Annotated in this window: 49 protein-coding genes (1 of these 49 running past the window's edge); 29 read left to right on the forward strand and 20 right to left on the reverse strand. The window is 36.9% G+C overall.

The features are described from left to right. The first annotated feature begins 473 nt into the window (after window positions 1-473). From EHQ16_RS12510 to EHQ16_RS12540, 7 genes are all read left to right on the forward strand, one after another. On the forward strand, window positions 474-1,184 hold the full coding sequence (locus EHQ16_RS12510) for an SH3 domain-containing protein (protein WP_135638887.1): 711 nt from the start codon (window positions 474-476) through the stop codon (window positions 1,182-1,184). A 208-nt stretch (window positions 1,185-1,392) separates the two neighbouring features. Next, window positions 1,393-2,580: a hypothetical protein gene (locus EHQ16_RS12515; protein WP_135634085.1), complete on the forward strand. Its 1,188-nt coding sequence runs from the start codon at window positions 1,393-1,395 to the stop codon at window positions 2,578-2,580. An 80-nt stretch (window positions 2,581-2,660) separates the two neighbouring features. Beyond that, entirely contained in the window at window positions 2,661-3,338 is a 678-nt protein-coding gene (locus tag EHQ16_RS12520) for a hypothetical protein (RefSeq protein WP_135638879.1), read from the forward strand. A gap of 53 nt (window positions 3,339-3,391) precedes the next feature. Beyond that, entirely contained in the window at window positions 3,392-3,970 is a 579-nt protein-coding gene (locus tag EHQ16_RS12525) for a DUF5063 domain-containing protein (protein WP_135634081.1), read from the forward strand. A gap of 775 nt (window positions 3,971-4,745) precedes the next feature. Then, on the forward strand, window positions 4,746-5,423 hold the full coding sequence (locus tag EHQ16_RS12530; RefSeq protein ID WP_135634079.1) for a hypothetical protein: 678 nt from the start codon (window positions 4,746-4,748) through the stop codon (window positions 5,421-5,423). Between the two features lie 207 nt (window positions 5,424-5,630). Further along, window positions 5,631-6,212, forward strand: coding sequence for a hypothetical protein (locus EHQ16_RS12535; RefSeq protein WP_135634077.1), 582 nt, complete (start codon window positions 5,631-5,633; stop codon window positions 6,210-6,212). Next, window positions 6,209-6,772, forward strand: a complete 564-nt coding sequence (locus EHQ16_RS12540) for a dihydrofolate reductase family protein (protein ID WP_208742295.1) — start codon at window positions 6,209-6,211, stop codon at window positions 6,770-6,772. The genes EHQ16_RS12535 and EHQ16_RS12540 overlap by 4 nt, the downstream gene beginning before the upstream one ends. Before the next feature lie 121 nt (window positions 6,773-6,893). Here the strand turns inward: EHQ16_RS12540 and EHQ16_RS12545 are convergent, their stop codons facing one another. From EHQ16_RS12545 to gcvT, 4 genes are read right to left on the reverse strand one after another with little or no spacing between them, the layout of a single operon-like run. Next, window positions 6,894-7,229: a (2Fe-2S) ferredoxin domain-containing protein gene (locus EHQ16_RS12545; RefSeq protein ID WP_135634075.1), complete on the reverse strand. Its 336-nt coding sequence runs from the start codon at window positions 7,227-7,229 to the stop codon at window positions 6,894-6,896. Window positions 7,230-7,253: 24 nt separating this feature from the next. Further along, window positions 7,254-10,166, reverse strand: a complete 2,913-nt coding sequence (gene gcvP, locus EHQ16_RS12550; protein WP_135634073.1) for an aminomethyl-transferring glycine dehydrogenase — start codon at window positions 10,164-10,166, stop codon at window positions 7,254-7,256. A 16-nt stretch (window positions 10,167-10,182) separates the two neighbouring features. Beyond that, entirely contained in the window at window positions 10,183-10,575 is a 393-nt protein-coding gene (gene gcvH, locus EHQ16_RS12555) for a glycine cleavage system protein GcvH (RefSeq protein ID WP_135634071.1), read from the reverse strand. A 30-nt stretch (window positions 10,576-10,605) separates the two neighbouring features. Then, entirely contained in the window at window positions 10,606-11,748 is a 1,143-nt protein-coding gene (gene gcvT / locus EHQ16_RS12560) for a glycine cleavage system aminomethyltransferase GcvT (protein WP_135634069.1), read from the reverse strand. A gap of 47 nt (window positions 11,749-11,795) precedes the next feature. On the opposite strand from gcvT, the gene EHQ16_RS12565 reads away from it, so the two are divergent. Beyond that, window positions 11,796-12,815 (forward strand): synaptic vesicle VAT-1 family membrane protein, encoded by a 1,020-nt coding sequence (locus EHQ16_RS12565; RefSeq protein ID WP_135634068.1) that lies wholly within the window; start codon window positions 11,796-11,798, stop codon window positions 12,813-12,815. 136 nt (window positions 12,816-12,951) lie between these two features. Here the strand turns inward: EHQ16_RS12565 and EHQ16_RS19505 are convergent, their stop codons facing one another. From EHQ16_RS19505 to EHQ16_RS12580, 4 genes are all read right to left on the reverse strand, one after another. Next, window positions 12,952-13,122 (reverse strand): hypothetical protein, encoded by a 171-nt coding sequence (locus EHQ16_RS19505; protein ID WP_167482660.1) that lies wholly within the window; start codon window positions 13,120-13,122, stop codon window positions 12,952-12,954. A 26-nt stretch (window positions 13,123-13,148) separates the two neighbouring features. Beyond that, window positions 13,149-13,730, reverse strand: a complete 582-nt coding sequence (locus tag EHQ16_RS12570; protein WP_100734930.1) for a hypothetical protein — start codon at window positions 13,728-13,730, stop codon at window positions 13,149-13,151. A gap of 67 nt (window positions 13,731-13,797) precedes the next feature. Then, entirely contained in the window at window positions 13,798-14,940 is a 1,143-nt protein-coding gene (locus EHQ16_RS12575; protein WP_135634066.1) for a suppressor of fused domain protein, read from the reverse strand. After that, entirely contained in the window at window positions 14,940-15,176 is a 237-nt protein-coding gene (locus EHQ16_RS12580) for a hypothetical protein (RefSeq protein ID WP_135634064.1), read from the reverse strand. Before EHQ16_RS12580 ends, EHQ16_RS12575 begins: the two co-directional genes overlap by 1 nt. A 148-nt stretch (window positions 15,177-15,324) precedes the next feature. Between EHQ16_RS12580 and EHQ16_RS12585 the strand changes: the two genes are divergently transcribed. Further along, complete coding sequence (locus EHQ16_RS12585; protein ID WP_135634061.1) at window positions 15,325-15,930, forward strand: alpha-ketoglutarate-dependent dioxygenase AlkB family protein; 606 nt, start codon at window positions 15,325-15,327, stop codon at window positions 15,928-15,930. Here the strand turns inward: EHQ16_RS12585 and EHQ16_RS12590 are convergent. Continuing rightward, window positions 15,912-16,511, reverse strand: coding sequence for a DUF4269 domain-containing protein (locus EHQ16_RS12590; RefSeq protein ID WP_135634059.1), 600 nt, complete (start codon window positions 16,509-16,511; stop codon window positions 15,912-15,914). The two genes, EHQ16_RS12585 and EHQ16_RS12590, sit on opposite strands and share 19 nt — an antisense overlap. 192 nt (window positions 16,512-16,703) lie before the next feature. Then, the gene (locus EHQ16_RS12595; RefSeq protein WP_135634057.1) at window positions 16,704-17,756 is read right to left on the reverse strand and encodes an SDR family oxidoreductase; all 1,053 of its coding nucleotides are present in this window, start codon (window positions 17,754-17,756) and stop codon (window positions 16,704-16,706) included. A gap of 320 nt (window positions 17,757-18,076) precedes the next feature. Between EHQ16_RS12595 and EHQ16_RS12600 the strand changes: the two genes are divergently transcribed. Both EHQ16_RS12600 and EHQ16_RS12605 read left to right on the forward strand, forming a co-directional pair. Beyond that, window positions 18,077-19,108 carry an MBL fold metallo-hydrolase gene (locus tag EHQ16_RS12600; protein WP_135634055.1) on the forward strand — a complete coding sequence of 344 codons (1,032 nt, stop codon included), beginning with the start codon at window positions 18,077-18,079 and terminating at the stop codon, window positions 19,106-19,108. A 109-nt stretch (window positions 19,109-19,217) separates the two neighbouring features. Continuing rightward, on the forward strand, window positions 19,218-20,132 hold the full coding sequence (locus EHQ16_RS12605) for a type 1 glutamine amidotransferase domain-containing protein (protein WP_135634053.1): 915 nt from the start codon (window positions 19,218-19,220) through the stop codon (window positions 20,130-20,132). Here the strand turns inward: EHQ16_RS12605 and EHQ16_RS12610 are convergent. Continuing rightward, window positions 20,101-20,667: a Crp/Fnr family transcriptional regulator gene (locus EHQ16_RS12610; RefSeq protein WP_135634051.1), complete on the reverse strand. Its 567-nt coding sequence runs from the start codon at window positions 20,665-20,667 to the stop codon at window positions 20,101-20,103. The two genes, EHQ16_RS12605 and EHQ16_RS12610, sit on opposite strands and share 32 nt — an antisense overlap. A 196-nt stretch (window positions 20,668-20,863) precedes the next feature. Between EHQ16_RS12610 and trxA the strand changes: the two genes are divergently transcribed. The 12 genes from trxA (at window position 20,864) to EHQ16_RS12670 (ending at window position 37,713) form a co-directional block, all read left to right on the forward strand. Next, window positions 20,864-21,178, forward strand: a complete 315-nt coding sequence (gene trxA / locus EHQ16_RS12615; RefSeq protein WP_135634048.1) for a thioredoxin — start codon at window positions 20,864-20,866, stop codon at window positions 21,176-21,178. Window positions 21,179-21,248: 70 nt separating this feature from the next. Then, on the forward strand, window positions 21,249-22,541 hold the full coding sequence (locus EHQ16_RS12620; RefSeq protein ID WP_135634046.1) for a discoidin domain-containing protein: 1,293 nt from the start codon (window positions 21,249-21,251) through the stop codon (window positions 22,539-22,541). A gap of 6 nt (window positions 22,542-22,547) precedes the next feature. Continuing rightward, a complete protein-coding gene (locus EHQ16_RS12625) occupies window positions 22,548-23,885 on the forward strand; it encodes a hypothetical protein (protein WP_135634044.1) in 1,338 nt (445 codons plus the stop codon). Continuing rightward, window positions 23,875-24,732 (forward strand): VanW family protein, encoded by an 858-nt coding sequence (locus EHQ16_RS12630; protein WP_135634042.1) that lies wholly within the window; start codon window positions 23,875-23,877, stop codon window positions 24,730-24,732. Before EHQ16_RS12625 ends, EHQ16_RS12630 begins: the two co-directional genes overlap by 11 nt. After that, on the forward strand, window positions 24,729-25,406 hold the full coding sequence (locus EHQ16_RS12635) for a M15 family metallopeptidase (RefSeq protein ID WP_135634040.1): 678 nt from the start codon (window positions 24,729-24,731) through the stop codon (window positions 25,404-25,406). Before EHQ16_RS12630 ends, EHQ16_RS12635 begins: the two co-directional genes overlap by 4 nt. Window positions 25,407-25,784: 378 nt before the next feature. Further along, window positions 25,785-32,699 (forward strand): RHS repeat-associated core domain-containing protein, encoded by a 6,915-nt coding sequence (locus EHQ16_RS12640; protein WP_135634038.1) that lies wholly within the window; start codon window positions 25,785-25,787, stop codon window positions 32,697-32,699. After that, a complete protein-coding gene (locus EHQ16_RS19510; RefSeq protein ID WP_135634036.1) occupies window positions 32,689-33,123 on the forward strand; it encodes a hypothetical protein in 435 nt (144 codons plus the stop codon). The genes EHQ16_RS12640 and EHQ16_RS19510 overlap by 11 nt, the downstream gene beginning before the upstream one ends. Continuing rightward, on the forward strand, window positions 33,110-33,691 hold the full coding sequence (locus tag EHQ16_RS12650) for a hypothetical protein (protein ID WP_135634034.1): 582 nt from the start codon (window positions 33,110-33,112) through the stop codon (window positions 33,689-33,691). The genes EHQ16_RS19510 and EHQ16_RS12650 overlap by 14 nt, the downstream gene beginning before the upstream one ends. Window positions 33,692-33,707: 16 nt before the next feature. Beyond that, the gene (locus EHQ16_RS12655) at window positions 33,708-34,841 is read left to right on the forward strand and encodes an NHL repeat-containing protein (RefSeq protein ID WP_135634032.1); all 1,134 of its coding nucleotides are present in this window, start codon (window positions 33,708-33,710) and stop codon (window positions 34,839-34,841) included. Between the two features lie 36 nt (window positions 34,842-34,877). Then, a complete protein-coding gene (locus EHQ16_RS12660) occupies window positions 34,878-35,762 on the forward strand; it encodes an LA_3334 family protein (RefSeq protein WP_135634030.1) in 885 nt (294 codons plus the stop codon). Further along, the gene (locus EHQ16_RS12665) at window positions 35,759-37,126 is read left to right on the forward strand and encodes a Kelch repeat-containing protein (protein WP_135634028.1); all 1,368 of its coding nucleotides are present in this window, start codon (window positions 35,759-35,761) and stop codon (window positions 37,124-37,126) included. Before EHQ16_RS12660 ends, EHQ16_RS12665 begins: the two co-directional genes overlap by 4 nt. Window positions 37,127-37,128: 2 nt before the next feature. After that, window positions 37,129-37,713: a hypothetical protein gene (locus EHQ16_RS12670; protein ID WP_135634026.1), complete on the forward strand. Its 585-nt coding sequence runs from the start codon at window positions 37,129-37,131 to the stop codon at window positions 37,711-37,713. 502 nt (window positions 37,714-38,215) lie between these two features. Here EHQ16_RS12670 and EHQ16_RS12680 read toward each other — a convergent pair. From EHQ16_RS12680 to EHQ16_RS12690, 3 genes are read right to left on the reverse strand one after another with little or no spacing between them, the layout of a single operon-like run. Then, window positions 38,216-38,635 carry a MaoC/PaaZ C-terminal domain-containing protein gene (locus tag EHQ16_RS12680; RefSeq protein ID WP_135579596.1) on the reverse strand — a complete coding sequence of 140 codons (420 nt, stop codon included), beginning with the start codon at window positions 38,633-38,635 and terminating at the stop codon, window positions 38,216-38,218. A gap of 15 nt (window positions 38,636-38,650) precedes the next feature. After that, window positions 38,651-39,088, reverse strand: a complete 438-nt coding sequence (locus EHQ16_RS12685; protein ID WP_015681966.1) for an FAS1-like dehydratase domain-containing protein — start codon at window positions 39,086-39,088, stop codon at window positions 38,651-38,653. A 14-nt stretch (window positions 39,089-39,102) separates the two neighbouring features. Next, window positions 39,103-39,969: an alpha/beta hydrolase gene (locus tag EHQ16_RS12690; protein ID WP_135634024.1), complete on the reverse strand. Its 867-nt coding sequence runs from the start codon at window positions 39,967-39,969 to the stop codon at window positions 39,103-39,105. An 11-nt stretch (window positions 39,970-39,980) separates the two neighbouring features. On the opposite strand from EHQ16_RS12690, the gene EHQ16_RS12695 reads away from it, so the two are divergent. Beyond that, on the forward strand, window positions 39,981-42,395 hold the full coding sequence (locus tag EHQ16_RS12695; RefSeq protein ID WP_135635488.1) for a sulfatase: 2,415 nt from the start codon (window positions 39,981-39,983) through the stop codon (window positions 42,393-42,395). A gap of 48 nt (window positions 42,396-42,443) precedes the next feature. Continuing rightward, window positions 42,444-43,712 (forward strand): lysophospholipid acyltransferase family protein, encoded by a 1,269-nt coding sequence (locus EHQ16_RS12700; RefSeq protein ID WP_135634022.1) that lies wholly within the window; start codon window positions 42,444-42,446, stop codon window positions 43,710-43,712. 3 nt (window positions 43,713-43,715) lie between these two features. Here the strand turns inward: EHQ16_RS12700 and EHQ16_RS12705 are convergent, their stop codons facing one another. Beyond that, window positions 43,716-45,185: an OmpA family protein gene (locus EHQ16_RS12705; protein WP_208742296.1), complete on the reverse strand. Its 1,470-nt coding sequence runs from the start codon at window positions 45,183-45,185 to the stop codon at window positions 43,716-43,718. Here EHQ16_RS12705 and EHQ16_RS12710 point away from each other — a divergent pair. The 3 genes from EHQ16_RS12710 to EHQ16_RS12720 all read left to right on the forward strand — a co-directional run bounded on the left by EHQ16_RS12710 (window position 45,184) and on the right by EHQ16_RS12720 (window position 50,689). Beyond that, complete coding sequence (locus tag EHQ16_RS12710; RefSeq protein ID WP_135634019.1) at window positions 45,184-46,095, forward strand: phosphate ABC transporter substrate-binding protein; 912 nt, start codon at window positions 45,184-45,186, stop codon at window positions 46,093-46,095. The genes EHQ16_RS12705 and EHQ16_RS12710 overlap by 2 nt on opposite strands. A 191-nt stretch (window positions 46,096-46,286) precedes the next feature. Further along, window positions 46,287-46,988, forward strand: a complete 702-nt coding sequence (locus EHQ16_RS12715) for a PilZ domain-containing protein (RefSeq protein ID WP_135634017.1) — start codon at window positions 46,287-46,289, stop codon at window positions 46,986-46,988. Window positions 46,989-47,002: 14 nt separating this feature from the next. After that, complete coding sequence (locus EHQ16_RS12720) at window positions 47,003-50,689, forward strand: fibronectin type III domain-containing protein (protein WP_135634015.1); 3,687 nt, start codon at window positions 47,003-47,005, stop codon at window positions 50,687-50,689. 152 nt (window positions 50,690-50,841) lie between these two features. Here the strand turns inward: EHQ16_RS12720 and EHQ16_RS12725 are convergent, their stop codons facing one another. The 5 genes from EHQ16_RS12725 to EHQ16_RS12745 all read right to left on the reverse strand — a co-directional run bounded on the left by EHQ16_RS12725 (window position 50,842) and on the right by EHQ16_RS12745 (window position 55,703). After that, a complete protein-coding gene (locus tag EHQ16_RS12725; RefSeq protein WP_135634013.1) occupies window positions 50,842-52,353 on the reverse strand; it encodes an NHL repeat-containing protein in 1,512 nt (503 codons plus the stop codon). 170 nt (window positions 52,354-52,523) lie between these two features. After that, complete coding sequence (locus EHQ16_RS12730; RefSeq protein ID WP_244242071.1) at window positions 52,524-54,026, reverse strand: NHL repeat-containing protein; 1,503 nt, start codon at window positions 54,024-54,026, stop codon at window positions 52,524-52,526. Between the two features lie 4 nt (window positions 54,027-54,030). After that, on the reverse strand, window positions 54,031-54,552 hold the full coding sequence (gene hpt, locus EHQ16_RS12735; RefSeq protein WP_135634010.1) for a hypoxanthine phosphoribosyltransferase: 522 nt from the start codon (window positions 54,550-54,552) through the stop codon (window positions 54,031-54,033). Then, window positions 54,549-55,061 (reverse strand): SixA phosphatase family protein, encoded by a 513-nt coding sequence (locus EHQ16_RS12740; RefSeq protein WP_135634008.1) that lies wholly within the window; start codon window positions 55,059-55,061, stop codon window positions 54,549-54,551. Before EHQ16_RS12740 ends, hpt begins: the two co-directional genes overlap by 4 nt. Before the next feature lie 45 nt (window positions 55,062-55,106). Beyond that, window positions 55,107-55,703 carry a response regulator transcription factor gene (locus EHQ16_RS12745; protein ID WP_135601448.1) on the reverse strand — a complete coding sequence of 199 codons (597 nt, stop codon included), beginning with the start codon at window positions 55,701-55,703 and terminating at the stop codon, window positions 55,107-55,109. Window positions 55,704-55,709: 6 nt separating this feature from the next. Here EHQ16_RS12745 and EHQ16_RS12750 point away from each other — a divergent pair, with 6 nt between their 5' ends. Beyond that, a protein-coding gene (locus EHQ16_RS12750) for a hybrid sensor histidine kinase/response regulator (protein ID WP_167482661.1) crosses the window boundary here: on the forward strand, window positions 55,710-57,671 show its 5' portion. 477 nt of this gene lie beyond the right edge of the window; 1,962 of the gene's 2,439 nt are visible here — the first part of the coding sequence; its start codon is at window positions 55,710-55,712; its stop codon lies off the right edge, out of view.

Consider the following 57,671-nt stretch of genomic DNA (forward strand, 5'->3'; position numbering starts at 1 on the left):
CCCCACCCTCGATCGGGCGGGGGGAAGTGGGTTCAGGATTGGATATAAGTATCCCCGCCCGATCGAGGGTGGGGAACTAGACCCGCCTCCCAATGCTTTCCTTCTATCACAACTTGCTCAGTTTCGCGAGTAGATCTTTCCCAAACAAAAAAAATCTCCAGGAAAGTTCGTAGTTTCGAAAAGGAATGCAACTTCAAGATTGAAGCAAAACTAAGCGTTTAGTGTTAGATTCTTGAAAGATATATCCCAATCAGCGCTAATGAAAAATGCTTGTAAGCCCACGGAAAATACATAAACCATTGTTAGGTATTGGGTATGGTAATTCTTTTAATCGGAGATATCAATGACAGGAATTATGAATGATTCAAGAGAAACATACAAATGGAATGTTGTTTTGCCGGCCAGAAAACATTCATGACTAAAATAGACATCTAAAAAGTGTTATGCGCAAGTCCCTGAAATTTGAAAAAGATATGAAAAACAGAATATCCATCTTAGTCATTCTACTCTTCCCATTAGTTTTAAAATCTGAAAAATTAATATTCGGGGAGAACTCCATAAGTTCAAATGAAATGATCTTACAATTGGAAAATTCAAAAGCTTTATATTTTCTAAATGGTGAAGGAGATGGCTGCGATGGTTTTACAGCAAGTTTTACATATTCAGAAGATATTTATAATTTCTTTAATGTTAACTCAAATTGTAAAAACAAAAAATTAAAAGATTTCAAATGTATTACTAAAATTGATGAAGAATCTATCAAATATCAAGAATATTTACATTGTGACAACAAACTAGTTTTGTATAATAAAAGTAAAAAGGTAAATGAAGGATTAATTAGAAATTTCAAAGGAATTCAAGTTATTACTCAAGGTTTAAAAGATGCTACAGTTACTTCTAATCTAAAAATGAGAGAAAAACCTTCGAAAGGTTCAAAATCATTTGAATGCTTTTTTAGTCACTTGGATGATGAAAGTATAAGTAATAAGGAAATTTCGTTTATACCAAAAAATTACACAATTACGGTTATTGCTAAAACAAAAAATGAGGATTATATTGGTGATAAGAAAAATTTCTGGTATTTGATTTTTCCTATCTCTGATTCATATAATGGATGTTTATTAAAAAATTCTGACCAAAAAGAAGGTTGGGTTTTTGGAGAATACATCAAATTGGATAACTAGGGACCAGCGCATAACAGCGTCTACTCACTTCGCTTCGGCACTACGGCTGCGCTCGGGCTACGTGCCAGTCCCTAACGTCCCGCTTCGGGACTCAGGGTCGGAAAACGTCGAGTAGACTAGTTCGTTATGCGCCGTTCTGATAAATCCGCTTAATTGAAATAAAATAAATTGTTTTTCAAAAATTTTCACCCTTAGGAGATTATCGAAAATGAGAACATATCAGATTGTTTTTGGAATCATGCTAATTTGTTACCTTCCAAGACAAAATCCCATTTGGGCTCAATCTAGTGAAGTTTGCTTAGACGCAGTTGAAGTAACATCTTCACCAAAAAGACCTTCATACGAAAATGAACTTCAACTAAAACTAGAATTAGATTTTAATGGAAAAAAAGTCAAAAATTTAATAGATTTGAATAGCTCTATAGAGACAATAACGCGTGTAGAATTAATTTATTCAGTCTGTAAACACCAACTCGGTTTCAATCAGGATCGGTTGAATACCGAACGTATCAAAAATTTAAAGAAAAATAATAAACTTTTTTCTAATCCTATGATTCAGTGGTCAACTTATGAAAACAAAAACTGCATAAATCGTGAAGAAGGAAAAAAACTATTTCATGGTTTTATAGTTCACTATCGCCCAACTCCTACAACTGAAAGTTCAAAGAAAGAATTAGATATAATTAGAACAAAAATTTTTCCAGAACCAACGAAATCAATTTCAACTAAAGAAGATCTATCATCGTGCGGCCATCAGCCTATCTTAAAGGATGAAGTAGTCGAAAAAGTTTTGGAACGAAATAAACAATGGAGCGAATTACTAATCGTTGCAGATTTAACTGGCAGTATGTATCCTTATACAATACAATTGATTACATGGTTTAAGCTAAAATCTTTAGATAAGAAAGTGAAAAGTCTTATGTTTTTTAATGATGGAGATTTAAAACCCGATAAAGATAAAATTCCTTTGTCTACTGGCGGTCTATATTTTGGTCAAACATCGAGTTATGAAGATATAGCTAAAATTGCTGAAAAAACAATGAGTTCAGGATATGGCGGCGATATTGAAGAAAATGATGTTGAGGCAGTAATATCGGGTATTGAAAAATGTTCAACATGCAAAGATGTTATCCTCATAGCGGACAATTATGCTTCGATGAGAGATTTTAAATTTATCGAAAAAATAACAAAACCAGTTCATATCATAATCTGTGGATACAATGGGTTAATTCATCCCGAATATCTATACTTAGCCTGGAAAACTGGAGGATCAATCCATACAATAGAAGAAGATATTTCAAACATTTCTAAAATTCACGAGGGAGAAACTATTAAAATTGGTAAGCAAAATTATTTAATAAAAAATCAAAAATTTATTCGAATAAAAGAAATTTGAACTAAGGATTTTCTAGAAACCAGAACGTCGTCTCCGCAAGTTCGTTATGCGATAGTCAGTAAAAAATAAGGAAAGTATATATGACAAAAAAGATTCCAATAATATTCATTCTTACATTGATTGTATTTGCAATATTCAATAATTGTAAGAAAACCATTGCAAACACTAGTCCGACTTTCCATGTAGAATGGTTAAAAGAGTATATAAAGGAAGAAGATTTATTAACAGAAGAAGGAAAATCGTTAGAAGATATTGCCTCTTTCCACTATCAAAAATTCGTAATTGATAGAATTAGAGGCGAAAAGACTTTATATGTAGAAAGTGATATACCAAAAATCATTTCATTTATTAAAAATACCAAAACCAATCTAAAATTTAATAGAATAAAAGATAATCTTGTTTTGATTCATCATTTAGGATTTGATTCTTCAAGTGATATCGCTAATGGTTCTCAACTTTGGATAAAGACAAAAAATTCATGGAAAATATTTGATAATGAAGATAATCTTAAAAGCATAAATTACCAGAATGTTTATTTAGGTTCTATTGGAAATTTACAAGGAGAAAAATTAATTGTTAATGGAGGATGTTGCGACACTGACACATTAGTAATTTTTGACGTTCTTGAAAATGGTGATTTCAAAAATATATATTCAAACACCCTTTATGGAAACAGTTATTCAATTGAAAAGGAAGGTGATTTATACGTAATATATGAAGTGACTGTCGAAGGTGAGAAAACTAAAATCGAATTTTAGAATTGCTGACATTCGCATAACAGCATTAGTAAAAATTAAAAGTTTAGTTAAAAATGAATAAGATATCGGATGAAATACTTGGTTTTTTAAAAAAAGAAACAACAAAAACAATGTTGTTAAGTGCAAAGAGTTTTATTGAATTATTGGAAAATCAAAATATCTCTCTTACTGACTTTTATCCCAAATTACATGAAAACTTAATTAATTTATATTTATCTGGTCACTTATTTGATTCAATTCCTTTAAATCACTTTAATAATGAAAATAACCTAGATGACGATAAATATTTCAAAAATTTAAATTGTTCACTGATTTCAAATTTAAAAGAGGGTTCTTTGTATTGGGAAATTTTTGACCCTACATACTCTGAAACTAATGGCATACCTAGTTTAGGATGGAGAGAAGAAGACAAAATTCCAATTCAAGGTTGGCTAGATGATGACATGTCAGATATCTATCGTGATTTAAAAACTCAAATTACCAAAATTGAATCACTAGAAAGTAATGAAATTGTTGAAGATGGTCTTTGGACTTTAAAATGGAGTTTTCTCCATCATTGGGGAAAACATTGTATTGATGCGCTAAGATACCTCCACTATTTTATTTATGATGGGAAAAAATATCCTATTTGAATTTATCTGAAAAAAATATTCACTTACGTCTCCGCTAGTTCGTTATACGACATTACTTAAATGAAACGAAAGATATACAAACTTACAATAATCCTAGTATCCTTGCTCATAATAATCTATACTAGTCTATTTATATATACTGTTGGTAACGCTTACTACATAAGAGAAAAAACATCGGTAATCAATGAATTGAAAATCTCAAAGTCAATACTTTCCGATAAATCATTGGAACCTATTTATATTTTTAAATGTGAATCAAATTCCGTCACTTTACCTTTGGAAGTTTGCGAAAATTTTAAACAAAAATATCCAAAACTATGCTCGCAATCCTACTTTTCGTTTGTTTTAAATCAGTACGACTTCTGTGATTCAATAGACTATAAAGACAAAATCCAATTTGGGAACGTATCTTGTCCTGAACACTTATATGATTTGTTTCACAAGAATTATGATAATACTTTTTTCCTACCATTTAATGAATTTGTTCAAGAAACAACTAACATACTTTTTTTAGAATCTTTTTTCGCATTTCATAAAGACTATTCCATTGATTTAGTGAGACTTGAAAACGGACAACTAGAAGTAATTTCGAAGACAACTATCTCTATAGTTACTAAAACTGGAAGTCTGCTACACCTAGAGCTGCCAAGTGAAGTAAATAAAAGTCTAGAATCTATATTGCAATATTCAAAATTTATAGGATGTGATGTAGTTAAAAACTATACAAATTAAAGTCACATAATATTCATTATATGAGATTCAAAAAATATTATCTATGGCAAATAAAATGATAAACCAAATAAAATACATTGCTTTGTTGATCACCACACTTTCGTGTATGACAATTCCAATTGAAAACTATGAATTAAATCATCGCGAATATGATAAAATTAGCATAAATAAAACGGCAAAAATTCTTATCTTTGAAGACCTTAGAAAAGGTGAAAATAAGGATGATTCAATACTTGCCATGATCCCTTTGGTTTTTTCAGCTGGAGCCAAATTGAATTTTCCTGAGGCAGATACATTAAGTGTTAATTCACCTATCAAATACTATATAGCTGATATTATCAAAAAAGAATTGGCTAATCAATATCAGTTAAAAAAAATCTTTATTTCTGAAAATATTTCCGATAATGAAGATTTCAATATTTTTGGAAAAATTAATACATATACATGTAATAGATATAGTACTACGTATGGATTGGGACTTTTTGGAGTATTTACGTGGTATTTTGGCGCGCCGATTTTTAAGACTGAGTGTATTTTAAATCTAGAAATTATAATTAAAAATAAATCAGGAGGAGTTATTTTCAATAATAGTTACCTTGAAAATGAGACCAATTATATTGGTTTGTATTACAACCTAACTACCTCCTCAAAAATACATCCTATGCTAATGAAAAAAGTTATGTATAAAATAAATTTGGATTTAAAATCTATTCTTCGTTAGGTTTTAGGAATGCGTTTTACTCGTACACATTACTCAGAGACGCAATTTTCTGAATACCCTGCCTCGGATTTGGGGTGAACCTACTTCGGTTCGTTGGATCGAAGTTGGAAATTAGAAGAGTATATTTCCTAGAAAAGTAGAAAGAAAATGAACTTTACTGGTTTGTACAAATTGTAACTAATATTAATGTCGGGTATTCGAAATCAAATGAGCATAAAAGTAATTCTTTCCAATAATAAACCTTTACTTTTCTCGATCGCATTGGGGTTGTTTTACTTTTCGTTTGCCACTTGGATGAATATAAATAAAACCATCAAATACTTGTTTATTTATACGATGTTTTTTCTGCCGGGATTTACTTTTCCAGTTTCAACTTCCTATTTTAATATTGGAAATATCAATTTTCTTCGGAAAATTTTTCATTTGATTTTATCAATGACGATTTACTACTTAGTGAGTCATATCTTTTTATATGAAAACAGAATTGATTACATTACAATATTAGCAGGATTTCTCGGTTCTTTATTTTATCTCCTAAATAATAAGTTTGTTCTAAAGCAACAAATGAAAATAAAACAAATTCTTATCATTGCAATTCTCAGTGCATTTGCGTTTTTTCCATTTGAAATACAAATGATTCTTTCTCATGCAGTCCAGGGTCCGTTTACATTTCTTCCCTTTGAAATCATTCGGAATCTTCCCTATACAAAATTTATTGGTTTTGGATTACTTTATTGGACTGTATTGAACGGTGGTTTTTTGAATTTCTTAAATAAGAGAACTTTATGAAATTGGAAAAAGGTAATATGAGAAAAATTATATTAGATCTAGCTGTAACATTAGATGGTTTTATTGAAGGTTCTAATGGAGAAATTGATTGGTGTATCATGGATGATGATATGAACTTTGATGGTTTCTTGTCCACAATTGATACAATTTTTTATGGTCGGATCAGTTATGACAACTGGGGTAACTACCAACCGTCAAACGATGCTACTCAAGCAGAAATTAAACTTTGGGAAGGAGTTCATTCAAAGAAAAAATATGTATTTTCAAATCATCCAAAAATTGATAACAACGCCGAATACATCAGTTCAGATATCCTAAAAAAAGTGGAAGAGATAAAAAAGCAGAATGGAAAAGACATATGGCTTTACGGAGGCGCCAGTCTTATTAAAACATTTATCAATCATAATCTTATCGATATTTATCGTATTTCAATTCATCCTATTGCATTGGGAAGTGGGAAGCCATTGTTTGAAGATTTAAAGGAAAGACTCAATCTTACCTTGATTGAAACAAACAGATTTAAGTCAGGAGTAGTTCAGGTTATTTACGACAAGAGTTAACGAGTCAGAATATGATTATCAAAAAAACAATCAGTGATGAACTTGAATTTTAAAAATAATAGTGTAGTAGGCAGTTTCAGAGATTGGTAACTAAGTTGATTTGAAGTAGTATCTACTTTTTCTATTTCTCTTCCGCCACTGCATCGTCTGCCACGACTAGGTGTTTGTATTTTTCTGGTTGGTTGGTTTTAAGATAAAATTCTAAAATTGTTTCTACGTCGGCCTCTGTTTTCATTGCAAACCATTTCCCTTCTGGGTAAGAAACTTGGATGGGTCCAAGTTCACAACGATCCAAACAACCAGATTTTTGAACTCGAAATTTGTATTCAATTCCCGCTTTGGCTGCTTTTTGTTTGAGGAGTTTTAGAAGTTCGATGGAGCCTTGATTCCCGCAAGACACCCGTTCGCCGGGTGCCCTTTGGTTTTCACAGACAAAAACATGTTTTTCGTAAAACATCGGTTTTTCTTTTCCTTAATTTTCTTAAACGGCGTAATCTTCCATAGGAATACACGAACAAACCAGGTTACGATCTCCGTACACATTGTCCACACGACCTACACTTGGCCAGAACTTACGTATGCGTAACCAAGGAAGAGGATAAGCCGCTCGTTCTCTTGGATAAGAATGGTTCCAAGAATCGCTGATGACCATGTCTGCCGTGTGAGGAGAATTTTTAAGTGGGTTGTCTTCTTTGGAAAGAACTCCCGACTCAATGTCTTTGATTTCTCCGGCAATGGCTAACATAGAGTCAATGAATCTATCGAGTTCCTCTTTGGATTCCGATTCTGTTGGTTCTACCATAAGCGTACCGGGAACTGGGAAGGACATCGTAGGTGAGTGGAATCCGAAGTCGATCAGCCTTTTGGCAATATCTTCTACTTCGACACCACTACCTTTTTTGAATCCACGCATATCCAAAATACACTCGTGAGCCACTAGACCCTTGTTTCCGCGATATAAAACCGGGAATGAAGATTCTAATTTTTTAGCGATATAGTTTGCATTGAGAATCGCAATCTTTGTTGCAAATTGTAATCCTTCAAATCCGAGCATGGCAATGTAAGCCCAAGAGATCACAATGATAGATGCAGATCCCCAAGGGGCAGCAGACACCGCCCACTGGCTGTTATTCGATCCATTTTCTACAAGGCTATGCCCAGGAAGAAAAGGTGCTAAGTGTTCGGCAACACCGATTGGTCCAACACCTGGCCCACCGCCACCGTGAGGGATACAAAAAGTTTTATGAAGGTTTAAATGACAAACATCGGCACCAATATCACCAGGTCTTGTGAGTCCCACTTGGGCATTCATATTGGCTCCATCCATATAAACTTGCCCACCATGATCATGGATGGTTTGGCAAATTTCTTTGATGGAGGCTTCAAAAACACCATGAGTGGAAGGATAGGTAACCATTAGGGCACCTAAACTACTTTTGTATTCGACTGCTTTTTTCTTAAGATCATCTACATCAATGTTTCCATTGGAATCACAATTGACTGGAACCACTTTGAATCCAGCCATCACTGCGGATGCGGGATTGGTTCCATGTGCCGAGATGGGGATGAGACAAATGTCTCTATGCATATCGTTACGACTTTGGTGATAATTACGAATGGCAAGTAAACCTGCATATTCTCCTTGCGAACCAGCGTTAGGTTGGAGAGAAACCTCAGCAAAACCTGTGATTTCACAAAGCCATTTTTCTAATTGGCTAAAAAGTGTTCTATATCCTTCGGTTTGATTTTCAGGAACAAACGGATGGATATTGGATAGTTCTGGCCAAGTGACAGGATACATTTCAGTTGATGCATTGAGTTTCATTGTACAAGATCCAAGAGCAATCATGGATGTTGTAAGAGATAAATCTTTGGATTCCAATCTGCGAATGTATCGGAGCATCTCTGTTTCTGTATGGAAACTATTGAAAACTGGATGAGTCAGATAGGATGATTTACGTTCCATGATTTCTGGAATTTTCCATTCTTCTTTGGCCGTTAGATCATCTAATTCAAAATGGAGTGATTTGTTTTCGTTAAATATTTCCAAAAGGTCTTTGATGTCTTTTAGATTCGTAGTTTCATCTAAAGAGATGCTGATCACATGACCAGAAACCTGTCTGATATTGATTTCTCTTTCTTCTGCATAGTGGATGATTTCTGCGGAAGAAATTTTAGACAATTCGATTCGAAGGGTATCAAAGTAAGGATTGGAAATAATTTTGTATCCGAGTTTTTCAAGACCAGTCGCAAGGATCGTTGTCATACGATGCACTCGTGATGCAATTTGTTTTAAACCTTTTGGTCCATGATAAACGGCATACATAGAAGATAATACCGCAAGTAAAACTTGCGCTGTACAAATGTTAGATGTTGCTTTATCTCTACGAATGTGTTGTTCTCGTGTTTGTAGGCTTAGGCGGTAACCAGGTTTTCCTTGAGAATCTTTGGAAACACCAATGAGGCGACCTGGCATGTTTCGTTTGTATTCTTCTTTGGTGGCAAAGTATCCTGCATGTGGTCCACCAAATCCGAGTGGCAATCCAAATCGTTGTGTGGTTCCCACAACAACATCAGCATTCATTTCACCTGGTGCTTTTAAAATGGTAAGTGCTAAAAGATCAGCTGCCACCACAGTTTTGGCACCAACTTTGTGGAGACTTTCAATAAATTCACTAAAATCGTAAATGGTTCCGTCAGTCGAAGGGTATTGTACAATCGCTCCAAAAAAATCATTGGATGGAACCATCTTTTTAAAAGATCCCACAACAATATTGATTCCCAGCGGAATCGCACGAGTGCGGATCACATCTAAAGTTTGCGGATGAACAGACTGTGATACAAAGAATGATTTTCCTTGTGTATCCTCTTTTAAAGAGAAAAGCATATTCATCGCTTCTGCTGCCGCTGTTCCTTCATCAAGAAGAGAAGCATTGGCAATTTCCATTCCAGTTAAATCGGTGATCATCGTTTGGAAATTGATGAGAGCTTCCATTCGACCTTGTGCAATTTCTGCTTGGTAAGGAGTGTAAGCAGTATACCAACCTGGGTTTTCTAAAATATTTCTTTGGATCACGGCAGGAGTGATACAAGAGTAATATCCAAGACCCAAATAAGATCTATAGATTTTGTTTTTAGAAACAATTTTCTTTAGTTCTCTTTGAAGAGCATATTCACCAATCGGATTTGGTAAGTTGAGTTCCTTTCGTAAACGAATGTTTTCCGGAACCGCATCATTAATGAGATCATCCAAAGCCTTATAACCAATTGTGCTGAGCATCGAAGAAACGGTTTCTTCGGTCACACCGACATGGCGACGGAGGAAGGTATCACTTGGTTCTAATGTTTCTTCATAAGGGGATTGGAGAGGTGATGTAGGTTTTACGGAACTCACTTTAGAAAAACTCCTATTAATCTAGTTTAGATACGTATTCTTTATACTGCGCTGCAGTAAGTAGGTTTCCGAGTTCGGAAGTTTGGATGTTTTTTAGTTTTACCATCCAAGTATCAAAAGGTTCAGCATTCACTGCCGCTGGATTGGAACCGAGGTTTGCATTTGTTTCTACTACTTCGCCAGAAATTGGTGAATATAAATCTTCTGCAGCTTTTACTGATTCGATGGTTCCAAGGCTATCCTTAGCTTTGATTTGTTTTCCTGGTTTAGGAAGGTCAATAAACACAATGTCACCAAGTGCATTTTGTGCAAAGTCAGTGATTCCGATTTGTGCCAAATCACCTTCTACTTTGACCCATTCATGTTTTTCCGTATAATAATATCCGTCTCTTGCTTGTGTATCTGCCATGATTTTTCCTCTTCGATGTGACTCTTTCGTTTAACGATTATTTCGGACACTGCCTTGGATGAAGGCGCCAGTCTCTACTTTTGCCAATTTCTTCTGCCCACGAATCTCCACAAATACTTCCACTTGGTTTTTGGCGAATTCGGTGTCCAGAATGGCTAATCCTAGGGATTCTTTCCGGCTGGGAGAGTGGGTTCCCGAGGTGGATTTGCCAATTTCTTTCCCATCACCTGAGAAAATTGGGAAATTTTCCCGTAAAACCCCTGGTTCCATTAGGCGAATTCCCACAACTTTTGATTTGGGGCCATTTTTTTTATCTGCAATGATCCGCGTGTATCCCAAGTAAGGTGAGGGTTTTTCTTTGACAATAAAGTTGATTCCCGATTCTACCGGTGTCCATTCTGCATTGAGTTCATGGCCATACAGCGGGTATTTTGCTTCAAGTCTTAGTGTGTCACGTGCTCCCAGACCAACAGGAACCAAACCATAGTCTTTTCCTATTTCTAATAATTCTTTCCAGAGAGTGACACCGAGTGTGTTTGATGTATAAATTTCAAATCCATCCTCTCCCGTATAACCTGTACGAGATACGATGATGGTTTCTCCTTTCCAGTTCATTTCTTCAAAATGATAATAGAGGATGGAACTTAAGTCCTTACCAAGATACTTAGAAAAAATTTCATCTGCTTTTGGACCTTGTAATGCAATTTGATGCCAGTTTTTACTATCATCAAGAACAGAAACGTTCCCTTTTTTGTATGTTTCTAAATGTTTTGTTACTGCAGGGTAGTTGGATGCATTGGAACAAATCATATATTTCGAATCACTGAATTTATAAACAGTGATATCATCCACAAGCCCACCATTTTCATTTACCACTGCATTGTACTGCACTTGGCCCACTTTCATCCCAGTGATGGTGTTACAGGTGACTGATTCTAAGAAAGTAAGAACATCTGCTTCATCTCCGGTGACAAAAATTTCACCCATATGGGATACATCAAAGAGTCCCGCAGCCGATCTTGTGGCCAAATGTTCTTGGATGATCCCAGTATATTGCACAGGCATGTCCCAACCGCCAAAAGGAACCATCTTAGCTCCCATTTCTTTATGGATTGTATGTAAAGGTGTTTGTTTTAGTTCCACGGCACTCTCTCGTTCAGACTCTGGAACCATGGAAAAATGGTTTCATCGTTATGGAATAGAATTTTTTTTAAGATATAATGTTAAGAGAAGTCTATCGCATCGAAAAAACCGGATCTATCGATCATCTGCAAAGAAAATCAGAACCGCTCAGTGAACCGAAAGGTGATGAAGTGACCATTGAAGTGAAAGCCATTGGTCTCAACTTTGCCGATGTATTTTCGATTTATGGTTTGTACTCAGCAACTCCTAAAGGAAGTTTCATTCCTGGATTGGAATTTGCGGGAAAAATCGCAAAAATTGGCGAAAAAGTGAAGAATTTTCAAGTCGGCGACTCTGTGTTTGGTGTGACTCGCTTTGGTGCATACACAACTCATTTGAACATTTCAGAAAAAACTGTATTTGCACTTCCGAAGGGTTGGTCTATGCAAGATGGTGCAGCCTTTGTTGTACAAGCACTCACTGCATACTATGCACTGGTTCCACTAGGACAAGTGAAAGAAGGTGATCATATTCTCATTCATAGCGCCGCTGGTGGTGTTGGAATCATGGCAGGTCACATTGCGAAGAAAAAAAAAGCAATCACCATCGGTCTTGTAGGTGATTCTCGTAAATTTTCGATCTTAAAAGAGGTTGGTTATGATTATTTTCTCATTAGATCTCCTAAGTTTAAACAAGAGATGAGGAAAATTTTATCAGAACATCCGTTAAAAATAGTTTTAGAATGTTTAGGTGGTCGTTATTTTCACGACAGTTATGATCTATTGGCACCGATGGGAAGACTTATTACCTATGGCAGTGCGAACTTCACACCATCACATTCATTCAGAAATTGGTTATCCATCGCCTATTCTTACCTCAGAAGACCAAAAATTGATCCATTATCTATGATTTCAGACAATAAATCGGTGATGGGATTCAATTTAATATGGTTGTGGAATGAAATTGATGAACTTCGAAAACATTTTTCCGATTTAATGATCTTATCACTACCAAAACAAACGATTGGGCATGAGTTTACGTTTGATTCGATACTTGATGCACTTCGTACATTTCAATCAGGACAAACAATTGGTAAGATCGTTATCACAGTTCCGTAGAATGTGTATTAGTCTGTTTTTTATTTTGAATAAAAATTCTTGCAAAAAATAAAATTTCTTTACATTAAAATTGATATGATTTAATTATGTCGTATCAATTCACTCTCTGTTTGCCAAGGACAGCCGTGATTTGAAATCAAAAGATAAGGACGATCACAATGGTTGCTAAAAAGAAAGCCGCAAAAAAGAAAGCCGCTAAGAAAAAAGCTGCAAAGAAAAAATCTAAGAAATAACTTAGATTCGATTCTTCCTTCGAAACTCTCGAAGTAAGATTGTGTGAACCCGCAAGACCTGCGGGTTTTTTCATTTATAGAGGTAAGTTCTTAAGAAAAATTAGGCAATTGCCCTTGTAAAACCCCTTCTAGACATCAAAAATCCCGATTTTTTATCCGAATTGGCTCTTTCCATACCAATAAATTGAAAATGATCCTTCTTATTGATCGAATCAAAGAGTGCTTTCATTAGTGATTCGATGTTAGGATGCACTACGTTTTTATAACTTTTACGTGAATGATCCTTTCCCCAGATCTCTAAATGGTCTGTATCAGGCATTTTGAGGATGAGAGAAGGGAGGTCATATCGTTTCATCAGTACGTTGCAAACATCTTCGAAACCATATTCTGTGATGGAGTTAAAATCAAAAAATACAAGTAAGTAGAGGATATTGGTTGGTTCCAATCGTCCATTTTCATCAGAAATTTTCTGAATCCCATCTAAAACTACATAGCGCAAATTCTTTGTTTGGATCCAAAGTTTCTGATCTTCGTGGCGTTTGAGGTTCACTTCTTCAGAAAACCGTTTTTGAAATACGGTAGAGAGGAAAAATCCGGAAGAATCTTGTCTTTCTTCGAGGATTCGTTCTAAAGAAAAGGGTTCAAACTCTAAATTGAAGTACTTTGTATACGTCTCTGCCATATCTCTTAGAGTAACGGACAGATTTTAGAGTTTGAATCGGATTTTTTTACAATTAAGATCTAGAAAATTAGAATTCTAACATCCTTCGTTCGGAATCATGAGAAAAACTATATCCTTCTTTCTTCCATGTTTCCCAAAATTTTGCAGAACCTTCTCGCATAAAACAAATTCGTTCTTCCGTTGCGATGGGTGTTAATACAAGAAAATTAGCACGTTTCCCATTCTCTGTGATGAGTCCGTGAAGGTTGGGTAGTGAATCCTTAGAACCTTGCTCTATTTCGTCTGTGACGTTGCGTAGAACGAACCAATTGAAGTCTAGATAAAGTTGGTCGGGATCTTTTCTTGGATTTTGAATGGTATGAGAATGACCAAACCAAATTCCTGTGTTCCAAGGAAACTTTACCATTTCACCCAGTACATGTTGGATCCAAGTTTCTGATTTATCTTCTGAGTCTTTTAAAAGTTGGATGGCAAATACGAGTTCGATTCTTGAAAAGTTTTCATAATCTTTATGATAGAGTTCAATGGATGGTTGGTTTTGAACACTCATCCCAATTGTGGAAAAGATTTTGATCCCAGGAAATTCTTTGGGTAAAAAAGAAGCAATTCCTAGAGATGGATACTTTCCTCCATCGGCAGACCAATACTTTTCATGTTTCCCAAGTTTTGATTCTAAAAAATCCAATCGAAGTTTTTGTGCTTTCTTCCAATGATCTTTTTCAGCAACAGATTCCCAAAATTTTCGATTGGCCCGCACTCGTTCGGCAATCACTCCATTTTCTGGATCACCGAGAGGAGAAGCAGTAGGAGCTTCTTCTTTTGCAAACTTTGCATACCCATGAATCCCTTTGATCCCTGACCAAGAAGGAAGATAGGCTTGCAGTTCTTCATCAACAAATAAAGCAACACCATCACCTTCTTCTGACCAAATGAAATGAATTTGATCTTCTGTGAGTGATGTCTGTGCATTAGAATCTGTAATTTCCGATTTGGTCAACACGGGCGCAAGGCCAGCATCAAAATCTTCATCCAGGCGAGCATCAGGTGCATCAATTAAGTTACGCACCCAAAGTGTTTTCATGGGCCACTCAGGGTTGTTATGTGATTGTAAGTAAAGGTAAATGGTTCTTCCATCATCTTCTAAAAAGGCAGTAAAAGAACCGTAAGGATTTGCTTCTTGGTATAAAACTTTGGGGGTGCTGGGATTCATTAAAATTTATGCGGAACAACTCTCTCTTTAAATTTCGCTAGTAGTTTGGATATGGTTTCATCCATTCCTTCTTCAAAATAAATATCTGGATAATAACCGGAGGCATTTCTTAGACCAATGAGTTCTGGTTCGTTCCACTTCCTGTAACTTTTGAGTGAGTTCCAGACTTCTTCCGAAGGAGAATGGTTTTCCTTTTTAGCGTCGATGAAAGATTGGATCGTGCGAGTTGGGGTCATACGTGTATAGATTCTTTGGTCTCGGAGGGAAACCAACTAAAATTTTAGACTGTTTCGACAGTCGGTGTCGATTTTCATTGGATTTCTTTGGTCAGTGGGTGAAAAATTACAGTGACTTACTTTTTTCAGGCGATCCATTTCGAAATCCATGCACTTATTTCACAAATCTGAATCTGAAAATCTTTTACCCTATGACGGGGTTTTGTTGTACATCCGGGATTTTCTCCCCACGGAGGAAGCAGATCAGTTTTTTCTCTCTCTTCTGGACGGGATCGAATGGAAGTCGGACGAAGCTGTTCTCTATGGAAAACACATTACTACCAAAAGGAGTGTGGCTTGGTATGCGGAAAAAGGATTTTCTTACCGTTATTCGGGAACTACAAAAACAGCACTACCTTGGTCTCCTTTACTTTTAGAATTAAAAACCAAAGTGGAGTTGGCATCAAAAGAAAAATTCAATTCTTGTCTTTTAAATTTATACCATGATGGAAGTGAAGGGATGGCCTGGCATAGCGATGATGAAACTTCGTTACGTCCTAATTCTACGATTGCTTCCGTCAGTTTTGGTGCCGAACGGATCTTTCGTTATAAACATAAAAAAAATGGAGAGCAGGTGGAGTTGCAGTTAGAACATGGAAGTTTGCTTTTAATGAAAGATGTCATCCAAAGGCATTGGTTGCATTCTCTTCCTAAGGCAATGAAGGTCAAACGACCGAGGATCAATTTAACCTTTCGTCAATTTGGATTGGTTTGAAACCCTCTTTTCAAAAGTAATTCTTGAAACTGTTCATCCGATTTTTGATTCCATACCAATAATGTTTTATAAGGATCACCCTTTAGATCCAATACTTTACAAAACGCAGGTTCTGTTTTGATTCCTTGTTTTTTTAGATTACGAATCTCATCACGGAATGTTGGATCTGCCAATGTTAAAAATCGATTTTCTACCATCATATGAATCCAAGCATACTGATCCGTTGGTTCCACCGATTGTCCAAAAATTTCATATTGAAATCTTTTCGTTTCAAATCGACAAATCAAAGTGACTCGAAGAGCCATTGTTTTTTCAGAAAAACTATAGTTTGGTAAATTTCGAAACTTAGCATAACAAATCTTTTGAAGGTGAGCAGGAATATTAAATTTTACTAAGATATCCACATCACTGGAATCTGTATCAATATCCAAGGGAATGGTTCCGGCCAAAGTAGGTTTGAATCCATTTAAAGATTTTAAAATTTTCCATTCCTCTAAGTCCCTCGCTAATTCCTGTTGTTTGGAATTTCCGAACTGTAAGTAGTCTGTACCAAGAAACGGATTGGTTTGGAGGGATTGCATATTATGTCTCGTGCGCTCGGTCTCGGCCCCCACCCTGAATGGGTGGTGGAGGTGGGCTTGTGAGGGTTCATTCCCGGCCCAACTCCTACCATAAAATTCAACTCTTGTCTCCTGGGAACTGAATCTCCATAAAAATTCTAAAGAAAACTTCGCAGTTTCACTAGTTTCCCAATCAGGTTCGTTTGAACCAAATCACAACAATCCAGAACTTTCCATTTGATTGACATGATCAATAAATGTATCTTTTAACGGGCGATAGGTTAAGCCTAGATCTGTTTTGCTAAACTCATTATTTAAGTTCAACGGTTGGCCAATATTATTTTTTGTATAACCCCAAGATAATCCAAAAAAAGGACCAATCACATATACAAGTGCCTTTGGAAGATTTCCCGTAGGAACAGAATATTTGTTTCCAAAATTTTCTTTAATGATTTTTGCAGCACCTAACATTGGTATCACCTCTGCCGAAGTAATATGCCTTCCCTTAGCACTTGGAGTAAATCCTGCTAAGATATGTGCCTTGGCAACATCTCTAACATCCACAAATCCCATTTTTGTATCCGGGACACCTGTGCGAAAAACTCCCTTCAACATATTTTTCATAAACTCAACACTGGTTCCATCCATACGTTTGGAAAGCGAAGGTCCCATCACAAATGATGGATTGATCACAACTAAATCCCAACGTGTTTGTTTTTTCTGAATTTCCCAAGCTTCTTTTTCGGCCAAAGTTTTGGAATAAGCATAAGGTTGGTGGTTTAGACTACTTGTTATATTCCAATGATCTTCTGTAAACGTTTGGTTCGGAACTTGTAAAGAATCAATATTGTCCCCATGAATTGCCGCTACACTAGAAGTTAAAACTACTCGTTTAACGGACGAAATACGATTACAGGATTCTAGAACGTTTCTGGTTCCCTTTAAAGCAGGATCAATCAATTGTTTTTGTGCATCTTTGACACCGGCAACAAAAAACGGAGAAGCCGTATGGATCACAAGTTCGGTACCTTCAATGACTTTGTCAAAACTTCCATCTAACAGAAGATCTGCTTCGAACAAAGTCAAATGATCCTGATACTTTTCTTTTAACTCTAATAAGTGAGCAATTTTAGAAATATCTTTGAGGCTACGAACCGTCGCCCTCACTTTCTTTCCATCTTCTAACAAATATTTTACGATCCAAGATGCGATGTATCCTGAACCTCCAGTGACAACAACGGGTAATTCTGAATTGATAGATTTCATATTGCATTTTAGACTTAGTTCCAACCTATGTTGCAAACAAATCCCAGAGAATCTGTCAAAACAGAAATCAAATCTCCAATCATCCCAACAAAAACAAAAATGAAATCCTCCTGAATCTATAACTCTATTTCTGTTCTTTTTTGGGCGAAGCCCTGTGGGCCCGGGCTTTTCCGGAGTCCGCGTTCGCTCCCGTCTCTGGTTTGCGCACATTGTGCACACCCAGAGACCAAGTCCTACAAATCCCTTTCGCAAAAATGCAATCTTTTATAAAACTATAAATGGTTTGCCATCAATGTTTCTTTTGATTATTTTTGGTGGTTATGGCAGAGAAAACCAATCTTCTTATAAAACAAAATCTTTCTTTAATCCTTCTCTATGTTTCCTTCATTTTCTTTTTTTCCCATTGTGCCCTTCGTTCTTCAGGAAACCTAAACCATTACGATTCCTATTTTCTTCATGAAAGTAAATCAAACCTCATACCGAAAGGAAAAGTGCGAGTCACCTTCCTTGGAACCTCATCCATATTGTTAGATGATGGAGAAACACAAATTTTAACGGATGGATTTTTTTCAAGACCATCAATATGGAAAACTGCATTTTCCAAAATAGAATCAGATCCAATCATCGTTTCTTCAGTCATCGAAAGAGCAAAAATCAACCGACTGGGAGCCATATTTGTTTGCCATTCTCATTATGACCATGTAATGGATTCTCCACTTGTCGCCAAACAAACAAAGGCGAAGTTATTTGGTTCTTCGTCCACTCTAAATGTAGGAACGGGAGCAGGTCTTACCAGTGAACAAATGCAAAAATTCGTACCTGGAAAACCTATAACTATCGGAAAGTTTACCATCACTGTTTTGGAATCCAAACACACTCCTCCCTTTCGTATCCTTGGCAAAACAAATGCAACAGATCCCAATCATCCAAACATTGAAACACCTCTCGTCCAACCCGTAAACGCCTTGGACTTTATTGAAGGAGGGACTTTTGATTTTTTCATTCAACATGGGAAAAATAAAATTTTAATTAAGAGTAGTACAAACTTTGTAGAAGGAGCTTTGGACAAATTACAAGCCGATGTTTTGTTTTTGGGAATTGCACAACTTTCCCTTCAACCTACTGCCTTTCAAGATGAGTATTACAAACAAACAGTACAGACTTTAAAACCAAAATTACTCATCCCCATTCATTGGGATAATTTTTTCAAACCACTTTCAGAACCATTAGAACCCAATCTGAAACTCGGAGACAATTTTGATGGAAATATGAAATACATTCTAAATAGAACGGAAAAAGAAAAGATAGAAGTAAAGTTATTACAAGGTTTTGAAACCATCGATCTGTTTTAGAAATTTTAACTTAAGTTAAAAATAAGTTAGGTTTTTTTGATCTCTATTAGAAGAGTCCCTATCATTTTGGTAGAGGACTCATCAAATCTAATTTTTGAGAGTGTTCAACATGCCGAATCCAACTCCGAACCAAAATCATTTTTTTCTTTCCGCTTACCCTATTTTAAAACGAAACCAACCCAGTCGTTTTACTTTTTTTGAAATGATCCGCGTGCCAATCGTATTGATTATTTCTATGGCAGTATTTCAATCTTCTCTTTTTGCAAAGTCAGAACCAAAACCAAAAGTTTTAATTGTGATGAGTGCTGCGAGAATACTTGTGTTAGATGAAAATCAAAAACACCCTACAGGAGTGTTTCTAAACGAACTCTACCATCCTGCCATTCATTTGAACCAATCCGGTTTTGACTTGGAGTTTGCCACTCCAAATGGCAAAACGGTTACACTTGATCCAGAAAGTTTAAAAGATAAATATTGGAACTCTAAAGAAGAAAAAGAAGAAGCCATTCGTTTTTTAAATTCACTTTCTTCCTTTCAAAAACCAATTTCACTCGAATTGGCCATTAAAAACAATCAAAGTTATATCGGGTTACTCATTCCTGGAGGACAAGGACTGATGACTGACTTGTTGTATGATACAAATCTTCCCATTTTACTTTCAAGATTTCAAGAACAGGAAAAAACGATTGGTCTCGTCTGCCATGCACCAGCTTTGTTACTCACACTTCCATCCGGTTCTAAGGGAGAAGGATTTTTATTCCAGGGTTATCATGTGAACTCAGTTACAAAAATAGAAGAATGGTTTATCGAATCATTTGTAATGAAAGGAAAACCTAAAGTTAGAAAAATTTCGGATTTATTAAAAGAACGCGGAATGATATATGAATCTTCTGTTTTTCCGGCAAGCGGATATGCCACAAGAGATAGAAACTTAGTCACTTCACAAAATCCATTCTCAGGAGAAGAATTCACCAAACTTTATTTAGATGCGCTTAAGGATACTTTAAAAAAATTCTCTTTTTAATCCGGCTGAGTGCCACGTTTGTGATTCCCAAATAGGCAGCTTGGTCTATTTGGGAAATTCGATCCAAAACATGCGAATATTCCTGAATGAACTTTTTATATCTTTTTTCAGGTTCCAGGAGTAAAAAATCAGCAACACGTTCTTCTTTTTTTAAATACAATTTCGAAAGGAATTGGATGAGAAAATTTTGATAACCATTTTCTTTTTCCATTTTGGATTTGAATTCGTTAGCTGTTAATACAATCACTTCACTAGGTTCTATTGCAATGATGGAATAGGGAATGGGTTGGTTTTCCAAGACACTTGGTAAACTTCCTAGAATTCCATCTTCGAAGATAAAGGATTTGATCCATTCCTTTTTTCCATGTTTATAAATGAGTTTGAATCCACCACCGACAACCAAACCAACGCTATATAAAGGTATTCCCTTTTTAGCAAAATATTCTTTTTTCTTTAGTTTGATGGTTTTGCCGTGAGCCATAAAAAACTGACGGATTTCTTCAGAACCTATGGGTTTGGGTAAGACAACTTTCATTGGAACTGAGTTTTAAGATTATTGTTTCTTTAGAGCCTGTCTACTGATTCTTTCCATTAGGACTTTTGTAAGAATAGAAAAATGGACTACAAAGTTCTTCGACTCAATCCTAAAAATAGGATGGTTAATTAAAAAATTTCGACAATTCTTATATACCTACCAGGGTATATAAGTCTAAAGGATAGGAGTCGAATTTATGTCAGAAAATTTACCAAAAAGTTTTGAAGAGTTGGTTCGGACACACGAGAAACCGATCCTTGTGGATTTTTGGGCCCCGTGGTGTGGTCCATGCAAAATGGTGGCTCCTGAACTAGAAAAATTGGCAAAAGATTGGAAAGGGAAAGTATCCATCATCAAAATCAATACGGATGAAAAACAGGAAATTGCTGGAAGATACGGTATCACGGGAATCCCTACAATGATTTTGTTTAAAGATGGAAAGGAAATTCATCGTATTTCCGGTGCTATGCGAAGTGAAGAACTTAAAAAAGTATTCGGTGGGATGATCTAAGACAGGTCAATTTTTTACTTGTCTCCGCTGAAAGTGTTGGGGAAAGTTTGTATCTGCCGAGGTACATCCTTTGAAAAAAATAATCCTAACACTTTTGGTTTTCTTTGTTCTATTTTGTAAAAATAGTCCAATAGAAAATTCCATCGTTATCGAACGAATCCAAGCAGCATCCTCTGCTGATGGCACAAGCCCCATCAATGTATTCATCTCTGGCAAACATTGGAAACCGGAATCCAGTTTAGATGGGATTACCATTTTTTTCTCCAATGGGGCCAAATGGAACCAATCTGGAAAAACAGATGGACGTTCCTTTTTTAATGAAATTTCTATCGAATGCAAAGACAAAAAGGGATATGTTGCCTTTTATAAAGACGGCAGTTATGCGACAAATTTTGACTGCTCGAAAGAAACCCCACAAAAAATAAGATCCAATGGAGTTCACGTAATTTATTTATTACCTGAATCAGGGAATGGAATCCAAACAGTTTCGTTTTTCCAAAACGGTAAAAAATTGGATGTAGTTTATCCAGAACCCATTGTCGGCCAAGTCACAGCTAGTAGCACACTTCCTAACTATCCCGCATATAGTTTGTTTGATGGTAGTATCGATTTTGCTTGGGTAGAAGGTGCAAAAGAAAATGGAGAAGGTGAATCTTTTCAAATTGAATTAGAAGACAACGTTGATTTATCAGGTTTGGAAATATTCAACGGTTATCAAAGATTAGATGCTTTGTTTTATAAAAATGGGTCGGTGACTGAGTTAACTGTATCCAATGAATCAGACACTTTTCCGATCAAAATCGCAGACAAACAAGGTGGGCAAAGGATTTTTTTCCCAAAAACAATATCAGGGAAAAAATTTACATTCACCATCCAAAAAGTTCGACCAGGAAAAACTTGGAAAGACACTGTCGTCGCAGAAATCATCTTACTGGGAGAAAAAGGAAAACGATTTACTGTAGTTGATAAAAATGCTGATGAATTCAAAAGGTCAGTCCTTTCAAAAACAAAAAACACAATCCTTTCTGGGTTTGTAAACAAAGCGGTTTTTGGGAATGTTTCTGATGGTCGATTGGATTATGTATTTCGTTCGAACGGTTCTTTTGTCATTTGGAAAGATGACGTGTCCGAAAAACGAGTATTAGATGGGAACTGGGTATTACTTGATGCTTCACCTACCGAAGCAAAAATCAAAATTTTTGGACGCGACCATAAGGTTGTCACACAAAGTTTAGATTCCAATAGTCCTTACGCAGAAACCACAGAAGAAAAATCGACTGTTATCTTTGGTGATACACTTACCGTTAAAAAATCTGCCAATGGATTGCAGATGATTGGCAAAAAAGTCCAAATCACAGACTAAATTCCATTGTTCGGTAAGGATATTTATTGGTATGGTGTCCAAGCAATTTCCCTTTTAGAAACGGGGAAGTTGCATTCGCCAGACCATTCACCTGTTTTTCATATTGTAGCTTTTTTGTTTCGGATTTTTGGGGTCAGTGATGAAACTTTATTATTTTTCCAGATACTAACGTCCGTTTGGCTTATTTTTTCTCTCTTTTTTTCTAGGTATTTGATTTTTCCAGTAAAAGAAACTCCAAACCAAAGAATCAATTTCATTCCCAGTATTTTGGTTTTTGTTTTGGGTTTTTTATATCCCAAACAAAGTTGGGCTTTAGGATTTTTGATTCTAAGTATTGGTTGTTATTTTACCACTAGGAGAATTCCAAAACTATCAGTAACATTCTCACAAAGATCGATTCCAGTTTTTTCATCTTTGGTATTGCGGTTTCGGTGGGTCATCTCCGGGATCTTGTTTTTATTTGCCCTTTGGTTTCATCCAATGGTAACATTGTTTGGTTTTGGGATTTTAGTTTTTTATATTATCCCTGAAAAGGTTTACCCAGCGGTTTTTTGTTTTGCCGTCATCCTTCCCTTTCTTTTCCCTCAAAATCCCAATGGAAGGTTTTATGGCGATAAAGAAATTTTTCCATTATTCGCAGCATTCGCGTTAGCTGGATTTGGAATCCTTTGGGACTGGATTTTTTTGGTATTTGGAAAATCAGAATCTAAGTTCTTTCGAATGCGAAAGGCCTTGGCTTTTTTTGGGTTTTTACTGATACTTCCAATCTTTCATTTTGCGGATATACAATACCGAATTCTTTTGAGTTTGATTCTTGTGGTTCAGGTTTTTGTTATATGGAATCGATTCCAATTTTTGATTTGGATGGCAAGCACAGGGCTTTGGATTTTTACATTATTTACTAGCCCTAGTTTATTTCGTTATTCTTATGAATATATGTGGATTCCGGGTGAATCTATGGCTTCAGTCCCTAACAATGGTTTACTTGTGGCACACCACGGTTTTTGTGAATACTACCATTTTCAATTTCGGAAAGATTGTTTATCTTGGGAACCGGATACAAAAGCAATTTCTGAATTGCCGGAAGGCACAGAAATCTACCGAGCTGTTTATGGAATTCGGTATGAGAATTTGCTCGCAAGTAAAGATGAAAAGAACCAACCAATTTTTTCATTTGTCCAACCTTTAGGTGAATACCAACTTGTTTTAGAAAAAGATTGGCAACGATATCGTTTGTGGTTAGAAAAAAGGAATTCGAAATTTTTATCGATCGCAAAGTCTTGGAAAAATCCTTACAGACAGCGCCCTGAATTTATAAAGAGAAAACAATCCTATGGGCTTTAGTATTCAAAGAAAATCGATTCCAGGTATGCATCGAAAGATCAATCGAGGAAATTTTCGACTTTTTTTTGGCAAAATCTATTTTCAATGGAAACGTTATTTAATTTGGTTTCTGGAAAGAAAATCCTTTGTTACCTCAAAAGTATCGTTGGAAGAGATGGCCCACAAATTTCCCATATCTTTTTTTAAACATAGTTCTCCCATCTATCGCAAACTGAGAGATGTGCCTATGTATCTTCAAGAAAACAAAAGGGTTAATTTGAGTATCGCCATTTCTAAGTTAGATGGAATCATTATTCAGCCAAACCAAGTTTTTTCGTTTTGGTATCTTGTGGGGAAACCAACAAAACGCAAAGGATATTTGCCTGGGATGCAACTTAGGAATGGTAGTTTTATTGAACGAACTGGCGGTGGACTTTGCCAAATGGCCAACCTCATCTATTGGATGACTTTACACAGTCCATTAGAAGTGAAAGAGAGATGGCGGCATAGTTTTGATATTTTTCCTGATTCGGAAAGAACTCTCCCTTTCGGATCGGGTGCCACTTTGTCCTACAATTATATCGACTTACAAATCAAGAATACAACCAAACAGTCATTTGTATTGCATCTTTGGATTGAGGATGATTTCTTAAAAGGGGAATGGTTTTCCGATGTGGAAAATCCGTTTATCTACCAAGTCTACGAATCCTACCATGGATTTCATGCAGAACCTTGGGGAGGTTATACAAGAAGGAATACCATCCGCAGAAAAAAAATTTCTAAAGATACAAAAGAAATTTTAGAAGATGTGTTGGTTACAGAAAATACCGCTTGGATGATGTATGAACCACTTTTGGAGTCCAAATGAAATTAATTGTTGTTACCATATTTTTAGGATTTCCATTTTTATCTTTGGTATCCCAACCAACAGAAAATAAACTCAAAGTTTTGGATCGTAAAACCTACGAACTTTCCATACAGAAAAATCCAAATAAAGAACTGATCAACTTAGAAAAGAAAATTCCTGAAATTCTTTTGGATATCAAATACGCAACTCCCGATAATTTTACCAAACAAGTTATCTATAAGGAAGCCAAAGCCTTTGCCAGAAAACCAGTGGCAGAAGCACTAAGAAAAGCCAACCTTGAATTTTTACAACTTGGATATTCGATTAAAATCTTTGATGCTTACAGGCCATACAGGGCCACAGTCAAATTTTTTGAGATTGTGGGTGATACAAGGTATGTGGCTTCCCCAAAAACCGGATCTAGGCATAACAAAGGTTGTGCGATTGACTTAACTCTTGTGGATCAAAAAACAAAAAAGGAACTTCCCATGCCAACGGAATACGACTCCTTTCGAAAGGAAGCCTGGGCCGAATCCACCGTTACTGATCCAGAAATTTTAAAAAGCCGAACAATTTTGATCAGTACACTCAAGCAATATGGATTTCGTGTGAACAAAACCGAATGGTGGCATTATGATTTTTTAGAATGTTCCGGCTTTGAAGTTTTGGACATTCCCTTTGAGGAATTGGAGTAGGGATTTAGATTTCCACCCAGATAACATTAAACTATCTCAAACACAGCTAAATGGTCGTTTGGTTATGGAAATGAATCGACTTAAGTTTGTAATTGATAGTCTGTAACTGATATTATGCACTCTACAAGTTATGCTCAGAGATACATATTCTAAAAAAACTACCTTCATTTATATTCACTGAGGATGAACTCAACTACAACGCGTTAGATTATTACAGTTTGGTTTCATTTGTGTTACATATTAATTACAGCTTGGTTTTACAAAGTTTGAATGGAAAATTTTGTTGACTCTATCAATCGTTAAGCATTTTGATTTTAAAATATATAAAAAGATTCTATAAGAAGTTTATGCGTAAAATACAATATAAGAAAATTAAACATGCACAATACATTCAATATTGCTTCTATCATAAGAAGGAAGTCTTTATCTGTTAAAAAAACTATTATCCTGCTTGTAATATTTTTTTCTTCTGTAAACTTTTTTGCCTTTTTCTCTGGGTTAGAAGAATCAATCATTCCTCAACAAATACCTGAAGTTGAAGTGAATTCTGCAGGAATGCCGTCATTGGCATATCCAATTACTTTGCCGAAGGGAACCGGTAACTTAACACCTGAAATTATTCTAAATTATAATCCTAAATCTATAGGAACCAATCTTGGTGACGGATGGCAACTTTCTGGAATCGATACAATCCGTAGAGATAATTCAGTAGGCATTAAACGAGCATTGGACGATTCGTTTTATTCTGATGAGTTAGGAAGACTAATCAAAAGCCAAACGATTCCTAATGGATATTATGCGTCAGAAGATTCAAAAGATATATTCACAATGTTTGTTTCTTCCTCTTGTGAAGGAGGGCCATGTAATTGGGAAAGAAAGACGGGTAATGGAATTTCTATTGAATACGGGAATCTTGTAAAATATGCAGAAAACACAAATATAGGAAAACTTTGGACTGTTTCAAAAATATTTGATCGGGATGGAAATGAAATTTCGATAAATTATGATCAAACTTTACAATTGGCAAAGAACCAAGCCATTCCTACTGAAATCATTTATGGAAATGGAAAATATCGTATTTTGTTTGAATATCAAAGTTCGCCAATTAGCAGAATATCTTATGAAGATAGTGGATTAACCAAGCAAGATAGATTGATATCTGATATTCGAGTTTATTTTGAAGATGAAAAAATTGAAGATTACCATTTCGTATATGATGTAGATCAAAATAGTTCTATAAAATTAGTAAGACTTGAAAGAGACGGCTATGAGCCAATCAACATGGACTATGCCAAGATACAAACAAATTTGTCAAACCGCATCCATGGAAATTCTTTCCCGGTAGAGAATGGTCAATTAAACCATTTTTATAAATTTTCTGATAACGGAAGATGCACTGGTTCATTGAATATTTGTGCAACTACTCTCGTTAAGGCTAATCCATTTACGGCTTTAATGTGTTTGTTTGTAGCAATAAGAGACACCAACGACTGTCATACCGGAATCGAAAAATCGTCTGTCTCTTTTGCTGACGTTAATGGAGATGGAAGAGTTGACTTTGCTAGAATTGTTGATGCAGGCATGCAGACTGGATCATTCCCATTTGATACAGCGCTGTTTGGAAAAAAATTAGGAAAGATTCAAGTTAATAAAGCCGCCAAACAGGGAGAATTCATATCTCTTGGAGGTAATTTTGTTCACTCTGATAGTTTTATAAATACGGAGGTTACGAGGATTATTCCCGGAGATTTGAACGGTGATCGCATGTCAGATTTTGTGATCATAGAAGACTATGATCTTCCTATAAAAGTTGCTATCTCCAACGGAAATAGTTTGCCTATCATCAATACCAATATTATATTAAGACAACCAAGACCAGATAAAGAAAGATGGTTTTATTTAAGACCAGATCAAAAAATTTACCAACATTTCGTTGATTTCGATAATGATGGATTAACTGATTTTATTCAATTTGAAGATGGTGGTTTAAAATTCTATAAAAGCAATGGTAGTGGATTCAATTCGGGAGTTTTTCTTTCTGGAATCGATGGTTATCGATTTGGACAATCTGGGCAACAATTTGTAGACTTAGATGGTAATGGTTATCCTGATTTCATCAGTTTCACAAATATAGACAATGAAGAAACTAGAACATTGTTATATTCAATGTATGGATCATCAGGATCGAATATCAATAGTGGTTCAGTCCGAATTGGAACTGATGGTCTTTATGCGAATTTTTATTTTGCTGATATAAATGGTGATCGTCGATCTGAATACGTTTCCGTGACGCAAAATGGGGATTTGAAAATTCGTATGTTTGACGGAAGAAATTTTCAAGAACCTTATGTAGTGACTTTGGAAGGCGTTTATTTTAATAAAGATCTTACTAAGAGTTCTTCGCAATTGGTGGCGGATCCTTATTTGTTGGATTTGAAAAGAGACGGATCTCCTTTAGATAAAATCATTCAAACCGAAATCTCTCCTGGTTCAGAAAAGATTACGCTCTACTTACATGATAATTCAAGTCAATTTACTGAGTCCATAGAAATCAGTGCTGCGTTCCCGTCAGGAGTTTATAACGGTAACACTAGCCCTACATTTTATGATTTAGATAAAGATGGCGAAAATGATGAAATATATGTTAGACTACAATCAGCAACAGAACTTTTTTTAATCGTAAAATATAAAAGAGACGATTACATATTCGAACATAAACTAGATACGGCTAAATTATTTAATCAAGCTAGTTTAAGTGACCAACCAGATTATCCAAAAATGACGGATCATCTATACGATAATTTAATCAGAGGTAAATCATTCGCAGATGTAGATGGGGACGGAATGGATGATTTTATTTGGTATGACGGTTCACAAATTCGAGTATCGTATGCTAGGTGGAGTTCAGGAAAAATAACATATAAATCTTCTGGTGATGATGCCTTTCCTGCTGGCGGGCTTTTGGCTGCTTTAGATTTTAATCATGATGGCCAAAGTGATTTCGTAGGTATCAATGTTCAAAAACAAGCTTTGTTTGAAAATATTAATTTTTTAGATGTCAATCGTGATACTCCTTGGGTAAATAATGCGGTCATTACTTATTACAATCAATCGAATGTTTTGCCAACAGGATTTATTACTTCAATAAATAATGGAAATGGAGAAAAAAGAACAGATATCAGCTACACCCCCAGAGGTAAGTTACTCAATTTAAATGCGCAAACATCTGCTTATCCAATAGTTTCAAATTTAGATGGAGGGTTCTTAATCAGTTCGATTAAAAACTTTAGCGCAACAGTTGAAACGTCAGAATCAAAAATAGAATATGAACAAGATAAAATTCAACTAGGTGGATTGAACGATAAAAAATACTTGGGTTTTAAAACCCTAAATGTATATACCAGCTTAATGGGTACACCATATACCCAAACTAAATATTCATACAATCATAATGCAGGCAATCCTGGAATTGGAAAGTTAATCAAAGTTGAAGATTTTATTAATGCTCACAATATAAAGACAAAAGAATATTCTTACTTATCAAAAATAATTCCGTCAGGATCAAAATTTTATCTAACTCAACAAGTATTAGAATCTACCGACAAAAATGGAGTCTTAGAAAGTCAAGTAACTGGTTTTGACTACGATGCCTATGCAAATATTGCCAGAGAAAATATTTCGATAGGTGGACATGTTATTTTAAAAGAAAATACTTTCAGTGTAGATCCGATAAATTATCTTCTAGAGCGAAAAAGTAGGGAGAAGGTGTTTTCAGATGGCTTTTTAATTAAAGATAACACATACGAATATAATAATCATCAAATTGTTAGGATCACACAATTTGCGGATAATCCAAAGTCTCGGTCGAAGTCATTTACTTACGATTCTTATGGAAACGTAAAATCAGAAAGTGACTATCTGGGCAACATTTCCCAGTACGAGCATGATGATAAAATTCATTTATTTCAAACTAAAATCATTAACCCATTAGGTCACATATTTCAAAAGCAATATGAATATAAGTTTGGTAATCTCTTACAAAGTATCGATCCAAACGGTGCGTTATTTGAATATGAATATGATAAATATGGTAGGCGAATTAGAGAAAAAATTCCAGGAAACTCGGATTGGACCTTGGAAGTTGAGTATCAAAATACGGGAAGGACTGGCGCATCCATTAAAAAAACGGAGAAAATCTCTGCTTCACAAGAAATAGTTTCTAACGCATATTTTGATTCTTTCAATAGGCTAGTTAGAGAAGAAAAGCTACTTGAAAATGGATTAAAACTCATAAATACAAAGAAATATTACCCAAATGGAAAGGTTGAAACTGAAACAGAAGATGATATAGAAGGATTGTCTGGTTTCACGACAAAGTATTATAAATACGATCCGATTTATGGATCTCCCATCGAAGTAATCAATAGCAACGGAATCGTAGAAAAGTCAGAAACGAATGGTTACGAGACTACTGTCACTGTGCTAAAAAATGGAAGTGAACTACATAAAGAAATCATAAGAAAGAATTCTTTAGATCAACTCGTGTATCGCAATTTTGGATCAGGTGTTTCATATACTTACGATTATAACAAACAAGGGAAATTAATAAGAGCAACTGATTCACTTGATAGATTCGTAAATTTTTCATATGATGTTTATGGGCGTAAAATTACTCAAATTGATGCAATTGCAGGTTCATTCGAGTATCAATATGATGCGAATGATAATATTCTATTGCAACGAGATTCGCAAGGTAAGGCTCAAAACTTCACTTATGATGAACTCAGTCGAAGAAAAGAGGTTAAAAATACAAATGGAAATGTTAAGGTAAAGTTTGAATATGATTTTTCCTTAAATGGTATGGGTAGAGTAGCGGCTATACAAGACGATGGAGGATTAGTCTCTTTCGAGTATGATTCGAGAGGGAATGTTTCTAAAAGTGTTAGGCGAATTGATGATCTAGTTTTAGTTGAAAATGCGACTTATGACAATTTAGATCGGACTACTGAACTACAATATCCGGAAGGATCGATTGCACATTACAATTATTCCAAAGGTGGTTATTTAAGTTCAATTTTATTAGATATACCTAGAGCCGGTAGTTACAATCATAACTTGGTTCAATATTCAGTTGAACCTGAAGACGATATTGTATTTAAAATTAATAAAATTTTTGGAAACGGAGTAAAAACTGAAATATTCACCTCAAAACAAGATAAAAAAGTAAAATCATATAAAACATCGAATCTTTCTGGAGTATTATTTGAAAGTATTGAGTTAGAATATGATGCTGTAGGGAATGTTTTAAAGCGAACAGATCATAAGAATCCTTCTAGAACTCAAGAATTTGTTTATGACGCCCACAATAGAATTACGAATGCAATAGGAAAATATGGGGTTGAAAGTTATTCATATAATGCGAGCGGTGATATATTAAAAAAAGGAAATTTAAATTACCAATATGACTCCGTTGGAATGTTATTATCGGTTTCTGATGAAAATCAAACCACACATACATTCAATTATGATCGTAGCGGAAAAGTGATACAAAAAAATAATGATAATTTATCGTATGATGACCTTGGAAGAATGAAGGAATATAATTCTTCGGAAACAGGAAATACAACGTTTGCTTACGATTTTTCTGGAATTCGAATCAAGAAAACTAGTGAATTAAACAATAAGACTGTTATTTCTCTTGGTCGAAAATTTGATGTTACACGGACTCCTGGAAATCCAGATCAGTATACCCTGTACTTCGAAGGTGCGGCAGATGAATTGATCGCCCAATTATCAACTTCAGATGCCATCTTGGTAGCTGAAAATCAAGTTTTTAATCCAGGTAGCCATGGCCTTGCATTTATAGGTAAAATTAAAAATTTATTCAAAAGTGTTTCTAAATTTGAGAATGTTAAGACTTATTTTTTCTCCTCCACTATTTCATTAGCTTTTCTTTTGATTTTTCCTTTGAGCAGAAGGATTGGCATTAAATCAGCAACTCCATTGCTACTTCTCTGCGTGATGAATCTAAGTAATTGCGGTATGATTCTTCCGGGCGGTGGAGAACAAGGGACACCTCCCTGGTTAATTTTCCCAACTCAGATCAATGCAAATACTCCTAGCATAGGAACACCAATTGATATTGGGCTCCAAAATGGTACTCCAGTGAATGGGTTAGTTTTTTTCCATACTGATCATTTAGGAAGTATCACAAAAGTATCAGATGGATTTGGCAATGTAGTAAGTGGAGGAATGGATAGTGGCGCGAGTTTTGTTTCTTACAAACCTTATGGTGGGATCTTGCGAAATGATTCATCTGGACCTGATATTTTTAAATATAAATATGAAGGCAAAGAAGAAGATGTAACTACAAAACTATTATATTATAATTCTCGATATTATGATCCTGAAATAGGAAGATTTTTACAACCAGATACTCAAATTATGGCGGACCAACTCTTCGGCATGAATCGGTTTATGTTTGTAAATGGAAATCCTATTATGAATACGGATCCATCGGGAAATAATGCTCACATTCACATGTTCAATCAGATCATCCGAAAAATTGTCGGAGCAGATAACAAAACAATGGTTCGGAATATTAAAAAAGATATTCTCAATGCACTTGCTGAGTCGGACAATGTTTTCCTTTCATTGGCTGCTAAAAAACATATCATCGATAGAAACAAAAGAGATCTCAAAGAAGCTCAAAGAGAAAGAGCAGTCGTTACTGGAGTTATGGCTGTGATTGCCGTTGTAACAGGCGGGATAATGCTTTGGGGGAGTCCAGGTTGGGCTGCCGCTGCCGCACCATTTTTTGGTGCTAGTGCAGGGTATGTTGCTGGTTCAGCTATAGGTTACACTGTCGGCGGCTATATTGGTGAAGGAAAATGGGATGAACGAAGTGCCATCATGGGTTCAGTGATAGGCGGAGCTATAGGCGGGGTATTTGGTGGATTACAAGGTATGGGTTATTCAAACGAGATATTGACTAAAGGCGTAAATGGAGAAGCTGCAGTAAGTCCTTATTGGGGAACTTATGTTTATGGTGCAGATAAATGGTTTTATAGCCCCGATTTCTTTCCTGGATGGATAAAGTGTGTATTATTTATGAAAGGAGCATCAACATCTGTTGCCAATATCACAAATAATAAACCAAACGCTTACGGTGATCTCGCGATAGACTTTTTGAATTTTTTGACTCCCCTGCCATTGATTACAATTACAGATTATAATTCATATTCTCATGAATTAAATCGACTTAATAAATTAGGAAAAAGGGATGTATATTAAATATTTATTTTTATTGCTTTTACTACTTTTGGCATCTTGTTACCCGAGCGTAGTAAAAGTGCATTCAGTTTATCATCCGTATTTAATCAAAAATCTTTGCAATGTTTCGATCCTTGGAAAATTCGATCGTGTTAGATCAATTTCAATTTTCTTGGAAGAAGATAATATTCTAGATTTAAATGCGGAAGAAGTTAGAGAAAAAGAAATATTTCTAGATCAAGGCTCAGAATATTTTTTTCCAGTTGAGTCATTTAGAGATTCTGTTTTTAAGCAAAAAATACCATGTAAAAAACAAACAATTCGAGTTAGGTATGTTATAAGTGATGGAACGCAGATTTTGGATATTAAAACTAAAGGTTTGAAAATCCAAAATTTTGTTATTAAAGATTCAAAAGAAGGATTGTTCTATAATGAGAAAAAGTAAATGGATTTTGTTTATTTTTGTGTTTAGTCTCTTTTCTATCTTGGATCTACATGCTTTTCCAAATTATGTACCTCCTATCCCAGAATATAGATTAAAAATCGTTCCTTTAGAGGATTTTAATGAAACTTATATCATTGTTCAAATCTTGAATAAAGAAAGTAAGAATGATAGATTGCTTTATACGTCAGGAATACAACAAAGAGAATCAAGATTTCAGAGTATTACTTTAAGCCACAGTCCAGTAGTCGGAATTAAAGTAATTCCATATTCTTCAATCAATGATTCAGAGTATTTTTTAAAAGAAGCAAATTCAATTCGGCAAACTCAGATTAAAGAAAATTGCAGAAATTACTTTCCTACGTCAAAAGGTAAAAAGAATTATTTGTTATTTTTTCGCGACGATAGAAGAGAATTTGGCCAAGAATATTTTCTACAATATGAAATCTGGGAGGATTTCGAAATCCCACCAAACAAATCTCTATATATCGAAATCGATATTGTAAAGCGAGAACACAAAACATCAATTATAGACACTCCCGCTGATATTTTTGCTGATATGTGTAAATGAAATGCCTTTAGAAACTATGAAACAAATGATTATTAAAAAAATTTTTAGCCTTTCGTTCACTTTATTAATTTTTTACAATTGTGATTCGGGAAATGATAACAAAGACACTCAAAATCTTTTATTTCTTTCTCTGCTTAACAATGGCTCAACTTACACTAGCAATGTAAAGGTTAGTTTGTATGCAGGTTCTAGTCAGCGCCAATCTGGAGGGATCGATGGTGACAGGTTTAGCGCAACATTCAATCGCCCACGGGATTTGGTGTATGTGAGCTCGGACAAAAGTCTATTAATCGTTGATAATGAAGGTAGGAAAATCCGAAAAATTGATGCATCAGGATCTGTTTCTACCTTTGCAGGAGCTCTCGATGGTTCATTTGGTGATACAGATGGAATTGGAACGAATGCTCGATTTAAAAATATATTAGGAATCACAAGGTGTCCAGATGGGTATTTTTATGTAGCAGACTCATCTAATAGTTTGGTACGAAAGATCTCTGAAGCAGCTGTAGTTACAAAATTAACAGGTGGATATGGAAATGTTGACGGTAATCTTGCGGCAGCTCGATTTGGAATTCTACGGGATATTACTTGTGATAATACTGGGAATTTATTTGTAACAGATGGAAGTAATCATTCCATTCGCAAAATTGACACTTCTGGAAATGTCACTACTTATGCAGGTAGTACTTCAGGCGTTGCGGGTTTAGTGGATGGTGTCGGAAACGATGCAAGATTTACAGACCCAAATGGAATTAGTTTTGATCCTATATCTGGTAACTTGTATGTGTTAGGTTGCTGTGGCAGTTTTGCAGTGATTGATCAAAATAGAAAAGTTACTTTTGTGACAAAAGTTTTAGGTTATGTGAATGGAAATATTTCCCAAGCAAAATTTAGTTCACCGACCAATTTAGTAAATGATGTGGATGGCGATTTTATAATAGCTGACTCAGTGAACAATGCAATTAGAAAGTATACACGTGTTGGTGAAGTTTCAACATTCGCAGGTACGACATTTGGTGAGTTTGGGTTAGTAGATGGCTATGGAACACAAGCAAGGTTTAACGAACCTTCCGGAATTGTGGCTGGAGAAGGCCGTACTTTTTTTGTAACTGATTATCGAAATCATGTGATTCGAAAAATTGAATATTAATCATCATCTGACTCTATTAATTAAAATATCAAGTAAATGAAAATAATTTATCTATTTCTATTCTTTCTTTTCCTTTGTTCAAGTTTTGCTCTCCAAGCAGCAAAAATTCAGTTTTTTAATGGTGATGTTTTTTTTGCAGAATTAGTTTCTGAAGACGAACGTTTTCTTATTGTGAAATTTAAAAGTAGAAACTTTAAAATTCCTAAAAAAGAAATTGAGTTTTCTGATATTGCAAACAATTCAGCAAGTGATACTTCATATACTTTGTCAGTGTTTAGCCTTAGAGATGGAAGTAAGATCAAAGGAGCACTTGCTGAAGAGAAAAAAACAGAATTTGTTTTTAAAACAGAGATAGGATTTTTAGTAGTACTAAAATCTGAAATTTTGCCACCATATCCGACGAAAGTCACTAGCCCAGAAATGGATTCAAAATATTTACTCTACGAAAAAGATGAAAATCGAACTTTATTTGGAGGATCATTATTTCTTCTTCCGACATATCAACCTCTTGCTTATCAACATCCATATTTAATTGGTGGATCTATATTTACTGAACCTGCTTATCTAAAATTAAATCATAATTGGCAAGGAGGAGTTCGTATAGAAAATTATCAGTCAAAAGGAAAACTTTCAATATTATCAGGAAGTGTATATATTCTAAATAATGGAAAGTTATTCAATTGGGATATTTTAAGTTATTATACTTCGTTTGGGTTGGGTATTTCCCAAGTTTCTTACACATCTAAGGATAATCAATCTTACTCAGGTCAAAATACTATTATTAGTTTTGATTTTGGATGGCAAAAGACAATATTTCTAGATTCATTTTTACGCATTGGAATTAAAAACACCTGCTTTTTAGAACCTACTCAAGTCTACTGTGGTTCTGGTCTAGAAATGCAAACTGGAGTTTTCTTTTGAAGAATCATTATTTCTTTTTAGTATTTTGTTTGATATCTTGTACACAAACTCCATTCACAGAAGGAACATCTCAAGATAAAGTTAAAGTAAATTGGGCTGCCGCTGGTGCAATATCTGAAAATTCGGCAGTTCTTACTTGGGAATGCTCTTCTAAATCACTAGGTTTTGTGAATCTATCTGGTACTCAAACGAATCGATTTGATACATCATTTTTTGAATCGACACTTCATGCGGTACCTGTTAACGGATTGAAGGATAATGAATTGTTTCGAATGATTCCTTCTTGCGGATCTTCTGAATCAGGAATCGGATTCCCTGCTGAATTTAGAACTTCTGCTAGTCTTGAAACACTCTATAAAAGAGGTTTTTGGATTGTTGGGGGAACTGGTTCTGATAATTCACCTGTATCTCAAATAGATTTTTATGATCCAGTAAACGACCAATGGATTTCAGGAATCACTAACATACCAACTCCACGTATCAATGCACAAGTTGTGAGTCATCTCGGTAAAATATATATTATGGGTGGAATAACTAAGGTCGCAAATACAAATACATATACTGTAAGTAGAAGGGTTGAAGTATATGATCCTTTGGTAGGAAGATGGGAAACTTTATCTGATATGCCCAATACATTACAGGGAGGATTGGCTGCCTCTATAGGTGATGAAATCTTTGTTATTTCAGGTACAACAAGTCTTGATATGACTACAGGTACTGTTTTGAATACGGTATACCGATTTCTTCCTGGAGTAGGAGTTGGAGGTCAATGGTCTAATTATACTTCAAGTACAAGTATCTTTGGAAGAGTTGATATGAGTTCTTGCGATTACAATGGAAGTATTTTCATTACAGGCGGAAGGTTTTATCAAGATGGCCTCGCATACGGTACATCTGACGCTTATATTCCGTCTTTGAACTCCACAACCGGCAAAATAGAAGCATCAATTTCCATAGCACGACATGGAGCCGGTGCTGCATGTTATCGACCTAAAGCGGATGATCTTTATAACTCAGATCCGCCTATTTTCTTAATCGCAGGAGGTTCAACTAGTACTAATTTAAATCAACCGGTTACTTCGATTGCTGCATCGAACCGATTTGAGTTTATGGGTTTGGCTGGTCAGACAAATTCTTTTACTACCGGATCAAATCTTCCGGAATCACTATATGCGCCGTCAATGGAAATTGACTATTCAAGCAGAAAAGCATACCTTTTTGGTGGAGCAACATCAATCAATTTACCTGGAAATAAAGTGAGGACTTTGGATTTAACAAATATCACAGGAAATCCATGGGTTGAATCATCAACTACTATGCCTAGAGCTAGATTTGGTCATAAAGTAGTGATACTAAGTAGGTAAAAATGAAAAACTTTATTTTCATTTGTTGTTTATTTGTATCATCTACATTGATATCTCAAGAAATTTCTGAAATTACAATTAATTTCAGAAATGCACTAAAAACTAAAAACTTTGATTTAGCTGAGAATCTACTCACTGAAATGAGAAAAGAAGATCTTGAGTTAGCTAAGTATGAACTATTGGAGACCGAGTTATGGATTGAAAAAGGCGAATCATTATATCAAAACAATCAATTCAAAAGTGCATTTCCTTATTTTAAAAATGCTTATGAGAGGTGGAGAACAAATAACTTTGTAAGAGATCGTTATAATGAATTGAATTCAAAAGTTCTTAAAGATGAAAATTCAAATGTAAATATGAAAAATTCAAAAATTCAATCGGCTGGTTTAGCAACTAATAATAAAGAGATTATTGGGGAATTACAAATATTGAACAGTCATTTGCAAAATTTAACTTCTGGAATAAATTCGATTGATGAAAGAATGGAAAAATTGATTCAAGAGAATTCAAGAAATAATGCCTTACTGGTAACGGCTATAAGCATTCAAAGTTTGGTTTTACTTATTTTCTTAATTAAAAGGAAATAAACTTTTCTGAAATTTTAAAAAACCGTACGATTCTGATCAGTACACTTAGCAAATACGGATTTCGTGTGAACAAAACCGAATGGTGGCATTATGATTTTTTGGAATGTTCTGGGTTTGAAGTTTTGGACATTCCTTTTGAAGAATTGGAGTAGGGGTTTAAATTTCCACCCAGATAACATTCGTTTTGTGATCTGGTAAAGAAATTCCATCTTCTTCTAAAATAATATTTTTCAATCACCACTTCCCGCGCCAGCGATAGGAGAGGAAATCCTTCGCATAACAGATTTTATAATGATATAGGATAGGCTAGCGAAGGATTGGAGCGGATAGCGCGGTCGTTACAAGATTAAATATTAGTTTGTGATGCGATTCGAGGCGCCCGAAGAAAATAGGAAATAGTATTTATAAAATAAAAAAGCACCGAAGTTTCCCTCGATGCTTTTCAAGTTTTTGATTCCGTTTTGATTCTGTATTTGCGAATCAGAAAGAAATCAAAGTTTAGTTACACTGCGTTGACGACTAAATCTCCACCGGCTTTCACTTCACCAGCTTCGTTTTTTGCTTCTACAAGTACAGTTACCGTTTTTTTACCATCTTTTTCAAATTTCTTTTTGATGGTTCCAACGATTGTTAGTTTTTCGCCGAGTTTCGTCATGGCTTTGAAAGTCACACCAAAGTATGCGATGTCTTTTTGTTCAGCCCAAGAAGTACAAAGTCTTCCTACTTGCGCCATTACGTACATACCATGAGAAATGGTTCCATCAAGACCTGCTTTTCTTGCGAAGTCAGGATCGTTATGGATAGGGTTAAAATCTCCGGATGCTCCCGCATAACGAACTAAATTTGCATGTTCGATAACCGGGATGTCGAGGGAAGGAAGAGTCTGACCAACTTCTACTTTATCAAATTCGATTTTTGCCATTGTTAGCCTCCTTTATTAATCCTTACGAATGAAAATCGCCATCTCAGCAGAAAGGATGGGATCATTTTTTTCATCATAGATAGTTGTTTTGAAAGTTACGATTTCTGCTCTTCCTGATTTTACATCAGAAATTTCGGACTGTGCGTACACTTTGCCCGGATACAGAATTTTGTGGTACGTATACTCTTCTTTTAAGTGAAGGATTTTGGAAAGGTCAATACCGAGTTCGGCCATATCATTCCAAATCTTTGGGTATCCCCAAAACATAATGACAGTAGGGAAAGTTGGTGGAGCAGGAACATCAGAGTATCCGGCTTTCTTTGCTTCTTCTACGTCAAAATAGATTGGGTTTTTTTCGTTGATGGCGAGGCAAAATTCTTTGATCTTTCCTCGTTCCACTGTGAAATCAAAACGATCTAGTTTTTTTCCAACTATATCTTTGGTTATTGCCATTGGCATTTATCTCCTTAGTGTTTATCGATCCAAGCAACTAACTCTTTGAAGACGATGGCTCTGTCTTTTGGGAGTTCGTTCATGGTTTCGTGGTACAATCCGTCAAAAATTTTCATTGTTTTGTCTTTGGAGTTTACCTTTTCAAAGGCTTCCAAAGTTCCTTGGACGAGAGCAATTTGGTCCTCTTTTCCATGGAACATATAAATTGGTACATTGATTTTTGTAGCTGATTCCAATGCGAGTCCATAACAGTTGAGTAAGTAGTCACCTAAGTAGGCTCCCACGTTTCCGTGAACCAATGGATCTTTTACATAAGCTTCCACCACAGACTTGTCATGCGAAATCATATTGACATCAAGTCCAGTGGGAACTGTCAGAGTGGGTGCTAGTTTTGCTAAAAATCCACCGGCACCTTTTTTGATGTCCATCACTAGGTCTGTTTTGACTTTGATGGGAAGGGCACTACAAATGTAAGCATCTAAATCATTTTGGAAGTTGTCTGTGGCAGTATAAAGAAAGGTAACAGCGGCACCCATAGAGTGACCAAGTAGAGTTACCTTACTGACACCTTCGTTACGTTTGGCGATGTCGATGAGTTCTTTGAGGTCTGCAAAAAAATCAGAGAAATGAGTGATGACACCGCGGCGTCCATCGGATTTCCCATGACCTCTCGCATCGATGAGGTAAATGGCGTAATTGCGTTCTGCCATGGCTTCCAACAAAAAGTTGTAACGGCCACCGTGTTCCCCAATGCCGTGGTGGACAACGAGTACACGTTTGACTCCGGACTTTGGACGATAGATTTGGTAATAAATCGATCCGCCGTCTTTGTTTTGAAAGGTAGACTCCTCACGGGAGTAGGCTTGTTCCCAATTACTCATAGATGTCAATGATGGATGATAGAAACCTAAAAAGAAAGAACTTTTCCTGTTCGTCGGAAACCAGTTTCCCAAACTGGTTCCATATGCGAGCGACTCTTCCTTTCGCCCTTACGATCTGTTTTTGTCTCCTCAGCTGTTTGAACAAATCGGAAAGACGTTTCCCCGTGGATTTGGTTTTGGAATTACGAAATGCCAAATCCAAAATCTCTATTTCCAAAGATCCCTTACCCTACCATTGGAAAAAAAATCCCGGTCGCCAAAGTAACCTTCCCCTCTCTCGCAAATGGGAAAATACGCAAGTTACATTCAATACAGATAAAGAGATATTTTTAAACCATTCCTTGGATTCCCTTTTTTTTCCCCCAGGCCAGGAGTATGAATTCAAAGTCACTAAAGGAAATTACGAGTTTTCTTCGCTGATAGGATTGTTAGGCGAAAAAGAATTCCTAACGCAAATTACTGGAAAATTCAAAATCTATTCAGGGCAAAGCCTTTTAAAGGAATGGGATCTTTCTGGATCTGCGAAGGAGAGATGGGCTCCGAAAAAAGAAATTTTAGAGATTGGGGAATCTGGTTCCCTCAGGTTCGTTTGGGAAAGTGGAGACAGTTATCTTTTTGTCGGTGAACCTTTGTTATATCCAGTGGATGAGAATTCATCGGGAAAGAATGGAATCGGACAACCAAAATCTGTGATTCTCATTGTCATTGATTCGGCAAGAAAGGATTTTTTTGGATCTTATGGGTATCCTCATTCAGTCACACCGGTGATGGACGAGATGGCTAAGGAATCAGTGTTTTTCGAAAATCCATTTGCCAACGGGAACTGGACCAAACCTTCGATGATGTCATTTTTTCATTCGGAATATTCATCTAACCTTGGTTTGGGGAATTCTTGGTTTTCGACAAAACCCTACCAAAGAAAAGTTTATTATGGAAAAAAAAGAGACAACTTAGCCAAAACATTTCGGGAAGCGGGTTACTTTACCCAAACGATTATGAATAATGTTTTCTTTTTGGATTATACAACGGTTGGTTTGGATTTGGGATTTCATAATTCTTTCCAGGTGGGCATGGACATTGTGGATACAGAGGTTCTCACAAACAAGGCTGTCCAATTTGTTACCGAATACAAAAACAAACCTTACTTTTTACATTTCAATTTGAACACTCCTCATGCTTCTTATTCTCCACCACCGGAGGATATGGCTGTGGTTCGTTCCCTTGTTCCTTCCGATGTATTTTACAAATATGAGTCTCCAGTGCAGAGATATTTGGGAGAGATGCATTATACGGATCGGGACATTGGCAGGCTCATCGATACATTAAAAAAACAAGGAACCTATGATGAAACCATGATCATTGTCACAGGCGACCACGGGGAATTATTTAGTGCGCATCATGATTATAGTTATCATTTCATTATGCAAACAAGGTTTGGTCATGGAGAAACTCATTACGATGAAGAAATTAACGTTCCTTACTTTATCAAACTCCCCAAATCCATCCAAGGGAGTTTAGGATCAGAACTTGCGGGTAATGCAAACGGAAGGCAAATCCGAATTCCAGGCCAGTCTTCTTTGTTGTCTCTCGCTCCCACCATTCTAGGGTTTTTGGATTTATTGCCCAAAGAATCCACCTACCGTGGAGTCGATTATTCTTCTTGCATTCGCATAACAGGGATTTGTCCAAAAGAAAATTTCATTTATACTGAAGGAAGGATGTCGGAATCGGTTCGGACAGAAAATTATAAATACATTCGTCGTTATCCAGGATTTACTACAGTTAGGCGAACATCGGCAGGCGAACCACATACCATGGCAGAAGAATTGTATGACCTCACCAAAGACCCAGAGGAAAAAACCAACTTAAGTCCTTTGCCTGAAGGAGATAAACTTTTACAAATCGCAAGAGCAGACTTTCGTCGGGAAAATTTCTTAAAACGAAACCACTTGCGGATTTTGATTCCTCCTTGTTCTGAACCCCTTTGTCGTGACTCTCTTTCCTTAAATGTCCAAGGTTCGATTTATGATTGGGAAGTTTCGGATGCCATCCAACTGGGTTCCGGTTCTGCAAAAACAATTTCCTTACAAAAGGAATCGAAAGCGACAAAAACAAATGCAGGCCTCGGTGAAGAAGTCGTATTCAAAACTGTGAATCCAGAGCTTGGAGCCTTCTTTAGTTTTTCGCGGAATGGAAAAACGATTCCTGTTCGTTTTGGAAGGTATGGATTGGAATACCAAAGGTCTATGAGTCACTTAGAAGACTTAATTGTTTCGGAAAGACAACCAGAAGGATTTCCCAATTCTACTTTGCCTTGGGTGTATAACGATGGTGCCTTTAGTGGAACCAGAGAATCGGAAGTGCAACGTGAGATGGGTAAAGAGGTAAAAAAAATATTAGAAACTTGGGGATACATCCACGAATAATTGCTCGTATTCGCAAAGGGGTTCGTCTTATCTTAACTAGACAATTGTATGAAAGATTCTTTTATTCCTCCTCGTTTTGAATTTCCCTTTGCTTTAGGACTGGACTTAGGTTTTCCCATTCTTTCCAAACTCCTCTTCAATATTGATGGAGTAGAAATAACAAAAGAAGATGAACTGCATCTCAAAGAAATCAAAAATAAAAGGGTGATGTACTTATCCAACCAACCGAGTGAAATCGAACCTATCATTGCTTATCATATTGCCAGTAAAATCGGAACTAGATTTCATTTTATGACCTCACGTAGTATATTTAACTGGGCATTTGGTTTGGTGGGAGAGATCATCAAACGAGTGGGTGCTTTTTCTGTCATTGCAGGGACTCTCAATCGTGATGCGATTAAGGTCGCTAAACAGATATTATCCGAACCAGATGGCAAACTAGTGATGTATCCAGAAGGGATGGTCTCTGGTGAAAATGATAACTTGGTATCATTTATGCCTGGCGTGGCCCAAGTTTCTTTTTGGGGATTGGAAGCAGCTCTTTCAAAAGATCCGAAAGCCGAGTTATGGATCCAACCTAGCTTTGTGAAATATAAAATTTCCGGTTCCCGTGATTCGATCCTTGCTGACATTGAAACTTCTCTTTCTCGGATTGAACGCAAACTTAAACTTTATCCTGGTGGAAGAACCTTACTCCGTAGGTTTTTAACTGTAGGTCGAGTGATGTTGGAAGAAACCGAATTTGAATTGGGAATTCCAAGATCGGAGACTGATGGAAAGGATTTTGATTACCGGTTGGGTCGGGCAAGGCATACGGCTCTTAACCTGGCGGCTTCCATTTTAAATGTGAAGTTTCATGAATCGGACAATGCCATCCAAAAAATTCGAATTCTATTTATGTCTTTGGATAGTTTGGCTGCAGGGGCTCCACTCTCCTCTACACCAAAAAATCTGACGGATCAAAATATCCGTCGTGCCAAACAACTAGTGGACACAGCGTACGCATTTATCATCACCAAACCTAAAAATTTAATCCAATGGCCGTCTGCGGAACGATTGATGGAATGGATTTGTAGTTTTGAAAAACATATTTTTGGAAAAACAGAAACCAGAGCAAAGGTTGCCCATGTAGTTGTAGCACCTGCCTTTTCTTTGGCGCCGTACTACCAAACGTACCAATCGAACAAAAAGGAAGCCATCCAAAGTTTACTCGGTGAGATTCGAAAAGAAATGGAAGTCCTTATGGAACGAGGGAAAAAGATAAGTGAGCCAATCGTCCCACCTTATTCTGTGGGACTCGATTTACAAATTGGTTAATCGTTAGTCCAAAACTAAAGTAATTTCAACCCGACGGTTTTTGTGCCGGTTTTCTTCCGTATCGTTCGGAACAATCGGAACATCGTCGGCATACCCTTTAAAGGATATATGTTTTTCATCCATTTGGTGATTATCAACTAATGAATGTAAAACGGATTTAGCTCTATCCTCAGATAGTTTTTGGTTGTATTCTTTTTTTCCGATATTGTCTGTATGCCCAGAAACCCGAATCTCCCGATCAGGATATTTTTTTAGGATCTCCGCAATTTTTGCCACAGCGGTTTCGGCATCGGGTTTTAGTTTGCTGTCGTTAAAATCAAAAAGAATGGAATCCAAAGAAAATACAATTCCATCCTCGGAAGTTCTTACTGTGATTGGAAGTTTTTCTGGAAGAGTATTTTTTTCAGGTGAAGGAATTTCCCCAGTATCAGTGATTCGTCCTAAATTTTCGCCATTCGGTTCTTTTCCATTTAACGGATTTTTGTTAGGATCACCTAACTTCGTCCCATTTGGATCTCCTGTATATCCCACAATGAGATCACTCAGGATATCTTCTCTAATTGTTTCTTTGTCTTTGGCATTCACTTGATTACGAAGGAAATAAATTCCTTTGATATGAAAGTTTGCTTCCTGAACGGTTCCATTCGGATAGATAAATGTGTAAGATAATTTGACTTCTTTAAACTCAGGAACACCACGGGCCGCATTAAAGAAAACTGTTCCTGAAGCAAATCCAAAGATTTTATAAGGTACATTTGGTACCATTTTTTCTCCATCTGGTTTGGTATAAAAGATGGGATAGGTGTAAGTGATCTTTTCACAATTTCCTTTGTAGTTTCCTTCTGACCAAGGATGGATGCCTTGGAAGGTATATTCAGGAAGTACTTTGACACGGATACGATCTGCACTGAAGTCAAAAGATTCTTCTGCTGGTAATTTCCAAACATCAGAAACAGAAACGGGTGTGTCAGGAAAACTGGGAAAACTGCGCAGGTTTGGCATAATGAAATCATTGGGAACTTCATACCGGCCATTTCGGAATAGAGTAAAGTCTGATAAAAATTCTTTGTCCTTCCAAAAAGGGCCTGAGGTTTTGCCGTAACGAATGTACGTATCAAAAAAAGCATTCACCAAACAAGAATCAGATGAACATTTTTTAGGTTTCATCACCACTCTGTTTTTATCTTCTCTTTCCACTGTTTTAGTTCCTACGCGGAAAAATACATCATGGTATTCATTCAGTTCTAAAACTTGGTTTTCCTTCCATTTCCACTGGAAAGTGGTTTTCCCTGTTGGTAATGGTGTGGAGGCCACAAATGGGAGAAAGATGACAAAACAAAATACGAGTCGTCGGAGTGTCTTCACATTGCAATGATCGGGGATTTTTTTGAAAAACTGATAGGGGAAAGGGAAAAAACTACAGGTTTTTGCGATTGACGAAGGATTGATTTTTGGCTTTACCTGAATTACCATGAAAAACCTTTCTCTGCTTTTTTACATTTTGATTACAATTAATTTTGTCGCTTGTAAGGACAAACAAACCCTAAAAGTGGCTGGTTCTGAAACTATGAACAGTATGATGCGATATTTAGGGACTGAATATGAAAAGGTAAATTCAAACGCTCGTGTAACAGTCGAAGGCGGTGGATCCGAATCAGGGATTGATCGTTTGCGAAAAGGAGAAATTGATATGGCAGTTTCTTCACGAGACTTAAACCAAGCAGAATTTGATGACCTCCGCAAAACAGGAAACTTAGAAAAAGTTAGACTGGCTTACGACGGTGTCGCACTCGTTGTAAATCCAAAGAATGTTGTAACCAAACTCAACCTAATCCAAACTTCCGATATCTTTTCCGGAAAAATTAAAAACTGGAAAGAAGTAGGTGGGGCCGATGCTCCCATTTCCATTGTCATTCGTAATGATAAATCGGGAACTCAAGATTACTTCCAAAATCATATCCTCAAACGAAAGGATTTGGGTTTAAATGAATTTAACGAATATAAGTCCAATGTATTTACAAAAGACGCTAAAATCGTAAAAGACAATGCAGAAATGTCAAAATTCATCCAAGAAAATCCAAATAGCATTGGTTATATGGGAATGGGATCTGCCATTGTAGAAAACAAAGACAAGTTAAAAACTGTGGATTACGCAAAAACAGCTAAAGACCCATTTGTTTCTCCTTCCGTCAGAAACGTTTATGATCGCAAATACAAATTAGCTCGCGAACTATTTATAATTTATAAAACCGACCAAGGTGATAAAATTGATGCCTTTGTTACTTTTCTTACCAGCGAACAAGGACAAGTGGCCGTTTTACAATCAGGATATTTAAGAGCATCGCTTCCTGAAGTGGAAGTTTCAGCAGAGCCGGTGAAGTAGGGGGAGGGAATCCCACTCAAATCAAATTAACCTTCAAACTACCAATACTTAGTAATTCCTTCGGTCAGCGATGTACAGCTGGCCGAGTCCGTTGAAGGAAATTCCTTATAAAGCCGGTCAAACATTCTGATTGAAAAAAGAACATGAAATTGTCTTGCTAAAAATCGTAACCTGATTGCAGCTAGGTGTTCATGAAGATTGATAGACGAAAACGCCTGAAAAGACCACTTCCTATTGTATTATTTGGTCTTTATTTTCTGATCCTTCCTTTCGTTAATTATTTTTCATTTGCCTATGCCCACGATATCCATTGGGCTTATCCAAAGCTAGTATTTGCATGGCTTCATCCAGCAGAGTTTACCCTTCTGGTTCTTGCAATTCCTGTTGGAATTGGTCTACTCCTTGTTAAAAAATGGGGATGGTATTCGTTTTTAGTTTATGCAGTAGCATTCATTCTTTTTGATATCATTGCTTTCATTCAAAAGCCAATCGCATTCAATTTGTTAGCCTTGGGTAATTCAATCATTGGTTTCACGGCTGTTTTCTATTTTACGCGAGAAAATATATCTGCACCATATTTAAAACTATATCCAAGGGGTTGGCGTTATGAAAGAAGAACTCCCGTTCAGATTCAACTTCTTCTCAACGGAAGTGCGTGCACAACTAGAGACTTTAGTAGAACAGGTTTTTATGTAACTTGGCCTGATTTTTCTGGAGAACTAGGTGAGGCAGTCCAAGTTGTCATTTCTGGAATTATGATAGAAGCAGGAATTGTGCGCATCGATCAAAATGGATTGGGTATAGCTTTCCGAAATTTACAACCAAACCAAATTCAATTACTTGAGGAAATCATTTCTTCACAATCTCTCAAATTAGAAAACCAACCAACTTAAAAGGAAAATATGATATGAAAAAGTTTATTTGGATTTTATTTACATCGTTCTACTTTTGGAACTGTATTGCATTTTTAGATTTCAATCGAAACCAAAATGAATTCTCTAAGGATTCATTATTACTCCTATTAGGTTCTAAAGATGTAGGTGTTCCTGCTGGTGGTGGAACCGCCGGTTCATCAGGAACTCGTATCCAATCCAGTGATGAACTATTTACCATTTTAATTCCAGAAGGTGCGATGGATGAAACTGTCGATTTTAAGATCACAAAATACGACTCTACCCAAGCACCACTTCCTTCAGGTTTTGTACCCACTAGTTCTATCTACCAAGTAACTCCATCATACAAATTCAAAAAAGACGTTGTAGTAACAATCACTTTGGATCGTGCAAAAGCACAATCGATGAATCTTAACTTTGGAAAAAGTAGAGGTTTTCATGTCTCTACCAAGAGCACAGAACCAGATGCAGAAAGAATGCCTGGTTGGGCCGGCGTCAACACAACACTTGAATCAGAAAGTATTGTCTTTCAAACAAAAAGTTTTTCTATGTTTGGCGGGGGAACTCCTCCACCAGGGAATTTACCTCCTGTCATCAATGGTGCCTATTATTATCTAAAACCTAGCACTCGCCATATTCCGTATGAAATAAGAGCCGATGTATTTGAACCAGACAATGATGTCATGAATGTGTATTTGGTTGTTGGACCTGCGGGTGGACCAACTAACTACTTCTCGATGACAAGAGAAGGAACAACAAATTGGTATAGATCCAATATCCCTTACGAAGCAATGAGTCCTGGCGGAATCTTAATTCAGATCGTTGCAGTGGATATTCATGGCCAAAAAACAGCGAGACCCTCAACAGGAACGTTTTTATATCCCACTGACTCAGGGAACCCTGCTTACATCAGTCAATACACTCCAGATCGTGATGGTGATGGATACAATGATGTTTGGGAACTAGATAATGGATACAATCCCAATAATGCAAGTAGTCCTCCAGGAGGAACCACATACCCACCAGGACTTCCTGTTGTCATTGACAGCTTGGAAATTTTACCAACACAAGCTTGGGTGCAGGTGAATGAACCCATTACGTTTTCTGCTCGAGGGTTCCTTGCTGGTGTTCAAAAATTTGTGAATGTCAATTTCCACACCACTGGCATTGGCCTTGGTGGAGGCCCCATAGGCAATCTGAACTCATCTACGTTTACTGCGACCACTCCTGGCATTGCGGGAGTGTTTGCCACGTACCAAACTCATGAAGCATCTGCTTCCGTTCATGTTGCCGATACCATTGCTCCGTCGAATATCACCGATTTGGTGGCATCACCAATGTCTTCTTCAAGAATCCAACTCAGATGGACGGCTCCGGGAAGTGTAGGTGCATTAGGACAAGCATCTGCGTATGAGATCAGAAGGTCCACTTCACCCATTACAAACAATTTGCAATGTGATGCTGCTACTGGAATTGCACATACAATGATTCCGAAAAACGCAGGGTTAGTGGAAACAAAAGAAATTGATGGCCACCTCCCACAATCGACATACTATTTTTGTGTTCGCGCCATTGATTCTGCGGGGAATCGCAATTCTTGGTCGGGAGTTGTCTCAGCCACAACCTATGCACCAACAGACTTAGTCCCACCTGCTGATATCACAACCGCAACTGCAACTGTCGAATCCTACCAACAAATCAAACTGACTTGGACTGCAGTGGGAGACAATGGAAATGTAGGTTCTGCCTCCGCTTATGAAATCAGACGTCGTTCCACTCCCATCAATTCAGATGACGACTGTTCGGCGGGGGTCTTTGTTCCGAATGCGGTAGTGGCGTCACCTGCAGGCACTCCATTAGAGTTTACTGTGAGTGGGTTGTCTTCTGGAACTGTGCATTATTTTTGTATCCGTGCTTTTGACCATTCCGGAAATCGAAGTCTTTGGAGTGGAGTCCTTCAAGCTACGACACCATTTGCCAACCAAGCACCTGTGATTCAGCTAACTACAAATCTTACGATTGATTTAGGCACTGAAGCCACTTTAGATGCTTCACAGTCTGTTGATCCCGATTCCTCCTTTTGTGGTGCTCAATCAAATTTATATGAGTACAACTGGCGAGTGGTTTCCAAACCTCCACTTTCCAATTTAGCGAATAGTGATATTCAAAATAGAACTACAAAGTTGGCAAAAGTTTTACCTGATAAAAACGGAGATTATGTATTTGAATTTTCCTTTAAGGACAATGCCGGTAGTTGTGCAGGTGGGAATCGAACTTCTGTAACTTTGGTCACTCTGAAAGCAAATTTGGTTCCGATTGATGCTCCCGCTTATGTGGAGGCGCAAGCTGGGGGAACCAGTGCATTCGTTCAATGGTGGCCTATAACTGGAGCCACTTCGTACACTGTGTACTATAGCACAAGCCCTGGTGTGACAACCGCTTCAACAAGTTTTGGTCCCGTGACAAATCCTTATGCGATGATTACTGGTTTAACGACGGGAACATTGTATTACTTTAGAGTTGTGGCGAACAATTTTGGTGGGAGTAGCGTCGTATCAGCGATGGAACCACGTGCATTTACAACTACAACTCCACCAGGGATGAGTGCAACGGGGACTCATATTGATATTTCGGCAGCGTTGGGTAATTTCGTATCTCGATCAGCAAACACACTCCTAATAGACAACATCAATTCTAAATTAATTATCGGAATAAAAAATGACGGCGGCGGGCTTATGAATCTCACCGCTTTTCACTGTGACCTAAACGGAAACAATTGTTCAAATACTAATTATCCAGCTAACTTACCTCTAGATGGTTATCCTAAATTTGCCTTTGATTTTCTTAACTCCAAACTTCTAGGTATTTATGCAAATCACAGTTCTGGAGCAATTGATTTCAGGAGATGTAATGCTTTAGGTACAGATTGTATTTATCAAAATATAAATGCAGGAAAATTAGCCACTTGGAATGATTCGTTTTCTCCTTTAATTGACTATTCGAACCAAGCGTTACTCGTATCAACTTGTTTTAGTAGAAAGCCTGCATTGTTTAAGTGTAATTTAGATGGTAGTAATTGTTCATACCATGATATTTCAGCTGGGGCAGGAACAAATTCCTGTTCCAATCCAAATGCAGTCATTGATTACAAGAATCAAAAACTTCTTTTTGCTACTCCAGACAGTAGTATAGTATCAAATAGAATCAGCTTATTTCGTTGTAACTTAGACGGTAGCAATTGCAATCTTACAGATATTTCTGCGGGACTAGGATCCGGAACTGGGACAAATCCAGCAATCCTAGTAGATAATCAAAATTCAAAACTTCTAACTATTACGCAGAGTGAAAAAAATGACTATAAACTTTCTCTCTATCGCTGTAACTTAGACGGCAGTAATTGCATATTCAGAGATATTTCCGCTGGCCAATCTAATAATTCAGCGTCATATCCAAGTGCAACGATAGACTATATTGAAGCCAAGTTATTAGTTGTCACATATAATTTAGCAAATAGTGGAAAGCTAAGTTTATACCGCTGCAATTTAGATGGAACTGAATGCACCCATACTGATTTATCATCGGGTCAAGGTACAAGTTCTGGAGGGAGACCGAGCGTAATAATCAACCCAATTACAGGTAAACTAAATATTGCTACTACAAACGGTGCTAACTCCGGCAAACCCTCACTCTTTATCTGGTAACTCCTCCCCGCGCCATAGGATCCGAAGGGCTTGGTCTCACCTGATATAGGTGAGACGGGAGCGTAAGCGCACCCCGGAGTGAGCCCGGTCGGTTAAGGGTTTGATTTGGTTCCACTAACCAATGCGAGGCGCACAAATCGATATATCTCTTTTTAATAAACTAATACTCGGTTGTTGGTTTGGTCGCTAATATACAGCTGGCCTTGTTCGTTGAAGGAAATGCCGGCAGGAGCAAATAAACCTAGGGCATTTACTGTCCCTCCTGTACATCCACCAGTATTGTTTTGTACCGCACAATTTAAATTGTTGTGCTGACCAAAGACAGCCACTGCTACATGGCCTGATGTATTTGTGGATTTTTGAAAAACAAAAACGCGGTTATTGGTCGAATCCGATACATACAGGTTTTCACTTTGGTCTAAGGCGAGCCAGGTTGGTCCATTCAGGTTTGTTGAAGCTGATCCCGGTGCTAAACCACTAAAACTTGTTTGGCCATAAACACGACTTGCTGTGGTGGAACCAACAGGAAAATACAAGACTCGGTTATTTGTGGAATCGGCAACATACAAACCACCCATGGAATCGACAACCAGTCCAAATGGTCCATTAAAACGTGTTTCAGAAGTACCAGATAATACGGATGAAAAATTATCTTGTCCATAAACTCTTGTTGCTGTTGTTGATCCCGGTGGAAAGTAAAGCACTCGATTGTTAGAAGATTCTGCGGTATACAAACCACCATCAGGTGCTAGTGCTACAGCCCTTGGATTAAAAAAGGTGGTTTCTGAAGTACCTGTCCCTGAATTTGTGTATCCCGGTTGTCCATACACCCTTGTTGGTGTGGTATTATTATAAGGATAATACAAAATTCTTTGGTTTCCTAAATCAACGGTATATAGTCCATTCTCTCTATCAATAGTGATCCCTCGCGGCGTACTTAAACTTCCAGCTGAAGTTGTACTGGCCGTGCAAGTTCCAGGAATAATATTTACTGCATCACAATTAAAATTTCCATACTGGCCATAAACGATCGTTGAAGCTGTTGTATTCGGCGGATAGTATTGGATACGATTGACACCTGAAATGTAGGCGCCACCGAAGGAATCAGTTGCTACACCATAAGGAAAACTTAAGTTTTGATTTGAGACAGATCCACCTACGCACGAGCCATTATTATATCCAACACTACATGTGAAAGATCCGTATTGTCCATACACCATGGTAGGGCTTGTATCTACCACTTGTAAGGTGATGGTCACAATTCCAAATCCTGGACTATTTTTAGTAATCGTGAGATTGGTTGCTGTAGTGATTTGTGTGGTTGTTCCTTTGATTTCTCCCGTTGTGGTATCAAAGGTTAAACCTGCTGGCAAAACTCCTTGGATCGAATAACTAGAGTTCATTGGGTGGCGAGGGACGATGGAAACAGGAAAATTAAGGTAGAGCCTATAATTAGAATGTCTATAACCGAATGGGGGAATGTTGACTAATTTGTAACCGCAGTGGTAGGATTCGGCGGTGCTAAGGGCCTGAAATACCAATGTTTCAAAATAGGAATCGGATTTAGGATCGCAATTGTTTCCTAGATCCTTTGGTTTACAGCCAATTGTGAGAAAAATGAAAATAGGAAGTGTGATCGCGAGTATTTTTCGTATTATTTTCATATTGGAAAGTTCCATGATATCAAACTTTATCGATCACTACCGTCTATCAAAAATGAATTGGTGAATCCAGTTTATGAAATAAATTATCAACGAAGTTTAGGAAAAGAACGAAAAGGAGAGGGTGTTGGGTAAGACTATCGTTTGAAAGGAAACCTTACATGCGGCGTTGGTTAATAAACCAATACCCGATTGTTTCCAGAATCCGCAATGTACATCCGACCTTGTTTGTCAAAATGAACGGCAACAGGGCTTTTTAAGTTTTCTGCATTTGGATTGATACCGATTCCGCATGATCCATTATTATTATCTGCACCACAATTGAAGTTTCCAAATTGACCAACAACGGCAGAGGCTGACATTCCCGCAGTAAGATTCGTTCGAGGGTAAACTAACACTCGGTGGTGGATTTGGTCTGCTACAAATAAGTTTTCACTCTGATCCAAAGCAACTGCAGAGGGATTATTTAAAGTATTGGTCGTCGGGCTACCAGGAGGTGCAAACGCTGTAAAAGTAAGTTGGCCATAAACTCTAATGGCAGCCGATGCCCCTTTCGGATAATAAACAACTCGATGACTTCCGGTATCTGCAATATAAATTCCACCTGTCGAATCAGTAACAACACCGTAGTTGGAGTTTAGGCCAGTCGCAGTTTGTGTAGCTCCGTTACTAACAAAATTCGGTTGTCCATACACTTCTGAAGGTAGGTTTGCATCTTTAGGGAAGTAAATTACACGACTGTCAAGGGAATCAGCGAGATAGAATCCCCCAGTACTGTCCGGGCTCATGTGTATGGGTGTACCTAAAACTGATGCGGATGTTGGTCCTCCTCCTGCTGTTGTGAAATTCGGTACACCCAACGCTCTGACAGAGGAAGTACTATCATTCTGATAAACTAAGATTCGTTTGTTGGTTGAATCGGCCACAAAAAGTTGGTTTGATGCATCAAAAAAGATTCCTATTGGGGTACTTAGTGTTGTCGCGGCAATAGATATTGGTGTACTACAACTTAGATTTGAAGGAGCATTGGCAATATCACAAGTAAACAACCCATGTTGTCCATACACTCTTGTAGCCGTTGTTTGGCCAGTTGGATAGTAAAGAACTCGATTGCCTGTCGTAATATAAACTCCACCAGAATTGTCGGTGGTTATACCTCTGGGACCAGATAGATTGTTCGCCGTCGTTGATCCTGCAGCACAACTCCCATTATTAGTATCTGCACCACAGGTGAAATTTCCAAATTGTCCGTACACTTTCGTTGCTATTAAATCCCGAATTTCGATAGAAATTTGGCTGACTGCAACTTTCTTACGGTAAACCGTATAACTTTTTCTTTCGAGAGGAGAGCCAGGAGTTCCAGAAAGGGCACCAGTGTTTGGATCTATGTACAAACCATTGGGAAGATTTGGTTGTATCGTTACTTCAGTTTTTTCACCTAATCTTGGTAATACGGATATAGGAATGGATTTATAAAATGTAAAATCTGTGTATCTGTAAAAATCTCCCGTATTGACAATTTGCAGTTGGCAAAAACTACCTTCGATACTGGCTGAAACTATCAATTGTGGAAAAAAATCTTTGGATTTACTATCACAAGGATTGGATAAGGAAGCCATTTGGCAGTTCCCAGTGAGAGATAAAACCAAGGAAAGAAAAATCAGTCGTAAATTCATCTATTTAAGAATTTGAATCCATCCCTTCTAATTTTGCCACATAAGGCAAGTTACGGTACTTACCTTGGTAGTCCAAACCATATCCTACAAGAAAATCGTCCTCGATGATGAATCCTGGATAATCAACTGGGATATGAGGATTGGCTTTCGATTTTTTCCAGAAGAGAGTAGCGACTTTTAAGTCTTTGGGATTTTGTTTTCCCACTTCTTCGAGTAAGTATTCGAGAGTTTTTCCCGTATCCACAATGTCTTCCACAAGTAGAACAGATTTGTTTTTTACAGATTTTTTTAGTTCTTTGGTGATTTTTAAATTTCCAGAAGTGGTTGTGTCTCCATAAGAAGACGCAGCCATAAAGTCGACCTCATGGGGGATGGCAATGCTACGGCAAAGATCCGCTGTGAATATAAATCCACCATTGAGGATTCCAATCACAACTAAGTCCTTACTTAAGAAATCGCGTGAGATCTCACGTGCGAGTTCTTCTACCCTTTGGTGGATTCGTTCTTCTGAATATAAAGGTTTCATTCTTTGCCTATTTGTCCAGGGATCCAAAAAACTGCCAATTGGCAACTTCCCCAGCTAAGATCTTTCCACGATTCATTAGAAAAACTCAAGCCGAGAAATGAGGCCGTGGGAAATTTCTGAAATTTTGTGTGAGAGGATTCTCCAAAAAGTAAGGCAGATCCAAGCTCCTCTAACCCAGGATTGTGTCCCACAAGACAAACAGAACGTACGGAAGGTGAAAGGCCATGGAGTAAAAACAAAAGGTCTTCCTTGTCTGCATCGTAGATGGCTTCCCTTAAATCCGGTTTGGGAAAACGAAGGATTTCTTTGCGAAGAGAGGCATATGTCTTAAGTGTTCGTTCGGCAGGAGAAACCAAACATTGGTCAAATTCAAATCGGCTTTCTTTTAGATATTCCCGTAAGGCTTTGGCTTGTTCCTTTCCTCGTTTGGAAAGGGAACGTTCCAAATCAGAATCATAAGGTTCATCCCATTCTGATTTGGCATGGCGAAGTAAATAGATTTGTTTCATACTGATAGATTAGTCGAAACAAATGACTTTGAAATCACGAAACGACTATTTTTGTATTTCTTTTTCGTATTTGGAAATGAGTTCGTTGTTGTTTTTACAGGAGAATTTTGTCCGCATTTGGTTGAGATGGTATTCTACTGTTTTTCTCGATTTTTGAATTCGATCTGCCACTTCGTTTTGAGACAAACCTTGTACAAGTAAATTCAGGATTTCCATTTGGAAAGCGGAGAAAGGAAGTTGGACTTTACTCACTCCATCGGATACAAATGAGCCACCTTTCATCACAAGATCAATGACTTCTGGCAATTTAGAGATAGGATCTGATTTTAACATATACCCATCGGCCTTGGCTTTGAGGGCATCTTCTACATAGACTCGGCTTCCATGCAAAGAAAAGATGATGACTTTTGTGGGTTGGTGTTTTTCTTTAATTTCACGCAAAACATCGATGCCATTCCGATCCGGTAAGTCGATGTCCAGAACCAAAACATGGATGGGATTAGATTCTAAAAAATGAAACAAATCAGCAGCAGTTCGAAATTCTCCGGCAAGAGAAAAGAAAGGATTGGATTTCAGGATAGATATGATTCCTTCTGTGACAACGGAATGATCTTCTAAGATGGCAATTTTAACGGATTCCACAGCCTCATGATTCTCAGCGCATTCTTCTCATCCATCCAAAAATCTTTCTGGGACTTACTTATTTTTTGTAGTTATCCCTTAATTTTGCTCTTCATCATTTTGGGCACCACCTCCTGCCGGTTTGATGCTTATCCAACCTTACTGGCAAAAGATGGTGTTCTCGATGCTCGCACTGCCAACTTTTCAGGGGAAACTATAAACCTTACTGGGAAATGGGAATTTTATTGGAACGAGTTTTTAGATCCTAAGGCCGAATCTCCCGAACGTAAATCTTATCTAAAAGTAGGAGTTCCTTGGTTTTCTCAGGAGAACGAAGATGGAGAGGATTACCCTAGTTTTGGATTTACAACGTATCGCCTAACAGTTCTTCTTCCAGAAGAAGACAATACTTCGGATAAAGAACCTTATGCACTTCTAGTTCCCGTTTTACATAGCGCCTATAAGATGTATTTGAATGGGGAACTGATTGCTGAGAATGGAAACATTGCAAAATCAGCAAAAGATCATATTCCTTCTTTCCAAATCAAAATTGTTCCTTTAAAGGGAATCACTAAAAAATTAGATTTGGTCGTTCATGTTTCCAATTTCTCTCATAAGTATGCAGGCATTCATGGAATCATTCGTTTTGGAAAGTTACAAAATATCATTCGTATCTGGAATGTAAATTATACAGTGACATGGATTCTTATGATTTTTATGGCACTCCTTGCCATATATCATGCGTTAGTTTATTTTATCAATCGTTCCGAACGAAATGCGCTCCGAATGGCCTTTGTTTATTTGGGAATTTTGATTTTAGCATCCACACTCATCGAAACAAAAATTCTATTTAACCTTTTTCCCGATGAATACTGTGTTCCTTTGTTTCGACTCTCTCGCCTTGGTATTATTTTGATTATGTATTTTGGAGCATACATTCTTCTGAATTTAACGCAAATGCGTTTTTTCAGGCGTATGATCAGTTTTTTGAAACTTTATGCTTTGGTATTTTTTGGAGTAGCCGTTTTGACTCCTGTATCCCATTTAGCAGAGATTTCTTTTTATTTCGAATCGGCATCCGCTGTATTTGTATTTTTAGGTTTGATCTCAGTGTCCGTTGCTTTGTACTTCCAAAGAAAAGAAAGTCGATTGTACTTCTTTAGTTTAATTTTGGCAATCATCGGTGGACTCATCGATTTATTTTTGATCACCAATCCTAATTTTGGGTATAGGCCGATGGGTCTTGTTTCCCTGTATTTGTTTATTTTTCCACAGACACTCGGTGTGACTTTTGGACTTGTACGTGTTTACAAAAGATCCGAATCTTTATCAAAAGAATTGTACAAAAGAAAAGAAGCCCTCGAGAAAAAAGTCAAAGCACGTACTTTGGAATTGGAAAAGGCAAACCGTTGGAAAGCAAACTTTGTTTCTCTCATTTCGCATGACTTACGTTCGCCGCTGAATAGTGTGAATCAAATCTTAGATGTAATCGATTTTAGTTTTAGTGAATCTAGCGAAGAAGAAAAAAAGAAATTCTTAGAAATTTGTAAAACGGGAGTCACCCAGTCCCTTCGTATGTTGGAACAACTTCTGGATGTCAGTCGGTTTGATGCCATTGGGACAAAACTCATCCAAACTCGATTTTGTGTGAACGAACTACTGAACGAAATCATTGAATCTGTGGAACCACTCGCTACTCTCAAAGGGATTCGAATTCAGAAAGAAACTCCTATCCAAGCAGAAATCATAGCCGACAGAACTTTGATTGGTGAAGTTTTTAAAAATATCTTAACCAATTCCATTAAGTATTCTTATCTTAATTCTGAAGTTTGGGTCGGTATTTCTTACAAAGGGAAATGGCTTTCCGTCGAAATTCGTGACCGCGGACTTGGGATGAGCGAAGAACAAATCCACAAACTCACCGGTGAAGAAAATATCAAAAGTCTTCCAGGAACAGCAGGGGAGAGGGGAACCGGGCTCGGTTTACAA

The sequence above is a fragment of the Leptospira kanakyensis genome (assembly GCF_004769235.1).
Taxonomy (GTDB): domain Bacteria; phylum Spirochaetota; class Leptospiria; order Leptospirales; family Leptospiraceae; genus Leptospira_A; species Leptospira_A kanakyensis.

Excerpts from the sequence above, each read along its gene's own strand:
- EHQ16_RS12510 (WP_135638887.1), top strand. The coding sequence starts at position 474 with ATGAAAAACAGAATATCCATCTTAGTCATTCTACTCTTCCCATTAGTT.
- EHQ16_RS12515 (WP_135634085.1), top strand. The coding sequence starts at position 1,393 with ATGAGAACATATCAGATTGTTTTTGGAATCATGCTAATTTGTTACCTT.
- EHQ16_RS12520 (WP_135638879.1), top strand. The coding sequence starts at position 2,661 with ATGACAAAAAAGATTCCAATAATATTCATTCTTACATTGATTGTATTT.
- EHQ16_RS12525 (WP_135634081.1), top strand. The coding sequence starts at position 3,392 with ATGAATAAGATATCGGATGAAATACTTGGTTTTTTAAAAAAAGAAACA.
- EHQ16_RS12530 (WP_135634079.1), top strand. The coding sequence starts at position 4,746 with ATGGCAAATAAAATGATAAACCAAATAAAATACATTGCTTTGTTGATC.
- EHQ16_RS12535 (WP_135634077.1), top strand. The coding sequence starts at position 5,631 with ATGAGCATAAAAGTAATTCTTTCCAATAATAAACCTTTACTTTTCTCG.
- EHQ16_RS12540 (WP_208742295.1), top strand. The coding sequence starts at position 6,209 with ATGAAATTGGAAAAAGGTAATATGAGAAAAATTATATTAGATCTAGCT.
- EHQ16_RS12545 (WP_135634075.1), bottom strand. The coding sequence starts at position 7,229 with ATGTTTTACGAAAAACATGTTTTTGTCTGTGAAAACCAAAGGGCACCC.
- gcvH (WP_135634071.1), bottom strand. The coding sequence starts at position 10,575 with ATGGCAGATACACAAGCAAGAGACGGATATTATTATACGGAAAAACAT.
- gcvT (WP_135634069.1), bottom strand. The coding sequence starts at position 11,748 with ATGGTTCCAGAGTCTGAACGAGAGAGTGCCGTGGAACTAAAACAAACA.
- EHQ16_RS12565 (WP_135634068.1), top strand. The coding sequence starts at position 11,796 with ATGTTAAGAGAAGTCTATCGCATCGAAAAAACCGGATCTATCGATCAT.
- EHQ16_RS19505 (WP_167482660.1), bottom strand. The coding sequence starts at position 13,122 with ATGAAAAAACCCGCAGGTCTTGCGGGTTCACACAATCTTACTTCGAGA.
- EHQ16_RS12570 (WP_100734930.1), bottom strand. The coding sequence starts at position 13,730 with ATGGCAGAGACGTATACAAAGTACTTCAATTTAGAGTTTGAACCCTTT.
- EHQ16_RS12575 (WP_135634066.1), bottom strand. The coding sequence starts at position 14,940 with ATGAATCCCAGCACCCCCAAAGTTTTATACCAAGAAGCAAATCCTTAC.
- EHQ16_RS12580 (WP_135634064.1), bottom strand. The coding sequence starts at position 15,176 with ATGACCCCAACTCGCACGATCCAATCTTTCATCGACGCTAAAAAGGAA.
- EHQ16_RS12585 (WP_135634061.1), top strand. The coding sequence starts at position 15,325 with ATGCACTTATTTCACAAATCTGAATCTGAAAATCTTTTACCCTATGAC.
- EHQ16_RS12590 (WP_135634059.1), bottom strand. The coding sequence starts at position 16,511 with ATGCAATCCCTCCAAACCAATCCGTTTCTTGGTACAGACTACTTACAG.
- EHQ16_RS12595 (WP_135634057.1), bottom strand. The coding sequence starts at position 17,756 with ATGAAATCTATCAATTCAGAATTACCCGTTGTTGTCACTGGAGGTTCA.
- EHQ16_RS12600 (WP_135634055.1), top strand. The coding sequence starts at position 18,077 with ATGGCAGAGAAAACCAATCTTCTTATAAAACAAAATCTTTCTTTAATC.
- EHQ16_RS12605 (WP_135634053.1), top strand. The coding sequence starts at position 19,218 with ATGCCGAATCCAACTCCGAACCAAAATCATTTTTTTCTTTCCGCTTAC.
- EHQ16_RS12610 (WP_135634051.1), bottom strand. The coding sequence starts at position 20,667 with ATGAAAGTTGTCTTACCCAAACCCATAGGTTCTGAAGAAATCCGTCAG.
- trxA (WP_135634048.1), top strand. The coding sequence starts at position 20,864 with ATGTCAGAAAATTTACCAAAAAGTTTTGAAGAGTTGGTTCGGACACAC.
- EHQ16_RS12630 (WP_135634042.1), top strand. The coding sequence starts at position 23,875 with ATGGGCTTTAGTATTCAAAGAAAATCGATTCCAGGTATGCATCGAAAG.
- EHQ16_RS12635 (WP_135634040.1), top strand. The coding sequence starts at position 24,729 with ATGAAATTAATTGTTGTTACCATATTTTTAGGATTTCCATTTTTATCT.
- EHQ16_RS12640 (WP_135634038.1), top strand. The coding sequence starts at position 25,785 with ATGCACAATACATTCAATATTGCTTCTATCATAAGAAGGAAGTCTTTA.
- EHQ16_RS19510 (WP_135634036.1), top strand. The coding sequence starts at position 32,689 with ATGTATATTAAATATTTATTTTTATTGCTTTTACTACTTTTGGCATCT.
- EHQ16_RS12650 (WP_135634034.1), top strand. The coding sequence starts at position 33,110 with ATGAGAAAAAGTAAATGGATTTTGTTTATTTTTGTGTTTAGTCTCTTT.
- EHQ16_RS12655 (WP_135634032.1), top strand. The coding sequence starts at position 33,708 with ATGAAACAAATGATTATTAAAAAAATTTTTAGCCTTTCGTTCACTTTA.
- EHQ16_RS12660 (WP_135634030.1), top strand. The coding sequence starts at position 34,878 with ATGAAAATAATTTATCTATTTCTATTCTTTCTTTTCCTTTGTTCAAGT.
- EHQ16_RS12670 (WP_135634026.1), top strand. The coding sequence starts at position 37,129 with ATGAAAAACTTTATTTTCATTTGTTGTTTATTTGTATCATCTACATTG.
- EHQ16_RS12680 (WP_135579596.1), bottom strand. The coding sequence starts at position 38,635 with ATGGCAAAAATCGAATTTGATAAAGTAGAAGTTGGTCAGACTCTTCCT.
- EHQ16_RS12685 (WP_015681966.1), bottom strand. The coding sequence starts at position 39,088 with ATGGCAATAACCAAAGATATAGTTGGAAAAAAACTAGATCGTTTTGAT.
- EHQ16_RS12690 (WP_135634024.1), bottom strand. The coding sequence starts at position 39,969 with ATGAGTAATTGGGAACAAGCCTACTCCCGTGAGGAGTCTACCTTTCAA.
- EHQ16_RS12695 (WP_135635488.1), top strand. The coding sequence starts at position 39,981 with ATGGATGATAGAAACCTAAAAAGAAAGAACTTTTCCTGTTCGTCGGAA.
- EHQ16_RS12700 (WP_135634022.1), top strand. The coding sequence starts at position 42,444 with ATGAAAGATTCTTTTATTCCTCCTCGTTTTGAATTTCCCTTTGCTTTA.
- EHQ16_RS12710 (WP_135634019.1), top strand. The coding sequence starts at position 45,184 with ATGAAAAACCTTTCTCTGCTTTTTTACATTTTGATTACAATTAATTTT.
- EHQ16_RS12705 (WP_208742296.1), bottom strand. The coding sequence starts at position 45,185 with ATGGTAATTCAGGTAAAGCCAAAAATCAATCCTTCGTCAATCGCAAAA.
- EHQ16_RS12715 (WP_135634017.1), top strand. The coding sequence starts at position 46,287 with ATGAAGATTGATAGACGAAAACGCCTGAAAAGACCACTTCCTATTGTA.
- EHQ16_RS12720 (WP_135634015.1), top strand. The coding sequence starts at position 47,003 with ATGAAAAAGTTTATTTGGATTTTATTTACATCGTTCTACTTTTGGAAC.
- EHQ16_RS12725 (WP_135634013.1), bottom strand. The coding sequence starts at position 52,353 with ATGAAAATAATACGAAAAATACTCGCGATCACACTTCCTATTTTCATT.
- EHQ16_RS12730 (WP_244242071.1), bottom strand. The coding sequence starts at position 54,026 with ATGAATTTACGACTGATTTTTCTTTCCTTGGTTTTATCTCTCACTGGG.
- hpt (WP_135634010.1), bottom strand. The coding sequence starts at position 54,552 with ATGAAACCTTTATATTCAGAAGAACGAATCCACCAAAGGGTAGAAGAA.
- EHQ16_RS12740 (WP_135634008.1), bottom strand. The coding sequence starts at position 55,061 with ATGAAACAAATCTATTTACTTCGCCATGCCAAATCAGAATGGGATGAA.